The following is a 56,497-nucleotide window of genomic DNA, read 5'->3' on the forward strand; positions in this document are numbered from 1 at the left end:
GGCGTCGTCCGGGTCGGACTCCGAGGCCGTCTGGCAGGTGGACATCTCGGGGGTGAACATCGCCAGGCCGTTGACGTTCGCGGCGTGCCCGTCGGCCTCGCCGTTGGTGGTGTACAGCTCCGAGGAGATCTGCGGGCGGTAGCCGGGGATCGCCGAGTGGTCCGGGGTGCCGGCGAGCGCCTTGTAGAGGACGTCGTCCGGGCTGGGCGTGGCGACCTGCCAGCCGATGCCGTAGAGGAGGAGTTCGGCGGCGGAGTGGTAGTTGACGGCGTACCGGAAGCCGATCCGCTTCTCGAAGGCGTCCAGTGCCCTGGTCTCGGGCTCGGAGGCGGGGGCGGGGCCCCGGTAGGTCTCGGAGGCGGGGCTGGGGGACGAACCCTCGTCGTCGTAGCCCCACTTGTAGGAGAAGTTGCGGTTGAGGTCGACGCCGTCGCCCGCGCCGATCACGCCGTCGCCGTTCAGGTCGCGCAGGTTCTTGCGCCACAGGCGGGTGTCGTCGCCCTGGAAGGTGTAGTCGTAGCCGTCGGGGTTGGCGGAGAGGACGAACCACAGCTCGGTCGTGTCGACGATCCTTCTGATCCGTTTGTCCGAGCGGTAGTTGTCCAGGTAATGGTGCATCAGCCGCCGGGTCATCTCCGGGGTGATCCACTCGCGTGCGTGCTGGTTGGACACGTAGAGCACCGCCGGCTTGGTGCCGTCCTTGGAGCGCTTCGCGTCCTTGGTCAGCTTGAGCGCGAGGATGTCCTTGCCCTGGACGGTACGGCCGATGGACTCGACCTTGGCGAGGTCCGGGTGCTCCCGCGCGGTGCGCAGCAGCTCCTCCTGGAGGCCGCCGCTGCCGCTGTAGGGGCGGAAGACGCCCTGCGCGGCGGCCGCCACCCGCTTGTCCGCGGCCTTGGGCAGCTCGTGCTCGGTGAGGCGCACGCCCCGCGCGCGCAGCTGCCCGGCCTGGCGGTCGGTGAGGTACACCTCGACGGTGCTGCGGCCCGCTCCGGCCGTCTGGGCGTCGAGTTCGCGGCCGTCCTGGCCCGCCTCGACGAGCAGGGGCAGCTGGGCCCGGGTCACCTCGGCGCGGAAGACCTTGACCTCGGCGGCGCGGTCCGCCTTCGCGGGGCTCGCGGGGTGGGCCTGGGCCGGTACGGGCCCGAGGGCCGCCGTGCCCGCCAGCAGGGCTCCGGCGGCGAGGATCGATCTCACTGGGTGTCTCATGAACCCCCCTCGTGGTGGTCCGCCACAGCGCGGACCAGGTTGCCAGGCTCATGTCACACCAGGGGGGCGTCAAGGGCGCCTCACGGACACGCGAAAGCCGGTGCCGACCACCCGAACGGGCGCCGGCACCGGCTCTCACACCGTGGATCGGCCGATCTCACACCGTGGATCTGCCGAGTGGATCAGCCGACGAGGTTGTCCGCCAGCTCCTCCGAGAGGTTGGCCTCCGTGCCCGGGATGCCCAGGTCGGAGGCGCGCTTGTCGGCCATCGCGAGGAGGCGGCGGATACGGCCCGCGACCGCGTCCTTGGTCAGCGGCGGGTCCGCGAGCGCGCCCAGCTCCTCCAGGGACGCCTGCTTGTGCTCCATGCGCAGCCGTCCGGCGGCGGCGAGGTGCTCGGGCACCTCGTCGGCGAGGATCTCCAGCGCGCGCTGCACCCGGGCCCCGGCGGCCACTGCGGCGCGGGCCGAGCGGCGCAGGTTGGCGTCGTCGAAGTTGGCGAGCCGGTTGGCGGTGGCCCGCACCTCGCGGCGCATCCGGCGCTCCTCCCAGGCCAGCACCGACTCGTGGGCGCCGAGCCGGGTGAGCAGGGCGCCGATCGCGTCGCCGTCGCGGACGACGACCCGGTCCACCCCGCGCACCTCGCGGGCCTTGGCGGCGATGGACAGTCTGCGGGCGGCGCCGACCAGAGCGAGCGCCGCCTCGGGGCCGGGGCAGGTCACCTCCAGCGAGGAGGACCGGCCGGGCTCGGTGAGCGAGCCGTGCGCGAGGAACGCGCCGCGCCAGGCCGCCTCGGCGTCACAGGTGGCCCCGGAGACGACCTGCGGCGGCAGGCCGCGGATCGGGCGGCCCCGGCCGTCCACCAGGCCCGTCTGCCGGGCCAGCTGGTCGCCACCGGCGACCACGCGCACCACGTACCGCGAGCCCCGGCGCAGACCGCCGGGCGCCATCACGATCAGTTCGGAGCTGTGGCCGAAGATCTCCAGAATGTCCCGCTTGAGGCGGCGGGCCGCCATCGCGGTGTCCAGCTCCGCCTCGATCACGATGCGCCCGCTCACCAGGTGGAGGCCGCCGGCGAACCGCAGAAGGGCGGAGACCTCCGCCTTCCTGCAGCAGGTCCGGGTGACGGGGAGCCGGGAGATCTCGTCCTTCACCGCTGCCGTCATCGCCATGGGCCGATCCTTCCATGCATCCGAAAAATACGGTCGTACGCGGCGGCCAACAGCTCCGGATCGTGCCGGGGAGTTCCGTCGGTCCGGGCCACCGGCGCCAGCTCGACCGCGGCTCCCAGCCGCTTGGCGGCCTCGGTGAGCGAATCGCGGTCGGGCACGGCCGCCTCGTCGGCCAGCACCACGTCCAGGGCGAGTTTAGGGGCGTGTCGCCCCAAAACCTCCAAATGACGCTGCGGGGAGAAGCCCTCGGTTTCGCCCGGCTGCGGCGCCAGGTTCAGCGGGAGCACCTTGCGCGCCTTGGTGTCGGTGAGGGCGTCGAGCAGCTCGGGGACCAGCAGATGCGGGATGACGGACGAGAACCAGGACCCGGGGCCGAGCACCACCCAGTCCGCGTCCAGCACGGCCTCGACGGCCTCGGGCACGGCGGGCGGGTCCGACGGCACGACGTGCACCGACTGCACCTCGCCCGGGGTGAGGGCGACGGTGGCCTGGCCGCGCACCGTGTCCACGTCCTCGGGGCGCTCCGGGTCGTGCCCCTTGACCAGGGCCTGCAGCTCCAGCGGCACGGCCGACATGGGCAGCACGCGCCCGTGCGCGCCGAGCAGCTTGCCGACCAGGTCCAGGGCCTGTACGTGGTCGCCCAGCTGCTCCCACAGCGCGACGATCAGCAGATTGCCCACCGCGTGGTCGTGCAGATCGCCCTTGGAGTGGAAGCGGTGCTGGATGACCCGGGCCCAGGTCTGGCCCCAGTCGTCGTCGCCGCACAGGGCGGCCAGCGCCTTGCGCAGGTCGCCGGGGGGCAGCACCCCCAGTTCGTCGCGCAGACGGCCGCTGGAGCCGCCGTCGTCGGCCACCGTGACCACGGCGGTGAGGTCGCCGGTGATCCGGCGCAGCGCGGCGAGCGAAGCGGACAGGCCCATGCCGCCGCCGAGGGCGACCACCTTGGGCTGCGCCCCCCGCCTGCGCGGCCGGCCGCCACGCGCTTCGGCGCGGCCCGCGCGGGCCTCCGCCATGGCGCGCCCGGCGCGCCCCTCCGGCACCACCCGGCGCAGGCCGGCGAGCCGCCGTGTACGTCCTGTCATTCCCGTCCCATGTCCCGGTGTACGACCACCGTCTCCACGCCCTCTGCCGCCAGACGCGCGGCGAGCTTCTCCGACATCGCGACCGAGCGGTGCTTGCCGCCGGTACAGCCGATGGCGATGGTCACATACCGCTTGCCCTCGCGCCGATACCCGGCCGCGATCAGGCGCAGCAGCTCGGCGTAGCGGTCGAGGAACTCCTTGGCGCCGGGCTGGTTGAAGACGTAGGAGGCGACCTCCTCGTTGACCCCCGTGAAGGGGCGCAGCTCCGGCACCCAGTGCGGGTTGGGCAGGAAGCGCATGTCGGCGACGAGGTCGGCGTCGACCGGCAGCCCGTACTTGAAGCCGAAGGACATCACCGTGGCCCGCAGCTCCGGCTCCTCCTCACCGGCGAACTGGGCGTCCATCTTGGCGCGCAGTTCGTGCACGTTGAGGCTGGAGGTGTCTATCACCAGGTCGGCGTCGCCGCGCAGCTCGCGCAGCAGCTCGCGCTCGGCGGCGATGCCGTCGACGATCCGGCCGTCGCCCTGGAGGGGGTGTGGGCGGCGGACCGACTCGAAGCGGCGCACCAGGGCGTCGTCGGAGGACTCCAGGAAGACGATCCGCCGGGTGACGCCCCGGCCGTCGAGGTCGGCGAGGGACTCGCGGAGGTTGTCGAAGAAGCGGCGGCCGCGCACGTCGACGACGACCGCGATCCGGGCCACGTTGCCCTGGGAGCGGGCGCCCAGCTCCACCATGGTCGGGATCAGCGCGGGCGGGAGGTTGTCCACGACGAACCAGCCGAGGTCCTCCAGGCACTTGGCCGCGGTGGACCGGCCCGCTCCGGACATCCCGGAGATGATCACCAGCTCCGGGATGGCCGCTTCCTGGGCCCCGTTCGCCGTACCGTCCGTACTCACCTGTGCTCCGTTCTCCTCGGCCGCTTCCCGCGGCCGTGCCTCGCCCGCCTTCCCCTGCGCGCGTTCGCTCCGCGTGGGTCCCGTGTCGTGCTCGGTCATCTCTCCTGCCCCCGTCGGTCGTCCGGGAGACCCGCGCTCACGGGCTCTCCGGGGGAACCCGCCGTCGTGCCGGGTTCCTCGTCATCGATGATCTCTCCGGTCGCCGTGTTCACGGCGGGCCCGGCCGGGACGGCGCGCGCGAGTGCCGCGGCGATGGTCTCGGCCGTCTTCCGGCCTATGCCGGGTACTTCCTGGATCTGCTCGATCGTGGCGGCGCGCAGCCGCTTGACCGAGCCGAAGTGCTTGAGGAGGGCCTGCTTGCGGGTGTCGCCGAGGCCGGGTACGTCGTCCAGCGGACCGGAGCGCAGGCGCTTGGACCGCTTGGTGCGCTGGTAGGTGATGGCGAAGCGGTGGGCCTCGTCGCGCACGCGCTGGAGCAGATAGAGGCCCTCGCTGCTGCGGGGCAGCACCACCGGGTCGTCCTCACCGGGAACCCAGACCTCCTCCAGGCGCTTGGCGAGGCCGCACACGGCGATGTCGTCGATCCCCAGCTCGTCCAGCGCCCGCCGGGCCGCCGCGACCTGCGGCTGACCGCCGTCGACCACGACGAGCTGGGGCGGATAGGCGAACTTCCGGGGACGGCCGTCCTCGTCCTTGAGCGGGTCGGCGAAGAGGTCGCCGTCCTGACCGGGGCCGGGGAGGGGGGCGGCGGCCCGGGCGGGAGCGGGGAGCGGGGCGCCGTCGACACCGGTGGGGAGGGCGCGGGGGGCGCCGCCGGTGGGGGGCGTGCCATCGGTGAGGGGCGCGCCGTCGGTGTGCGGAGCGCCCTCGGTGTGCGGGGCGCCCTCGGCCGGAGCCGGGCTGCCGGTGAGGGGCGTGACGTCGGTGCGGATGTCGTCGGCGCCGGACGGGCCGTTGCCGGCAGGCGCGCCGTCCGTGTGCGGGACCCCGCCGTCCGCCGGGGCGTCCTCCCCCGCCGTCCACTCCCCGGACCGCTCCTTCTCGGCGAGGTAGCGCCGGAAGCGGCGGGTGATCACCTCGTGCATGGAGCGGACGTCGTCCTGGCCCGCGAAGCCCTTGATCTGGAAGCGGCGGTACTCGTTCTTGCGCTGGAGGCCGTCCTCGAAGACGACCATGGAGGCGACCACGTCGTCGCCCTGGAGGTGGGAGATGTCGTAGCACTCGATGCGCAGCGGGGCGCTGTCCAGGCCGAGGGCGTCGGCGATCTCCTCCAGGGCGCGCGAGCGCGTGGTCAGGTCGGAGGCGCGCTTGGTCTTGTGCAGGACGAGGGCCTGCTGGGCGTTGCGCTCCACGGTCTCCATGAGCGCCTTCTTGTCGCCGCGCTGCGGGATGCGCAGCGACACGTTCGACCCGCGCCTGCCGGTCAGCCACTCCTGGACCGGCTCCACCGGGTCGGGCAGCGCCGGGACCAGCACCTCCTTGGGCACCGAGTCCCCGCTCTCCTCGCCGTAGAGCTGCTGGAGGGCGTGCTCGACGAGGGCGCCGGTGGTGATCTCCTCGACCTTGTCGGTGACCCAGCCGCGCTGTCCGCGCACCCGGCCGCCGCGCACGTGGAAGATCTGGACGGCGGCCTCCAGCTCGTCCTCGGCGACGGCGATCAGGTCGGCGTCGGTCGCGTCGGCGAGCACGACCGCGTTCTTCTCCATGGCCTTCTTCAGGGCGACGATGTCGTCGCGCAGGCGGGCCGCCCGCTCGTACTCCATCTCGTCGGCCGCCTCGGCCATCTGCTTCTCCAGGCGGCGCAGATAGGTGCCGGTGCGGCCCGCCATGAAGTCGCAGAATTCCTCGGCCAGCTCCCTGTGGTCCTCCGGGGAGATCCGGTCGACGCACGGCGCGGAGCACTTGCCGATGTACCCGAGCAGGCAGGGGCGGCCGGTGCGGGCGGCGTTCTTGAAGACCCCGGCGGAGCAGGTGCGCACCGGGAAGACGCGCAGCAGCAGGTCGACGGTGTCGCGGATGGCCCACGCGTGGGCGTACGGCCCGAAGTACCGCACGCCCTTCTTCTTGTGACCGCGCATCACCTGGACGCGCGGGAACTCCTCGTTCATGGTCACCGCGAGGTACGGGTAGCTCTTGTCGTCGCGGTACTTGACGTTGAACCGGGGGTCGTACTCCTTGATCCAGGAGTACTCCAGCTGAAGCGCCTCGACCTCCGTGGACACCACGGTCCACTCCACGGACGCGGCGGTGGTGACCATCGACCGGGTGCGGGGGTGCAGGTTCGCCAGATCCTGGAAGTAGTTGGCCAGGCGCTGGCGCAGGCTTTTGGCCTTTCCGACGTAGATCACCCGGCGGTGCTCGTCGCGGAATCGGTACACCCCCGGGGAGTCCGGGATGTCTCCCGGCCTGGGGCGGTAGCTGGAGGGGTCGGCCATGTCTCACACCCTACTGGCGAGGACCGACACCGCGTCGGGCCTGTGGACAACGCCGGCACCCGTACGGCGCACCGGCCCGGCCGGCGGGTGGGCACGGGGTGACGGCGGAGTGACGGGAGCGTTGCGGGAGGGCGCTCCCGGGGGCCGTCGCAGGCCCCGCGCGGGGCGTCGTACGGGGGTGGCGTGTGGGCCACCGCACTGTCCGAGGTGTTGTCGGGTCCAAGTCAACACGCTTCAATGCGGGGGAACTCGGGGCGGCGCCCGCACGGCGCACGCGCACAGCGTGCCCGCGTGCGCACGCGCCCCGGTGCCCCACGGGGTGGCAGCAGAACCCCGCGCCTCGGTCTGACCAGCCGAGGTGACACCTCACAGAAAGGCTTCTGTGCATGTGGCATGTCACAGAGCACACGGACGCCGCCGCTCCCCCGGACGTGCCCGAGCTGGACACGGTCCTGCGGGGCGGCCCCTTCCACGTGGCGCTGCGCGCCGCGATCGCCGCGCGCGGGCTGCCGCTCCAGCGTGTGCAGCACCATCTGACCCGCCACGGGGTCAAGGTGGGCCTGACCAGCCTGAGTTACTGGCAGCAGGGGGCGCGCCGACCGCAGCGCCCCGAGTCGCTGCGGGCCGTACGCGCGCTGGAGGAGATCCTGCGGCTGCCGGAGGAGTCCCTGATCCGGCTGCTTGCCGAGTCCGGTGACTGCTCCGTGCACGGGCGCCCGGCGACCCGTTCCTACCGCTCCCTGCTGGAGACCTCCGGCGTGCTGCGCCGCCTCCAGGCCGAGCTGGGCTGGACCTCCGACGGCGGCCTGCACGTCCTCGGCCACCATGAACGCGTCCGGATCGGCACCCGGCGCGAGCTGGCGGCCCGCGAGTCCGAGCACATCGTGCGCGCCCACCGCGACGGCGTGGACCGCTTCGTCGCCGTCCATCAGGGCGACCCCGGCTGCGACCCGCGCGGCATGGCCGTCCGCGCCCTGGAGAACTGCCGCACCGGGCGCGTCCTGTTCGACCGGGACACCGGGGTCCTGGCCGCGGAGCTGCTCTTCGGCACTCCGCTACGCCGGGGCGACACCTTCCTGTTCCGGTACGGCGTGGCCGACGGCACGGGCGGCGTCTCGCACGAGTACGTGCACCGGTTCGGCGCGCTGGGCGGGCAGTACGCGCTCCAGGTCCGTTTCGACAGCCCCGCGCTGCCGGTCCGCTGCCACCGCTTCAGCCAGGTCTCCCCGGCAGCGCCGCGCGGCGGCCGCGTCGAGTTGCCGGTGACCCACCCGTACCGCAGCGTCCACGTGGTCGAGCCCCGGGTCCGGCCGGGGATGGTGGGGATTGCCTGGGAGTGGGAGGGCCCGGTGGACGGTCCGGCGGAGGGAGCGGCGCGGGCTTAGCGGAGGGAGCGACGCAGGCTCGGTCGGGTCCGGCCCCGTCGGCCGGGGTCAGGCCCCGGGGCCCGCGACGATCCTGCCCGCCGAGACCTTCACCGGCAGTTCGTTCAGCGGCACGGTGGCCGGGGCCGCGAGCACCTTGCCGGTCGCGGCGTCGAACTCGCTGCCGTGGCAGGGGCAGGTCAGGGTCGTGCCCTGGAGCTTGTTGATCGCACAGCCCGCGTGCGTGCAGATCGTGCTGTACGCCTTCAGGGCGCCGTCGGCACCCCTGCTGACGACCACGTTGTGGTCCCGGTAGAGCTTGGCCCCGCCCTTGGCCAGCTCGCTCTCCGCGCCGAGGTCGACGGGCGCGGTCGGGGTCGGCGCGGGAGAGCCGCCCGGCGCCGCGCAGGCGGCCAGGCCGAGCCCGGCGACCGGGGCCACGGCGGCCCCTCGAAGGACAGTACGGCGGCTCGCGGACGGCTGGGCCAGCATGAGGCTCTCCACAGGTCAGACGGTGTGCGACCCGACGATACCCGGGCAGAGCGGACCGGCCCGGGGCGGGGCACCCGGGCGACTCCGGGGCAGGGCACCCGGGCGGCTCCGGGACGGGGCGCACGGGCGAGCCCGGGGGGCGGGGAGAACGGGCGGGTCGGGGGCCGGGAGCACGCCGGAGCGCGGAAGTCGCGTCGCCCACACGGCGGGCGGCCGCGTCCCTCACACACAGGCAGCCGCATCTCCCGCCCGTAAACGCTTGCGCAAGCGTTTACGGCTGGGTGGTGGATGGGATACCTTCCCGCCCGGAGAGCTCTCGGCCGGTCGCGCCGGGTGTTCGCCACGGGTACGGACCACCGACGGTCCGTCCTCAGCCAGGAGGGCTCACCCGTGCCCCCGGCGGACACCCCGGGGAGGGAACCGCGATGCCCACCATGGCCGACGTCGCCCGGCGCGCCGGAGTCTCCGTGGCGACCGTGTCCCACGTGCTCAACGACACGCGCCCGGTCCTGCCCCACACCCGGCAGGCCGTCCTGGACGCGGTGGACGCCCTCGGCTACACCCCGAACACCCTCGCGCGCTCCCTGGTGACCTCCCGCACCCGTTCCATAGGGCTCGCGGTGTCCGCGATCAGCAATCCGTACTTCACCGAGATCCTCCAGGGCGTCGAGGCCGCCGCCCTCGCCGAGGGCTACAGCCTCCTCATCGCCGACCCGCACGACGACCCCGAGCACGAGCTGAAGGTCGTACAGCTGCTGCACGAGCGCCGCGTGGACGGCATGATCGTCGCCCCCTCGGCCCGGCCGGACGAGCTGGTGGCCTACCTCCGCCGCCAGGCCGTGCCGACGGTGTTCCTGGACCGTGTGATCACGCGGGACGACGACGATGGCAGTGGCAGTGGCGACGGCGAGGTGGCCGAGAGACCCGCCGGACCGGGCCGCGACGGTCAACTCACGTCACAAGCGGGCGGTTTCGATCAGGTCTGTGCCGAGAACAGCGAGCCGATGGCCCGGCTGGTCACCCACCTCGCCGGTCTCGGCCACCGTCGCATCGGCCTGATCGCCGGGCTGCCCGGCCTGAGTACCACCAGCGAGCGAATCACCGGGTACCGTCGGGGCCTGGCCGCAGCCGGGCTCCCCTACGACGCGGACCTGGTCGTGTCCGGCAGTTCCGAGTCGGCCGCCGCCGAGCACGCTACGGCCGACCTGCTTTCCCGGCCCGCCGCGCCCACGGCCCTCGTCACCGCCAACAACGCGATGACCATCGGCACCCTGCGCGCGCTGCGCGAGCGGGGGCTGAGCGTGCCGGGCGACATCGCCCTGTGCTCCTTCGACGACTTCGCCTGGGCCGACCTCTTCTCGCCCCGGCTCACCGCCGTCGCGCAGCCCAGCCGCGAGATGGGCGCCCGGGCCGTACAGGTGCTGCTCGACCGCCTGGCCGCACCGGACCGGCCGACCAGGACCGTCCGGCTGCCCTGCGCCTTCGTCCACCGCACCTCCTGCGGATGCCCGGAGGAGGTGCGCGGCGGGGCCGAGGGCGCCGACGCGCGCCCGGCCGGGGTGAACACGGAAGCATCCGCGCAGTCCGAGAAGGGAACCACCACGTGATCGTCGTCGCCGGTGAGGCACTGATCGACCTGGTACCGCAGGGCCCCGGCGCCCTGGCCGGCCTCAAGCCCGCGCTCGGCGGCGGCCCGTACAACACGGCCGTGGCCCTCGGCCGCCTGGGCTCCCCCACCGCCTTCACCTCCCGCACCTCGCACGACGCCTTCGGGGAGGCCCTGCTCGACGGGCTGCGGCAGGCGGGTGTGGACGTGTCCGGCGTCCAGCGCGGGCCGGAGCCCACCACCCTCGCGGTGGCCACGATCGACTCCGACGGCTCGGCCGCCTACTCCTTCTACGTGGAGGGCACCGCCGACCGCCTGTTCATCGCCCCGCCCGAACTCCCCGCCGGTACCCGTGCGGTGTCCTTCGGCACCTGCTCGCTCGTCCTGGAGCCCGGGGCGAGCGCCTACTCGGAGCTGATGCGGACCGCCGCCGGTCAGGGCCTGTTCACCGCGCTCGACCCCAACATCCGCGCGGGGCTGATCCCGGACGCGGACGCCTACCGGGCCCGTTTCCGCGACTGGCTGCCCTCGGTGACGCTGCTGAAACTGTCCGAGGAGGACGCGGCGTGGCTCGGCGGCAGCCCGGCCGAGTGGCTGGCCGCCGGTCCGTCGGCCGTCGTGCTCACCCGGGGCGGCGACGGCCTCACCGTCTTCACACGGGACGGCGCGGAGTACTCCGTGCCCGGCGAGAAGGTCGACGTCGTGGACACCATCGGCGCCGGTGACACCGTGAACGCGGCCCTGCTGCACGGTCTTTCGGCCCAGGACGCGCTGTCCGCGCGGGCGCTGGCCGGGCTCGGCGCCGACGGCTGGCACCGGCTGCTGCGCTTCGCCGCGCGCGCCGCGGCGCTCACCTGCTCCCGGGCGGGGGCGGAGCCGCCGTACGCGGCGGAGCTGGGCGGATGGTGACCTGGGCCGGGCCGTGCGGCCCGGGCGTCTGACGGTGGAACGCGCGGTGCCCCCGGAAAAGTTTCCCGGGGGCACCGTTTTCTGACGAACCGTCAGCCAGCAGGCGTCAGGCCTTGCGGGCCCGCGTCGTCTTCGTCGCGGCCGCCGTCTTCTTCGTCGCCGCCGTGGTCTTCTTGGCCGCGGCCGCCTTCTTGGTGGCGGTGCTGTTGACCTTGGCGGTCGCCGTCGTGGCGGTCGTGGCCTTCTTCGCGGCCACCGTCTTGGCCGTCTTGCGAGCCGTCGTGGCGCGCTTCTTGACCGGCTCCGCGTCGCTGATCCGGTCGGCGCCCAGGACCTCGCGCAGGAACTTGCCGGTGTGGCTGGCCGGAACCGCCGCGACCTCCTCGGGCGTGCCCTCGGCGACCACGATGCCGCCTCCGGCGCCGCCCTCCGGGCCCATGTCGATGAGCCAGTCGGCGGTCTTGATCACATCGAGGTTGTGCTCGATGACGATGACCGAGTTGCCCTTGTCCACCAGGCCGGAGAGCACCTTCAGCAGCTTGCTGATGTCCTCGAAGTGCAGACCGGTGGTCGGCTCGTCCAGGACGTAGACCGTGCGGCCGGTGGAGCGCTTCTGGAGCTCGCTGGCGAGCTTGACGCGCTGCGCCTCACCGCCGGACAGGGTGGTGGCGGACTGGCCCAGCCGGACGTAGCCGAGGCCGACGTCCTTCAGGGTGCGCAGATGCCGGGAGATCGCGGGGACGGCCTCGAAGAACTCGGTCGCCTCCTCGATCGGCATGTTCAGCACGTCGGCGATGGACTTGCCCTTGTAGTGGACCTCCAGGGTCTCCCGGTTGTACCGGGCGCCGTGGCAGACCTCGCACGGGACGTACACGTCCGGGAGGAAGTTCATCTCGATCTTGATCGTGCCGTCGCCCGCGCAGTTCTCGCAGCGGCCGCCCTTGACGTTGAAGGAGAAGCGGCCGGGCAGGTAGCCCCGGACCTTCGCCTCGGTGGTCTCCGCGAAGAGCCTGCGGACGTGGTCGAAGACGCCGGTGTACGTCGCCGGGTTGGACCGGGGGGTGCGGCCGATGGGCGACTGGTCGACGTGCACGACCTTGTCCACCAGGTCGTCGCCGTCCACGCGCGTGTGCCGTCCGGGGACGTTGCGCGCGCCGTTCAGCTCGCGGGCCAGGTGGGTGTAGAGGATGTCGTTGACCAGCGTGGACTTGCCGGAGCCGGACACGCCCGTGACGGCCGTGAACACGCCCAGCGGGAAGGCCACGTCGATGTCCCGCAGGTTGTTCTCGCGGGCGCCGCGCACGACGAGCTGCCGGCCCGGGTCGATCGGGCGGCGGATGTCCGGGAGCGGGATGGCCTTGCGGCCCGAGAGGTACTGCCCGGTCTGCGACTCGGGGTTGGCGAGCAGTTCCTTGAGGTCACCGCTGTGCACGACCTTGCCGCCGTGCTCACCGGCGCCGGGGCCGATGTCCACGATCCAGTCGGCGACCTTGATGGTGTCCTCGTCGTGCTCGACCACGATGAGCGTGTTGCCCATGTCGCGCAGCCGGACCAGGGTCTCGATCAGCCGGTGGTTGTCCCGCTGGTGCAGACCGATGGACGGTTCGTCCAGGACGTAGAGCACGCCGACCAGGCCGGAGCCGATCTGGGTGGCCAGGCGGATGCGCTGGGCCTCGCCGCCGGACAGGGTGCCCGCCGCGCGGTTGAGCGAGAGGTAGTCCAGGCCGACGTCGACCAGGAACCGCAGCCGCTCGTTGACCTCCTTCAGCACCCGCTCCGCGATCTTCTTGTCGCGGGCGTTCAGCTTCAGCTCGCCCAGGAAGTCCGCGCAGTCGCTGATCGACATGCCCGAGACCTCGGCGATCGACTTCCCCATGATCGTGACCGCGAGGACGATCGGCTTCAGCCGCGTGCCCTCGCAGGAGGGGCAGGGCACCTCGCGCATGTAGCCCTCGAAGCGCTCACGGCTGGAGTCGCTCTCGGCCTCGCTGTGCCGCCGCTTCACGAAGGGCACAGCGCCCTCGAAGGGCGTGGTGTAGCGCCGCTCGCGGCCGTACCGGTTGCGGTAGCGCACCTCGATCTGGGTCTTGTGGCCGTACAACAGGGCCTTCTTGGCCCGCTGCGGCAGCCCGGCGAACGGGATGTCGGTGCGGAAGCCGAGCGACTCCGCGAGGGCGCCGACCAGACGGCCGAAGTAGTCCTTGGTGTGGCCGTGCGACCAGGGGTGGATCGCGCCCTCGTCGAGGGACTTCTCCTCGTCCGGGACGATCAGCTCCGGGTCGACCTCCATGCGGGTGCCGATGCCGGTGCACTCGGGGCAGGCGCCGAACGGCGAGTTGAAGGAGAAGGAGCGGGGCTCCAGCTCCTCGAAGGAGAGGTCGTCGTACGCGCAGTACAGATGCTCCGAGTACATGCGCTCGCGCTCGGGGTCGTCCTCGGGGAGGTCCACGAAGTCGAGCACGACCATGCCGCCGGACAGGCCGAGGGCGGTCTCCACGGAGTCGGTGAGGCGGCGCTTGGCAGAGTCCTTCACCGTGAGGCGGTCGACGACCACCTCGATGGTGTGCTTCTCCTGCTTCTTCAGGGTCGGCGGCTCGGAGAGCTGGATGGTCTCGCCGTCCACCCGCGCGCGGGAGTAGCCCTTGGTCTGGAGCTCGGCGAAGAGGTCCACGAACTCGCCCTTGCGCTCGCGCACCAGCGGGGAGAGGACCTGGAAGCGGCTGCCCTCGGGCAGCTCCAGGACCTTGTCCACGATGGCCTGCGGCGACTGGCGCGCGATCGGACGGCCGCACTCGGGGCAGTGCGGCTTGCCCACGCGCGCGAAGAGCAGGCGCAGGTAGTCGTAGACCTCGGTGATGGTGCCGACCGTGGAGCGGGGGTTGCGGGAGGTCGACTTCTGGTCGATGGAGACGGCCGGGGAGAGGCCCTCGATGAAGTCGACGTCGGGCTTGTCCATCTGGCCGAGGAACTGCCGGGCGTACGAGGAGAGCGACTCCACGTAGCGACGCTGGCCCTCGGCGAAGATCGTGTCGAAGGCCAGGGAGGACTTGCCCGACCCGGACAGGCCCGTGAAGACGATGAGTGCGTCACGCGGCAGGTCGAGCGAGACATTCTTCAGGTTGTGCTCGCGCGCGCCACGGACGATGAGACGGTCGGCCACGCCGGTCCGCACCTTTCTTGAGAGAAGTGACAGGGGCGGGGCCCCCGTGCTCTTCCAGGCTAGGGGGAGCCACTGACAACGCCGGTCGGATTCCCTGTTGCACAACAACCTCGGGGCCCTGAACATGCCCGGCGCCACTCACGACGATATAGCACGCGCTTTCGATTACCGGGCCAGGTTCGCCACCTTCACCCGAAGGAGTGGCGGGGCTAGGGTTCGGCGCATGATCGACGATGCTCATGACCTGGCATGTGTACACGCGGCGACGGAACGGCTCCTGAGCGATGCCGCCGGACTGGACAACGCGTCACTGGCCGAGCCGTCACGGCTTCCCGGCTGGAGTCGCGGACACGTCCTCGCCCATCTCTCCCGGAACGCCGACGCCCTCGTGAACGTCCTCGATGGCCGCCCCATGTACACCGACGCCGCGACCCGCGACGCCGACATCAACCGCGACGCCCCGCGGCCGCCCGCCGCCCAGCTCGACGACCTGCGCGAGAGCGCCGACCGGTTCCGGCGCACGGCCGGGGCCCCGGCGGACCGGAATCGCGTCGTGGAGCTGCGCAACGGCGTCACCGACATCGCGGCCCGGGTGCCGTTCCGGCGGTGGGCCGAGGTCGAGCTGCACCACGTGGACCTCGGGACCGGCTACGAGCTGGAGGACCTCCCGGCGGAGTTCACCGAGCGGGAGACCGACTTCCTCACGGAGCGGTTCACGGGGCACACGGACGTGCCGTCGACGGTTCTGGTCTCCGACACGGGACGGACCCGGACGACCGGCGGCGGCGCCCCGGGCGGTCCGGTCACGGTCGAGGGACCGGCCGCCGAGCTGCTCGGCTGGCTCTCCGGCCGCCGCGACGGCTCCGCGCTGACGGTCCGGGGCGGGGCGCTGCCCGAACTGCCCCCGCTCTGAGGTCCCGGCTCCCGTTCCTCGGCGCCCCGCCGCACGCTCCCCCGCTATAGGCTGATCACCATGACGTACAGCGGCGAGGTCAAGGTCGGCGGGCCGGCCGACGTGCACGAGCTCAAAGACCTGATGATCACGAAGATCGCGGTCGGCCCGATGAACAACAACGCCTATCTGCTGCGCTGCCGGGCCACCGACGAGCAACTGCTGATCGACGCGGCCAACGACGCGCCCTCGCTCCTCGGCACGATCGGTGACGACGGCATCGCGTCCGTCGTCACCACGCATCAGCACGGCGACCACTGGCAGGCCCTCGCCGACGTCACCGCCGCCACGGGCGCGCGCACCTACGCCGGCCGCGAGGACGCCCCCGGCATCCCGGTCACCACGGACGTCCTGGTGGACGACGGCGACGTCATCCGCGTGGGACAGGTGGAACTCACCGCCCGCCACCTCGTCGGCCACACCCCCGGCTCCATCGCCCTGGTCTACGACGACCCGCACGGCCACCCGCACGTCTTCACGGGCGACTGCCTCTTCCCGGGCGGCGTCGGCAACACGCACCAGGACCCCGAGGCGTTCGCGAGCCTCATCCACGACGTGGAGACGAAGATCTTCGACGTGCTGCCCGACGAGACCTGGGTCTACCCCGGTCACGGCGACGACACCACCCTGGGCGCCGAGCGCCCGCACCTGCCGGAGTGGCACGCGCGCGGCTGGTGAGACGGCGCCCTGCCGCGCCCGCTACGCGTCCGCCCGCGCCGCCCCGGCCAGCGTGGCCACCCGCTCGACCGCGAAGACGTAACCCTGCACTCCGCAGCCCGCGATCACACCGTCGGCGCGCAGCGAGACGTACGAGTGGTGCCGGAACGACTCGCGCTGGTGGATGTTGGAGATGTGCACCTCGACGACGGGCATCCCGTCGCAGGTGTTGAGCGCGTCCAGGATCGCGACCGAGGTGTGGGAGTAGGCGGCGGGGTTGATGACGATCCCGGCGTGGCCGAGCCGTGCCTCGTGGATCCAGTCCACCAGTTCGCCCTCGTGGTTGGACTGCCGGAAGTCCACGGTGCCGCCGTACCCCGCCGCCGCCGCGACGCACATCGCCTCCACGTCGGCGAGCGTGTCCTTGCCGTAGATCTCGGGCTGCCGCTGGCCGAGGAGATTCAGATTGGGCCCGTTGAGAATCATGATCGGGGCGCTGGCCAGGGTGCGGGGCACGGTTCCTCCGGTCCGTAAGGGGTGCGGTACGTCCACGACCGCTCGTCGGACCGGTCTATCACGGCGGCTTGGGGCGGTGCCGGACGGCTACGGATTGACCGCCAGCTCCAGGTAGGCCGCGAACACGACCAGGTGGACGCCGCCCTGGAGCGGGGTGGCGCGGCCGGGTACGACCGTCAGGGTGCCGACGATCACGGTCAGCGCGAGCAGCAGCATGTGCGTGGAGCCGAGGCCCAGCACGAGCGGGCCGGGCAGCCAGAAGGAGGCCAGGGCGACGGCGGGGATGGTCAGGCCGATGCTGGCCATGGCGGAGCCGAGCGCGAGGTTGAGGCTGGTCTGCACGCGGTCGCGGCGGGCGGCGCGCAGGGCGGCGATCGTCTCGGGCAGCAGCACGAGCAGGGCGATGATCACGCCGACGACCGCATGGTGCAGCCCCGCCCGCTCCACCGCGGACTCGATGGTGGGCGAGACCCCCTTGGCCAGGCCGACCACTCCCACCAGTGCGAGGCCGAGCAGACCGAGGCTGATCCAGGCGCGGCGGGCGGTCGGGGGCTCGGCGTGCCGGTCGGCGGCGATGATCTCGCCCTCCCGGGTGACCGGGAGGAAGTAGTCGCGGTGCCGCACGGTCTGGGTGGCCACGAACAGGCCGTAGAGGATGAGCGAGGACAGCGCGGCGAACGACAGTTGCACGCTGGAGAACTCGGGGCCGGGCTTGCTGGTGGTGAACGTCGGCAGGACGAGGCTGAGCGTGGCCAGGGTCGCCACCGTCGCGAGGGCCGCTCCGGTGCCCTCGGGGTTGAACACCGCCGTGCCGTGGTGCAGCGAGGCGACCAGGAGGCAGAGGCCGAGGATGCCGTTGCAGGTGATCATCACGGCGGCGAAGACGGTGTCCCGGGCCAGGGTGGAACCCTTCTCTCCCCCGTCGATCATGAGGGTGACGATCAGCGCCACTTCGATGATCGTCACGGCGACGGCCAGCACCAGGGAGCCGAAGGGTTCGCCGACCCGGTGGGCGACGACCTCCGCGTGGTGCACGGCGGCGAGGACGGCCCCGGCGAGTACCAGGGTGATCAGCGCGACGAACCCCACGGGCAGCTCGCGCCCCCAGGTGAGGGCCAGCAGGACGATCGCGAGCACCGGCACGAGGAGCGTCCACCGTGCGGCGAGCGACCTGAGCCGAGTGATCATGCAGCGATGCTGGCAGAGACGGGCACGCTTCGCATTCCGTCTCTGCCGGGCATCGCTCCGGGTGCCGCTCCGGGGTCAGGCGTCCACGTCGGCCTTCGCCTGGTCCTTGTCGCCCTTGCCCTCGGCCGCCTCCAGGGCCGCCTGCTTGCGGGTCGCGAGCAGGCTGGTGACCGTGGTGACGATCAGGACGCCGCAGATCACGCCGAGGGAGACCGGGATGCTGATCTCCGGGACGTGGACCCCGGACTCGTGCAGGGCGTGCAGCACCAGCTTGACGCCGATGAAGCCGAGGATGATCGACAGGCCGTAGGACAGGTGCACCAGCTTGCTCAGCAGGCCGCCTATGAGGAAGTACAGCTGCCGCAGACCCATCAGGGCGAAGGCGTTGGCGGTGAAGACGATGTACGGATCCTGGGTCAGGCCGAAGATCGCGGGGATCGAGTCCAGCGCGAAGAGCACGTCGGTGGTGCCGATGGCCAGCATCACGACCAGCATCGGGGTCATGACCCGCTTGCCGTTCTGCTGGATCCAGAGCTTGGTGCCGTGGTACCGGTCGGCCACGCCGAACCTGTGCTCGGCCGCCTTCAGGAGCTTGTTCTCCTCGTACTCCTCGTCCTCCTGGTCGGACCGGGCGTCCTGGACGAGCTTCCAGGCGGTCCAGATCAGGAAGGCGCCGAAGAGGAAGAACACCCACGAGAAGCTGGCGATGATCGCGGCTCCGGCGGCGATGAAGATCGCCCGCAGGACCAGGGCTATGAGCACGCCGATGAGCAGAACGCGCTGCTGGTACTGCTTGGGGACGGCGAACTTCGCCATGATCAGGACGAAGACGAAGAGGTTGTCGACGCTCAGCGACTTCTCGGTGATGAAGCCGGCGAAGAACTCTCCGGCCGGGCGGCCGCCGCCGAAGACGAACAGGCCGAGGCCGAAGAGTCCGGCCAGGGCGATCCAGACGGCCGTCCAGATGCCCGCTTCCTTGATGGAGACCTCGTGCGGCTTGCGGCCGATGAAGAAATCGACGGCGATCAGCGCGGCGAGGCCCGCGATGGTGAGGACCCAAAGGGTCACGGAGACTTCCACTGCACCTCCGGCATGGGGTAACGGCAAACACATCAGCTTGTCGCTGCTGCCGGAGGTCTCTTCCACCCGCTGTACGGGCCGACGCCCCGGGACCATTCGGGTCCGTACTGACGGGTGCGCCGCGATGAGGAGTACTCCCCTCCGTACGGACGACAGTACCCCAATACCCAAGGAACAGTAAAGAGAAAGGTAAAATAAAGATCAAGTCAGCAGGTCAAGCCCCCTTTGCCATTGCTTGATCATGTCTCCCTCTACAGGTGCGGCAGGATCGTCGGCATCAGGTCCTGGAAGGTGCGGCCCCGGGCCGGCTCGCCGAGCGCCGTCAGCTTCCAGCCCTGGCCCGCGCGGTGGACCTTGGCCATGATCTGGGCGGTGTACTCGCCGCCGCCCGCCAGCGTGTAGCGGGCCAGCTCCTGACCGTTGGTCTCGTCGACCAGACGGCAGAAGGCGTTCTCCACCTCCTGGAAGGTCTGGCCCGAGAACGAGTTCACCGTGAACACGATCTGGTCGATGTGGGCCGGGACGCGCTGGAGGTCCACGAGGACGGCCTCGTCGTCCCCGCCGTGGCCGACGCCGCCGACCAGGTTGTCCCCGGTGTGCCGGACGGAGCCGTCGTCGCTCACGAGGTGACGGAAGAAGACGACGTCGACCGGCTGCTTCTCGGCGAAGAGGACCGCCGAGGCGTCCAGGTCGATCTCGCGGGTGCGCGAGCCGAACAGGCCGCGCCGCTTGGCCGCCTGCCAGCCGAGGCCCATGCGGACCGCGGTCAGGCTGGCCCCGTCCTGCTTCTCCAGACTGATGGCCTGGCCCTTGGACAAGTTGACGGACACGGCTGATTCCCCTCTCGGCGTTTCCCCTGTTGCCGCGTGTCACGCGGTTGTCAGGAACCCTACGCAGGGGCACCGGACGTGCCGACCCCCGCCCCGCGCTTTGTGTCGGTGTTGCAACACATCGCACGCGGGCGGGGGCCGGACCGCGTTCGGAGGGTCAGGCGAGGCCCGCCTCCCGCATCTGGCGCAGCTCCTTCTTCATCTCGGAGACCTCGTCGCGCAGCCGGGCGGCGATCTCGAACTTCAGCTCGGCGGCCGCGGCGCGCATCCGCTCGGTCATCTCCTCGATCTGCTCCGCCAGCTCGGCCGCCGGACGGTCGGTCGGCGCGGCGGCCTTGCCCCGCCCGGCCTTCGTGGACTTCGCGGCCTTGGTGTCGGCGTCCTTGGCGTTCTTCGCCGCCTTGCCGCCGAGCGACGGCACGGGCGCCTTGGCCGGCTTGCCGTCCTTCTGCTTGCGGTAGCCCGAGCCGAGCAGCTGCTCGGTGTCCACCTCTTCGCGGGCGATCTGCGCGACGATGTCGTTGATCTTCTTGCGCAGCGGCTGCGGGTCGATGCCGTTGGCCTTGTTGTAGGCGACCTGCTTCTCACGGCGCCGGTTGGTCTCGTCGATGGCCTTCGCCATCGCCGGGGTGATCTTGTCGGCGTACATGTGGACCTGGCCGGAGACGTTGCGCGCCGCGCGGCCGATGGTCTGGATCAGCGAGGTCCCCGAGCGCAGGAAGCCCTCCTTGTCGGCGTCGAGGATGGCCACGAGGGACACCTCGGGCAGGTCCAGGCCCTCGCGCAGGAGGTTGATGCCGACCAGGACGTCGAACTCGCCGGCCCGCAGCTCGCGCAGCAGCTCCACGCGGCGCAGGGTGTCCACGTCGCTGTGCAGGTAGCGCACCTGGATACCGAGTTCCAGGAAGTAGTCGGTGAGGTCCTCGGCCATCTTCTTGGTGAGGGTGGTGACCAGGACGCGCTCGTCCTTCTCGGTGCGCTCGCGGATCTCGTGCACCAGGTCGTCGATCTGGCCCTCGGTGGGCTTGACCACCACCTCGGGGTCGACCAGTCCGGTCGGTCGGATGATCTGCTCCACGACACCGTCGCCGCGGGAGAGTTCGTAGGCGCCCGGGGTCGCGGACAGGTAGACGGTCTGGCCGACACGCTTCTGGAACTCCTCCCACTTCAGCGGGCGGTTGTCCAGCGCGGAGGGCAGCCGGAAGCCGTGGTCGACCAGGGTGCGCTTGCGGGAGGCGTCGCCCTCGTACATGGCGCCGATCTGCGGGACCGTGACGTGGGACTCGTCGATGACGAGCAGGAAGTCGTCCGGGAAGTAGTCCAGCAGGGTGTTGGGCGCGGAGCCGGGGAGCCGACCGTCGAAGTGCATCGAGTAGTTCTCGACGCCGGAGCAGCTGCCGATCTGGCGGAGCATCTCGATGTCGTAGGTGGTGCGCATCCGCAGCCGCTGGGCCTCCAGGAGCTTGCCCTGCTTCTCCAGCTCCGACAGACGCTCGACGAGCTCCTTCTCGATGTCGTTGACCGCCCGCTCCAGGCGCTCCGGACCGGCGATGTAGTGCGAGGCCGGGAAGACGTAGAGCTGCTGGTCGTCGGTGATGATCTCGCCGGTGACGGGGTGGAGCGTGGACAGCGCCTCGATCTCGTCCCCGAACATCTCGATCCGGACGGCCAGTTCCTCGTAGACCGGGAAGATCTCGATGGTGTCGCCGCGCACGCGGAAGGTGCCGCGGGTGAAGGCCATGTCGTTGCGCGTGTACTGGATGTCGACGAAGCGACGCAGCAGCTCGTCGCGGTCGATCTCGTCGCCCACGCGCAGCGGGACCATGCGGTCCACGTACTCCTGCGGGGTGCCGAGGCCGTAGATGCAGGACACCGAGGCGACCACGATCACGTCACGTCGGGTGAGCAGGGAGTTCGTCGCCGAGTGGCGCAGGCGCTCGACCTCCTCGTTGATCGAGGAGTCCTTCTCGATGTAGGTGTCCGACTGCGGGACGTACGCCTCGGGCTGGTAGTAGTCGTAGTACGAGACGAAGTATTCGACCGCGTTGTTCGGCAGGAGCTCGCGGAACTCGTTGGCCAGCTGGGCGGCCAGTGTCTTGTTCGGCGCCATCACGAGGGTGGGGCGCTGGAGCTTCTCGATCATCCACGCCGTGGTGGCGGACTTGCCGGTGCCGGTCGCGCCGAGCAGGACGACGTCCTTCTCCCCGGCCTCGATGCGCTTGGCCAGGTCGGCGATGGCCGCCGGCTGGTCGCCGCTGGGCTGGTAGGGGCTGACGACCTCGAAGGGCGCCACCGTGCGTTCGATCTGGGAAACGGGCCGCATGGCATCCACCGTACGACCCCCCACTGACAACGGGCCCGGGTCAGTGGCCGCGCGGGGCCCGGGAGCCCTGCGCCCCGGCATGGCCGACGGGCAGGCGGGCGGGCCGGTGCGGCGCGCGAAGGTGCTGGTGGGAGGCGATGGTGGCGGCCGGGACACCCGGTTTGGACTCGGTGGCCGGGCGGCCCTGTCCGCCCTTGACCATCAGCGGGTCGAAGATGACGACGACGCCCGCGAGGAGCAGCAGGGCGAGCGGTCCGACGAGGATCGGCAGGAGCGCCTCGGCAGGCGCGCCGGGCGGGGTGGCGTGGGCGGTGTGGTGCAGGTGGACGCCGAGGGCGGCCATGCCGGTGTAGTGCATGCCGGTGACGGCGAGGCCCAGGAGGAGGCTCGCGCCGACGCTGCCCGCGAGGCCCCGGACACGTCCGGCGGCCCACAGGGCAGTCGTGGCGGCTGCGACGGCGATAACGACGGAGGCGGCCACGGTGAGCGTGTTGTAGGCGAAGTGCCCGCCGAAGCGGACCGCCGCCATGCCGAGGTAGTGCATTGAAGCGACGCCCAGACCGGTGATCGTGCCGCCGGTGACGAGCGAGGTGCGGTCGGTACCCCGGTAACCGACGATGAAGATCCCGACGCCGACCATGACGACGGCGAGTCCGAGGCTCGCCCAGGTCATGGGGCCGTCGAAGCGGAGCGGCGTCCCGGCGATGGAGAAGCCCATCATGGCGATGAAGTGCATGGTCCAGATGCCGGAGCCGATCGCGACCGACCCGAGCGCCAGCCACGCGGACCGCCACACGCGTGTGACCAGCAGGGACCGTGCCACACAGCGCAGTCCGAGGGCGCCGCCGAGGCACGCCATCAGATAGCCCGCAAGAGGGGTGACCACCCCGTAGTCGAAGCCGTCGACCGTGCCCTGCATCCGCGGCTGCCCTTCCGCCCAAACGTGTATCCGGAACACCCGGAACACTCCCCTGGCCCAGGACCGCGGCAGGCGGTCGGGATTGACGCAGAGAGTATGACCGCCACCGGAATGGTCGAATGATTATCCGGCAAAGAATCACGGCCTTACCCCACTTGTGCGGCAGCGGTGTGCACGGTTGGCCCACTCCGTTCATCCTGTGATCCTTCTGCGCACGCGTGCCGTTGACGCTCTGCTGTCACCCTGGAGCTGTCGGTGTTCGCTGGACGTGAGGAGTACCCATGCACGCGCACGCAGTCGCCACCGTGGTCACCGCGGCCCTGGGAACGGCGGTCCTGCTGGCCCCCGCCTCCGACACGCGGCCGGTCCGGACCGCGGTCCAGCCCACGGTGATCGCTCACCGGGGCGCCTCCGCGTACGCGCCCGAGAACACCCTGGCCTCCATCGACAAGGCCGCGAAGCTGGGCTTCACCTGGGTCGAGAACGACGTGCAGCGCACCAAGGACGGCCGCCTTGTCGTCATCCACGACGACAACCTGGCGCGCACCACCAATGTCGAGAAGGTCTTCCCGCACCGCGCGCCCTGGAAGGTGAAGGACTTCACCGCCGCCGAGATCGCCCGCCTGGACGCGGGCAGTTGGTACTCCCGCGCGTACACGGGCACGCGCGTGCCGACGCTGGAGCAGTACATGCGTCGCGTCGAGCACAACCACGAGAAGCTGCTCCTGGAGGTCAAGAACCCCGAGCTGTACCCCGGCATCGAGCGGCAGATCCTGAAGACCCTGGGCAACGAGGGCTGGCTGGACCGGGCGCATCTGAAGCGGCTGATCGTGCAGAGCTTCAGCGCGGACAGCGTGCGCGAGGTGCACCAGCTCAAGCCCGCCGTCACCACCGCCCTGCTGGGCCGCCCGGCGGTGACCAGGATCAGCGGGTACGCCCGTTACGTCGACCTGATCAACCCCTCCCACGGCACCCTCTCCACCAGCTACGTCTCCACCGTGCACGCCTTCATCGGAGCGCACGGCAAGCCGCTGCGGGTCTTCGCCTGGACGGTGAACGACGCGGCCACGGCCCGCAAGGTCAGGGCCTACGGCGTGAACGGTGTGATCACCAACAAGCCCGACGTGGTACGGGCGGCGCTGAGCGCGAACTGAGCGGCGAGGGGCGTTGTCAGTGCCGGGTCGTACGGTGGGCGCATGGACAGCCATGGGCAGGACGAGCAGCGGGTCGTGTGGACCGTCGTGGACACCGGCATCGGCCCGCTGATGCTGGCGGCGACCCGCCAGGGACTGGTCAACGTCGTCTTCCACGCCACGGACGCGATCAGCGAACGCGTCCGTGAGCGGCTGACGGCCCGGCTGGGCGCCGAGCCCGTGGAGGACCCGGACGCCCCGCTGCTGGTGGAGGCGATACGGCAGGTCCAGGCGTATCTCGCGGGTGAGCGCCGCGACTTCGACCTGCCCCTGGACTGGTCGCTGATCTCCGGCTTCAACCGCGAGGTGCTGCGCGAGCTGGCCTCCGGCGTCCCCTACGGCACGGTGGTGGGCTACGGCGACCTGGCGGGCCGGGTCGGCCAGCCAGGCGGGGCGCAGGCGGTGGGCGCGGCGATGGGCGCCAACCCGCTGCCCGTGGTCGTCCCGTGCCACCGGGTGGTCGAGAGGGACGGCGGCATCGGCGGATTCGGAGGCGGTCTGGAGACCAAGCGCCAGTTGCTCGCGCTGGAGGGCGTGCTGCCGGAACCACTGTTCTGACGGGCCCGCGCGCAGGATTGCCTCCGGTCGGGCACCCGGGATTCCGGCCGGCCGGACACCCCGGCTCTGTTTAGCCGGGCGCCCCGCCCGCCAGAAAGGGAGTGGGGACCGACTGACGGGAGGCGGGCACATGGTGCTGGTGATGTCGGAGGAAGTCCGGGAGGCGATGTCCGCCGGACGGCCCGTGGTGGCCCTGGAATCGACGATCATCGCGCACGGTCTGCCCCGCCCGGACAATCTGCGGGTCGGTCTGGAACTGGAGGACGCGGTGCGCCGGGAGGGCGCCGTGCCCGCGACCGTCGCCGTGCTGGACGGGCGCGCCCGCATCGGCCTCACCAAGGACGAGTTGGAGCGGGTCGCCGGGGAGGACGGGATCAGGAAGCTGAGCCACCGCGATCTGCCCCTGGCGGTCGCCACCGGGGCGAGCGGCGCCACGACGGTATCGGCGACGGCCCGGCTCGCGGCGCTGGCGGGCATCCGCGTGTTCGCCACCGGAGGTCTCGGCGGAGTGCACCGGCAGTGGACGCTCACCCAGGACGAGTCGGCGGACCTGGGCCTGCTGGCCCGCACCCGGATCACTGTGGTGTGCGCGGGGGTGAAGTCGGTCCTGGACGTACCGGCGACGCTGGAGCGTCTGGAGACGCTGGGCGTCAGCGTCGCCGGTTACCGCACGGACCGGTTCCCCGGCTTCTACCTGTCGGACTCCGGCTTCCCGGTGGACTGGACGCTCGACGGCCCGGAGCAGGTGGCCGAGGTGATGCGGGCACAGGACGCGCTCGGCGCGCAGGAGTCGGCGCTGCTCGTCGCCAACCCGGTCCCGCCGGAGCAGCAGCTCGATCCCGGCCTGCACGCGCGCGTGCTCGCGGATGCGCTGGACGCGTGCGAGCGGGAGGGCGTCACCGGCCAGGCGGTCACACCGTTCCTGCTGGGCTATCTGGTCCGGCACACGGACGGGGCGTCGCTGCGGGCCAACCTGGCGGCGGTGCGCGGCAATGTGCGACTGGCGGCGCGGATCGCCGTGGCGTGGACCGGGAAGTGACCGGCCCGGCCGGCGGCCTGCTGGTCGTCGGTGATGTGATCACCGACGTCGTGGCCCGGCACCCGGGACCGCTCGCGACCGGCACCGACACCGCCGCCGTGATCCGCACGCTGCCGGGCGGCGCGGGCGCCAACGTGGCCTGCTGGGCCGCCCACGCGGGCTGTGCCGACGTACGGCTCCTGGCGCGGGTCGGCGCGGACGCGGCGGGGTGGCACGAGCGGGAGCTGCGCGCGGCCGGGGTGCGGCCCCGGCTGGTGGTCGATCCGGCGGCGCCTACCGGCACCGTGATCTGCCTGGTCGACGCCGGGGCGGCGGCCGAGCGCACGTTCCTCACGTGCAGCGGCGCCTCGCTGCGGCTCGAACCCGCCGACTGGTCGGACGCGTTGCTCGACGGCGTCGGCCGACTGCATCTGTCGGGCTATCTGCTGTTCGCGGAGTCGAGCCGGGCGCTGGCGCGGGCGGCGCTTACCGCGGCACGCGCGCGTGGGGTGCCGGTCAGCCTCGACCCGGCCTCGGCGGGCTTCCTCGCGGAACTCGGCGTGGACCGGTTCCTCGCGTTCGCGCGAGGGCTCGACGTGCTGCTGCCCAGCCGGGACGAGGCGTGTCTGCTGACCGGCCGGCCCGACTGGGCGGACGCGGCGGCCGAGTTGAGCGGGGTGGTCCCGGTCGTGGTGGCCAAGTCGGGGGCGGACGGGGCGCTGGTGGCCCGGTCGGGCTCGGTCCGGAAGCGGATTCCGGCCGTTCCGGCGACGCCTCGGGACACCACGGGCGCCGGTGACGCGTTCACCGGCGCGTTCCTCGCCGCCCTGGTCGCGGGCGCGTCCGTCGAGGAGGCGGCGGAGCGGGGGTGCCGGTCCGGGGCGCGGGCGGTGGAGCGGGTGGGAGGCCGGCCTCCGTATCCGGGACCGGGTACGGAGGGCACGAGCGCACCCGGTCGGTACGAGGCGCACCGGCCGGACCCCGCCGCGCCCGCGCCCGGCCCGTGAGGGCGTCAGGCCTTGCGGCCCCACGCCGAGATCATCGGGGCCGTGGCGAGGTCCATGCCGCCCGACTCCACGTTGGCCAGGTGCCGGTCGATCTCCTCGTCGGTGGCGATCCCCACCGCGACGAGCCGGTCGCGGATCTGCCGGACGGTGGCGGACTCCAGGGCGGTGCAGGCGGGTGAGGTGACGGGGAAGTACGCGTCGGCCTCGACCTCGCGCAGTCCGGCGTCGCGGAGCAGGCGCGGGAGCTTGCGGCCGTAGGAGAGGTCGGCGCCGCGTCCGGCGAGCAGGGTGCGGAAGCCCTGGCGCAGCCGGTTCGCCAGCTCCTGCTCGGGGCCGTACTCGTCGGGGCAGAGGAGGGGCTGCAGGGCGGGGTCGGCGTCCTCGACGAGCAGGTGGCCGCCCGGCTTGAGCGCGTCGATCATCGAGCGCAACGCCCGTTCCCGGTCGGGGACGTGGACGAGGACCAGCCGGGCGTGCACCAGGTCGAAGCGCTGTCCGGGCGGCTCCTCGGCGCCCACGTCGTGGACCAGCACCCGGACCGGGGGCCGGGCCGCGGCGGTGAGCCGGGTGGTGTCGATGTCGGTGGCGACGACCTCGCCGGTGAGACCGACCTTCCTGGCCAGCCAGGACACGACCGAGGTGCCGCCCGCCCCGACCTCCCAGCAGCGCTGACCGGGGCCGATGCCGAGGCGTTCGAGGTGGCGGAAGGTCGTGGGATCGAAGAGGGAGGCGAAGGCGTCGAAGCGTTCCTGCGCCTCCGTCCGGCGGTTGTCCAGCAGGTATCCGTCGGGTCGCGTCATGTCGTGATCATTCCAGCAACCAGCGGTTTCCCGTCCGTCGGCGTCCCATTGTCCACAGGCGGGAACAAAGCGGAACTCCCCATTCCCACAGGCTTTTCCGCGCTCGTCGCAGGACTGGCACACTGGCCGGGCACGGCGCGAAAGCGCCACGTGAGGAGATCCAGGGCAAGGAGATCCAGATGACCATGGCGGGCAATCTGCGGAGGGTCACGGGGCTGAGCGGGGTCGGCGGCCTGCGCAAGGTGGCACGGCTGGCCAGACGGCGTCCCCGGGTCGACCTGAGCCATCCGGCCAGGTCACCCCTCGGTTCCTCGGTGGTCAACTGCGTGACGTACCAGGACGGTGTCCGGGTGTCCGGTGCCCCCGATCTGGTGGACGCGGTGCGGAGGGTCCGCAAGAGCGGGGAGGGCTTCGTCTGGCTGGGACTGCACGAGCCCACGGCCCAGGAGTTCGCCGGTATCGCCGAGCTGTTCGACCTGCATCCGCTGGCGGTGGAGGACGCGGTGGAGGCCCATCAGCGCCCGAAGCTGGAGCGGTACGGGGAGACACTGTTCGCGGTCTTCAAAACGGTCTGTTACGTGGAGCACGAACAGCTGACGGCGACCAGCGAGGTCGTGGACACCGGCGAGATCATGGTGTTCCTCGGCGAGGACTTCGTCGTCACGGTCCGGCATGGCCGGCACGGCTCGCTCGGTCCCCTGCGGGAGGAGCTGGAATCACGGCCCGAGCAGCTCGCGAAGGGTCCGGCGGCGGTGCTGTACGCCATCGCGGACCATGTCGTGGACGAGTATCTGAACGTCACGGACGCGGTGCAGGCGGACATCGACCTGGTCGAGACGGACGTGTTCGCGGAGAACGGCGCGCGGACGGACCCAGGCCGGATCTACCAGATGAAGCGCGAACTCCTGGAGCTGAAGCGGGCGGTGGTGCCGCTCGGGCGGCCACTGGAGGATCTGGCGACCCGGCCGATACGCGTGGTGGACCCGGAGATCCAGGCGTACTTCCGGGACGTGCTGGACCACTTGATACGGGCCAGGGACCAGATCGCCGCCTTCGACGAACTGCTCAACTCGATCCTCCAGGCGCATCTGGCGCAGGTGACGGTCGCGCAGAACGAGGACATGCGGAAGATCACGGCCTGGGCGGCGGTGATCGCCGTGCCGACGATGGTGTGCGGTGTGTACGGCATGAACTTCGAGCACATGCCGGAGCTGGACTGGCGGTACGGCTATCCGCTCGTCATGTCCGTGACCGCACTGTTCTGTGCGGTGGTCTACCGGGGCTTCCGGCGCAACGGCTGGCTCTGACGCCCGCCGGGGCCTCCGGCCGGTCAGCCGTTCCAGGCGGGGTGCCGCGGGTCGTCGGCGCGCACCAGGACGTCGGCCGTGCCGGCGGGGTCGGTCTCCGTCTCGTAGCGGGCGAAGGCGGGGAGCGTCCAGTGGCCGTCCTCCGGGGTGCGGCGGCGCAGGGCGCCCGGAGAGAGAAGGAGGTGGACGGTCAGGTCGAAGGGGAACCAGTGACGCAGAAGGAGGGGCCCATGCATCAACAGCACCGCACCGGGCGGTAGTCGGACGTACGGGCTGCGGGTGGCACGGTCGGTGTCCGCGTCCCACAGGTCCGGCAGCACCCGCCCGTCGCCACCGGGGTCCAACGGTCCGAAGACCTCGCGCCACAGCGCGCCCGTGTCGAACCAGCCGCTGTAGTACGACTCCTCGTCACGCCGTCCGTGTTCGAGACGCAGCGAGGCCGGGCGCAGGAAGCCCTCGGTACCGACGACGAGCGAGGGTCGTCCACGTACCCGCAGCGCCTCCGCGACCCGCTCCGCGAGGTCTCCCGGCCGCGCCGCCGGCGCCCCGTCGAAACCCACCCGCGTCCAGGCGCTCCCGTCGGCGGGCTCCAGACCGCTGATCCGCTCGGCGAGCCGCTCCGCCAGCCGGTCCCAGGTGATCGCTTCGAGTCGCACGGGCCCATGATGCCGGGTCCTGGCGGACGGATGCCGGTCCCGCCGGGCGGTTGCCTGGTCGCGCCGGTCGGGTGCCTGGTGGGGGCGCGACCGGTGCCGACGGGACGACAGGGACCGGCGGGGCACGGGAGCGGGAACCGCACGGGTGCCGGGCGGGCACTGGACGGATGCCGGGGGAAACCGGACGGGTGTCGGGCGGAAACCGGGCGGATGCCGGACAGGCGCCCGGCGGTACGGCCGAATTCCGGGTGGTCCGGCACGGGACGGGGGCTCCGCCAGGGGGAATGAACCGCGTATGGCACGCTCCGCCGCTCCCCCGCCCTCCGGTTCGCCCGAGGAAGTCGCCCCCGGCTCCCCGGACGGGCTCGCACCCCCGGACGGCCACGGCTCCCCGAACGGTCCCGGCTCTCCGGACGCCCTCGCGGCCCTGGGCGGTCTCGTCGTGGTCCAGCCGCTGCGGCACAAGCGGTGTGCGGAGTGTCGGGGCGGACCGTTGTCGTTGCTCGTGCTGGAGGAGGGGATGCCCCGTTGCCTGGACTGTGCGGACCTCGGGCATCTGGTGTTCCTGCCGCGGGGTGACGCCGCGCTGACGCGGAGGTCGCGGGAGGAGAGCGGGTTGTGGGCGGTGGTGGTGCGGTTCAACCGGCGCAGAAGCCGGTACGAGCGGCAGGGGGTGCTGGTGGAGGAGGCCGCGCTGGCCCGTGCCGAGGCCCGCTGCCTGGCCGACGCCGAGGCCAGACGGCGGCGGCGGGCGCGGGACGCGGGCCGCAGGGCGGTGGAGGACGAGCGGTTCGTGGCGGACTTCGCGGCGGAGGTGCGGCGGCTGTTCCCGGGGTGTCCCGCCGAGCGGGCCCTGGCCATCGCGGCCCACGCGGGAGCGCGGGGCAGTGGACGGGTCGGGCGGAGCGCGGCGGGGCGGGCGCTGTCCGAGGAGGCGGTGACCTCGGCGGTCGTGGCCTCGGTGCGGCACATGGACACGCCGTACGACCGGTTGATCATGAGCGGTGTTCCGAGGTGGGAGGCCAGGGAGCGGATCGCGGAGACCGTGCGGGAGGTGGTGCGGGGGTGGGGCGGACGCCCGCTGCGCGCTCCGGCCGCCGGACATCGCCGCGGAGGAGCCGGACCGGCGAACAGGACGAGAGAAGGGAGAGGAGAGGTGATCGGATGAACCCCTGCGGGAGGGCGACGCGGCTCGGTGAAAGGCGAGGTCCGCCGCTCTGCGCGGGCGTCGGGCGCGACGTATCGTGGCCGGAAGAGTCCCGGGCGAGCGCTCCGGGGCAGTGTCGCACCAGCGCCGGGCGACCGCCGAGTGACCCGAGCCCGATGACGCACGGCCCGTCGTACCCCAGGTACCCCCAGCCCGCCGGTATCCGTACACGAGGAATACGCCGATGGCCGATCCCAAGGGGTTCATGACCACCCAGCGCGAGGAATGGCCGCGGCGGTCCGTCGAGGAACGGGCACGGGACTGGGCCGAGGTCTACGTCCCGGGGGCGCTGTTGCCGATCATCGGCGCGCAGGCCGACCGTTGCATGGACTGCGGGGTGCCGTTCTGCCACGAGGCCTGTCCGCTGGGCAATCTGATCCCGGAGTGGAACGACCTGGTGGCGCGGGCGGACTGGCGGGCGGCGAGCGACCGGCTGCACGCGACGAACAACTTCCCGGAGTTCACCGGCCGGTTGTGTCCGGCGCCGTGCGAGGCGGGATGTGTGCTCGCGATCAACCAGCCGGCGGTCACCATCAAGAACGTCGAGTGCGCGATCGCGGAGCGGGCCTGGGAGGAGGGCTTCGTGCCGCCCCGGCCGCCGGAGCGGCTGTCGGGGAAGACCGTGGCGGTGATCGGTTCGGGTCCGGCCGGGCTGGCGGCGGCACAGCAGCTGACGCGGGCCGGGCACACGGTCGCGGTGTACGAGAAGGACGACCGGATCGGCGGTCTGATGCGGTACGGCATCCCCGAGTTCAAGATGGAGAAGCGGCAACTGGAGCGGCGGCTGGAGCAGATGGAGGCAGAGGGCACCCGGTTCCGTACGTCGGTGACGGTCGGGCGGGATGTACCGGCGACGGAGCTGCGGGCGCGGTACGACGCCCTGGTGGTCGCGACGGGCGCGACGGCGTGGCGGGAACTGGCGGTGCCTGGGCGGGAGTTGGCCGGGATACACCAGGCGATGGAGTATCTGCCGCTGGCCAACAAGGTGCGCGAGGGTGACCTGGCGGTCTCGCCGCTGTCGGCGGAGGGCAGGCACGTGGTGATCGTGGGCGGCGGTGACACCGGCGCCGATTGCCTGGGGACGGCGGTGCGCGAGGGTGCCGCGTCGGTGACCCAGCTCGACATCTACGCCCAGCCGCCCGGCGCACGCGACGAGGACGCCGAGCCGTGGCCGACGTATCCGAAACTCTACCGGCTGTCGGCGGCGCACGAGGAGGCGCGGGAGTTGCGGACGGCACCGGCGGCGGACGCGGACGCGCGGCTGTTCGCGGCGTCCACGCTCCGCTTCACCGGGGACGCCGAGGGGCATGTGCGGTCGCTGCACCTGGTCGAGGTGGACGAGCGGCGGAGTCCGCTGCCGGGCACCGGGCGGACGCTCCCCGCCGACCTGGTGCTGCTGGCGCTCGGCTTCTCCGGGCCGGACCGGGAGGACGGGCTGATCGACCAGCTGGGGCTGCGGACGGAACCGCGCGGGACGCTCGCCCGGGACGGCGACTTCGGGACCGGTGTCCCCGGCGTGTTCGCCGCCGGGGACGCGGCTCGTGGTCAGTCGCTGATCGTGTGGGCGATAGCGGAGGGACGGTCGGTGGCGGCGGCCGTGGACCGCTATCTGACGGGCGGTTCCTGGCTGTCGGCGCCGATATCGCCGTACGACAGACCGATGACCGCGTAGTCGAGCATCAACAACGGGATAGCCGAGAGGAGTTGATGGTGGGCCGGACAGGGATCAGGTCGGTGGCGGTCCAAAGGGCATGGGCATGAGTCAACAACAGTGAGCGTGGTCAGGAGAGCAGGAAGTCCGCCTCCCCGGCCTTGGCGCCCTCGATGAAGGCGGTGATCTCGTCCGTGGTGTATATCAACGCGGGGCCGTCCGGGTCGGTGGACTGGCGGACGGCGACGCGGCCGTCGGCGAGCTTCATCGCCTCCAGGCAGTTGCCCCCGTTGCCACCGCTCCACGGCTTGTGCCAGCCGTCGCTGCCCAGCTCCCGTGCGGGCATACCGTTGTAGACACGACCGCGCGGATTGATGCGATCCATTCACAGCTCCTTGCGGAGATCCCGCAGGATCTCCTTCGTGCGTTGTGCCGTGGCGGCTTGTGCCGCCATGCGGTCCATGACCTCGAGGTGGCTCGCCACCTCGGAGCGCGCGTCCAGGTAGACGGCGCCGGTCAGGTACTCGCTGTAGACCATGTCCGGCAGTTCTGACATGGCGAATCGGAACAGCACGAAGGGCCCGTACGTGCCCGGGTGCGGCCCGTCGGCGAACCGGGCCACCTGGAGCGTCACGTTGGGCAGCTTCGTGGCCTCGAGCAACTTGTCGATCTGCCGCCGCATCACCTCCGGGCCGCCGACCGGGCGGCGCAGGGCGGTCTCGTCCATGACGGCCCAGAAGCGGGGCGCGTCCGGCCGGGTGAGCAGGTCCTGACGGCGCATCCGCAGGGCGACGTGCCGCTCGATGTCGTCGGGGCTGGTCTGGCCGATGGCGCCCGACTTGAGCACTCCGCGCGCGTAGTCCTCGGTCTGGAGCAGTCCGGGCACGAAGTGCGGTTCGTAGGAGCGGATGAGGGAGGCGGCCTCCTCCAGGCTGACGTACATCGAGAACCAGCCGGGCAGGATGTCGTGGAACCGCTGCCACCAGCCGGGTCTGTTGGCGTCCTCGGCGAGGCGGACGAAGAGTTCGGCCTCGTCGTCGGGCACGCCGTAGGACTTGAGCAGCACTTGCAGGTACGGGATCTTGAGGGAGACCTCGGCCATCTCCATCCGGCGCACGGTGGCGGGGGCGACATGGAGGACGTGTGCGGCCTCCTCGCGCTTCAGCCCGGCGCGTTCCCGCAGCTCCAGCAGGCGTCGGCCGAGGACCACCTGACCCACGGTCGGCGCGGACCGCGGTTCGCTCACGTGCCACCTCCGACTGACATCCCGCTCCGGCAAAAGACGCGACAGCGCCGGGGCGCCGGGCACCGTGTCCCGACAGCCCTGCGGCGCCGTTCGAAGACGCGTACGTGGATCCGGCCGGATCGACGACGGTCTCAATTGGCGCCGCGCGACGTGCTGTTGCGAGCAGTGTGCCACGGCCCTCCACCGCGTCACACAGCACTCTGCATTTTTCAGAGTGACACTTGCCAAGTGTTCACGGCGGGGAGATAGTGGCAAGCGTGATTCCGTCCGCGCCCTTAGGAACAGACTCCGCCGCAGACCGGTCCGGTCTCGGTGTCGCCACCGGAGAAGCCCCGGTCAGGGGCGCCGCCAAGCGACGGTTCCGCTTCGAGCTGGCCGCACATCCGACGTCCTCCGCCGAGGCCAGACGTGTGACGCGCGCCCGGCTGCGGGGCTGGTCGGTGTGCGCGGACACATGCGACAGCGCCGCCCTGGTGGTGTCCGAGCTGGTCACCAACGCGATCATGCACACCGCGAGCAGCCGGGTCGTGTGCGAGCTGCACGACCAGGACGACGTGGTGCGCATAGCCGTGCGCGACGAGGGGTGCGCGCCCGGCGATCCCCACCCGGCACAGCAGCGGCCCGACGAGGAGCACGGGAGGGGGTTGCTTCTCGTCGACGCGCTGTGCCGGGCCTGGGGCACCCGGCAGCACGGACCCGGACTGCTGGTGTGGGCGGAGCTGCCCAGGGAGGGCGACGCGGAGGCATCCGCATCCGACGAGGCATACGGCACGGCGTACGGCACGGCCGACGAGCTGTTCGACGCCTACGCCGCGGCGGACGACGTCGCCGACATCGCCGACGCGCCCGCCGGAACCCGGGAACATGCCCCCGCCCGTGATCCCCGCTGCGACCTCGGCTGGGGTGTACGCCCCAAGCCGGACCCCTCCCCCGTCCCGGGCGAGGACGAGTCCGCCGGGCCGGCCGTCCGGCGCGGCGAGACGGTTCCGGCCCAGTGGGCCGGGCCCGGCCTCGGCGCGGTACCGCCGGGACGGACGGCGGCGCCGGAGCCGACCCAGCCGTGGGCCGTCCCATGACCGGCACCGGGCAGCCACTGGGGCTCGACACGCTCGTCAGACTGGGGCGTCATCGTCACCTGCCCATACCGACCGGTCGGCCTGTCCTGCCCGAGGGTATGACGACCCCGCTCGGCATGGACGCCGTGGCGGTCCCGGACCGGCTGGCCGCGCTGCTCCTGCCCCGGCTGCCCCGCGTGGGATGCGTGTACGCCGACGGCACGCACTGGTGGTGGATCGTCCCCGCCGACTCCGACTACGCCCTGTCCTGGCCCTCCCCGGCCCACTACGCCACCGGCGCTCCCGTCCCCACCACGGCCCGCCTGCTCCACCGCCCCGAGGGCACGATCCCCTACACCCCACCGATCCCCCTGTACCTCGCCCTGTGCCGGGCGACGGGCACGACGCCGGACTGGTCCCGCCCGCTCTCGGCCTGACCGGGGCGTTACGGGAGCCGCGTTCTACGGGAGCCGCGTTCGCGACACCCCTTGGCCCACCCGGCCACGGCACCACACCACCGTGCGCCCGTCGTGTCCTCGTCGCGCCCCGTGCGCGCGGGACCGCCCCGGACGGCGCCGCTCCACCGCGCACCGTGTTCCGGCACCGCCCGCGCACTCCCCCCGCGCCCCCGGCACCCCCGCTCGCGCCCTGTCCGAGCCCCCGTCGTGCGGCAATAGTGGCCGTTCGGTCACGGCGTCGGGAGGTTCGCGGTGGGGCGGAGGCGGGGGCGGGAGGAAACCGAGGTCTCGGAGTCGGAGCGGCTGCTGTTCGGCGGCCCGCTCAGGTACGACATGGGGTGGAACGAGCACTCGCAGGCGTTCCTGGAGCTGAGCTTCCGGGCGATGGTGCGGCGGCTGCCGGGAATGCTGGCGTCCAGTCTGCGGCTGGCGCGGCGGGCGGACCCGGGAGCCGCCCGGACCGTGCTGGCCGCCGAGGTGGGCCGGGGTGTGGCGCAGGCGGTGAGCCTGCTGGCCGTGAACAGCGCGCTCGGCAGCCTGCTCAGCGGCCCGGACATCGAGGAGCGACTGCGGGCGGCGGCCCCCGCCCTGGCCGTGATGGCCGCGATGATGCTGGTCGCGGCGCTGCTGCGGGCCGCCTCCACCTACGCCACCGGCCGCCTGGAGCCCAAGGTGGAGCGGGTGGCGACCGAGCTGTACCTGGAGCGCGCGGCCAATGTGGAGCTGGCCGCGATCGAGGACCACGCCTTCCACAAGCTGCTGGACACCGCGCAGTACGGCGCCCGCTCGGCGCGGCACATGATCTCGTACAGCGCCCGGGTGATCAACGCGATGATCTCGCTCATCGCGGCCGCCGGTGTGCTGACCGTCCTGCACCCGGCGCTGCTGCCGCTGCTGGTCACCATGACCCTGCCGAGCGCCTGGAGTTCGCTCACCATCGCGCGGCGCCGCTACGAGTCGTTCCACGTCTGGGTGCAGCACGCCCGCGCGGGCCAGCTCATCGGCAGTCTGCTCACCGAGCAGGGCGCGGCTCCGGAGATCCGGGTGCACGGCGTCGGCCCGTTCCTGCTGCGGCACTACCGGTCGATGTCGGAGACGGCGGAGGCGGAGCAGGCCCGGCTGTCTCGGCTGGCCGCGCGCACCGGCCTGGTCGCCGCCGCCTGGACCGGCCTCGCGACCCTCGCCACGTACGCCACGCTGGGCGCGCTGCTGGTCACGGGCGCGATGGCCCTGTCGGTGGCGGGTACGGCGGTCATCGCGATCCGGACCGGGGCGGCGAGCCTGGACACGCTGGTGCTGGAGATCAACCAGCTGCACGAGGAGGCCCTGTTCGTGGGCGACCTGGAGCGGATGTACGTGGAGGCGGCCGAGCGGGCGATCCCGGTCGGCGGGAAGGAACTGCCCGAGCATCCGAAGGAGATCCGGTTCGAGGACGTCACCTTCAGCTACCCGGGCGAGGGGGCCCGCCCGGCCCTCGACGGTGTGACTCTCAGCCTGCCGACAGGCCGGATCATCGCCCTGGTCGGCGAGAACGGCTCGGGCAAGACCACCCTGGTCAAGCTGCTCGCGGGGCTGTACAACCCGGACCGGGGCCGCATCCTGTGGGACGGCGTCGACGCGGCGCGGGCCGACCGGCGGGCGCTCGCCGAGCGGGTCGCGATGGTGGCCCAGGACTTCAAGCGCTGGCCGTTCACCGCGAAGGTGAACGTGGCCGTCGGCCGTTCGTCCGTGCCCATGACAAAGGAGCGGCTGGACGCGTCGGTGGCCGAGGCGGGCGCCGAGGAGGTGGTGGCCGCACTCCCGAACGGCCTGGACACCCTGCTGGCCCGCAATTTCAGCGGCGGCCACGAGCTGTCCGGCGGCCAGTGGCAGCGGCTCGGCATCGCGCGGGCCGCCTACCGGCGCGGGGACATCCTGATCGTGGACGAGCCGACGGCGGCGCTGGACGCGCGGGCCGAGCTGGCGGTGTTCGAGAAGATCCGGGCGCTGGCGGGCAGCGGGCAGACCGTCGTGCTGATCACCCACCGGCTGGCCTCCGTACGCCACGCCGATCTGGTGCATGTGCTGGAGCGGGGACGGCTCGTGGAGTCCGGCACTCCGGAGGAGCTGCTGGCCGGGGGCGGGGTGTACGCGGAGCTGTACGCGCTCCAGGCGGACCAGTTCACGGCGGCGGTGCCCACGCCCAGGTCCGCGTGAGCCGGGGCCCTGTCCGTACTGATCCGTCGGCGCTGCCCGCCCCGCCTAGTCGGCGCTCTCCGGCCCCCGCAGGATCACCAGGAACGTGTCCGTGGCGAGGTCCATCACGACCTCCGCGGGCAGCCCTTCGAGGCGTCGCGCGTGCGCGAACTCCTCCGCCGGCCATGATCCGCGCGGTCCGCCGGCGGGAAAGCGCCCGAGCTCCGTTCGCCCGTTCACCATCTCGCACCTCCAGAAGACGTCGTACTTCATGGAAGTGAACGCCTCGGAGGGGCCGATCGCCTCGGCCGGTGACGGGACTGAGACATTGCCGACACCGAGTCAGTGCGCTTCGCCACCGTTCGGGTGCCTGCCGAGCGCGGTCAGGTCGAGCAGGCCGCGGACGGCGCCGAGTGCGTCCAGGGTGTCGTCGTCGTGGACCGAGTAGGTGTGGAAGACGCGGTCGCGGTCGCGGAGGAAGCAGCTGAGACCGGGGCGTTCGACCGGGCGGCCTTCCTGCTCCACGGTCGCCTCGAAGTCGCGGTTGAAGTCGCCGGGAGCCGAGGAGTACCAGGGCACCGCCCAGCCCATCCGCGCCTTGAACGGCAGGATCCGAGTGAACGGCGCGCGGGAGACGGCCGCGAAGGCGGTGTCGCGGGCGCGCAGCCGGTCGAGGTGGCCCAGCTGGTCCAGGAAAACCGCGCAGCAGGGGCAGCCCTCCGTCCACTCCGGGGCGAACATGAAGTGGTGGACGACGAGTTGGGCCCGGCCGTCGAAGAGCTCGAGGAGGGTGGCCTTGCCGTCGCCGCCCTCGAAGACGTACTCCGGGTCGACCTCCACCACGGGCAGCCGCCGCCGCTCGGCGCCGAGTGCGTCGCGGGCCCGGGCGACCGCCTCCTCCTTGCGCCGTAACTCCTCGCGCGCCGCACGCCATTGCGCACGGGTGACGATCTCCGGAAGCGACATGGGCCCTCCTGCCTGTCCGACGGTCGGTTCGTGGTGCTGACCGAGGCAAGGCGCGGAACTCATCGCGGAGCGCCGGGATTTCTTCGACGATTTCCCGGCGGTCCCCCTCAGGCAGGTCAGGCGGCCGGCAGCACCCGCCAGTCCCGGCCGCCGCTCTCCAGCTCACCGAGGGCCTCCTGGAGCCGGTCGGTGTGGCGCGGGGTCAGGCGGCCGGTGTCGTCGAGGTGGACCGCGCAGGCGGTGGTGGTGTCGACGAGCCGTTCCAGGGCGGTGGCCACCGCGCCGGTGTCGCGGGTGTGCCGGGCGAGGGCGGGCAGTTCGGCGGCGGCGACCGCCATGGCGGTGTGGGCCTCGGCGAGCGTGCGGTACGCCTCACGGCGCAGCGCCCAGCGTTCGGCGCGGTCGCCGGACTCGGCCATCACGTGCGCGAGGTAGGCGTGCGCGGCGGTCCCGGCGGCGGCGAGCCGCGCCCGTACGCCCGCGCCCCGCTTCCCGGGCATCGGCAGATGGCCGACGATCAGCACCAGCGCGCAGGCCAGCAGGGTCTCGGCGATCCGGCTGACGCTCGCCTGCGGTTCGCCGCCGATCATGATCAGGGCGAGGACGAGCACGGTGACGACGGCGGTCAGCGCGGCGAAGTGCCGGGTGGAGACGGGCAGCAGCGCCCCGCACACCGCGACCAGCGCGATCAGCCCGAAGGGCCTGGGCAGCACTGCGGCGAACCCGGCGAAGAGCAGTGCGCCGAGCACGGTGCCCGCGGCCCGGCACAGCACCCGGGAGGCCATCGGACCGAGGTCGGGCTTGACGAGGAAGACGGCGGTGACGGGGAGCCAGTACCAGTGCTGGTGCCTGCCGTACCAGCCGGTGTGGTGCAGGGCCTGGGCGATGCCCGCGGCCGCGCCGAAGGAGAGGGCGACGCGCAGCCCGTACTCGCGGCCCCCGGTACCGAACGCGGTCCGCAGCGCACGCCGGGCGCCCCAGGGGCGCACGAGCAGCCGGTGTGCGCCGCCGTCGGCGCGGTCGAACGCCTCGGCGGCGTGCAGCAGCGCGTCGTCGAGGGCGCGCAGGGCGGGCGCGGTGCGGGCGGGGGCGGGCAGCGGTCCGGTGCCGGTGTTGCCGCGCACGGCGGCGGCGAGCCGCCGGGGTCCGGCCGAGGCCCGCGCCGAGAGGGGTTCGCCGGTCCAGGCGAGGGCGGTGGCGGCCTCGGCGAGCGGGAGCGCGGCGACGTACTGCGCGTGCAGCCGGCGTTCGGGGGCCAGGGTGGCGTAGCGGCGCAGCCGGGGTCCGGCCAGGGCGTCCTGGGCGCGGTCGAGTGCGGCGGTGAGCGCGGCCCGGCGTGCGGTGGCGTCGGGTCCGCCGACGGCGTCGAGCAGGTCGGCGATGGCGTCGTACACCGCCGCGACCGCCGTCCGTTCGCCCTCGAAGCGCAGGTCGGAGACGAGCGAGCCGGGGGTGGGCAGGGCGAGGCGCAGCAGGAGCAGCCAGGCCGCTCCGGCGAGGAAGGCGAGGGCGCGCTGCCAGCCGCTCTCGGGGCTCGGCATCCCGGCGCCGATGGCGGCGGTGACGAGCAGTTGGGTGGCGGAGGCGGAGGCCAGCGGCCCGACGGCGCTGACCGACCCGGCGACCAGGCCGAGCAGCGCGAGCACGAGGGTCAGCGGTACGGCGGCCAGGTGTTCGCCCGCGCCGGTGCCGACGAGCAGGCCGAGGCCGCCCGCGAGCGCGGGGGTGCCGAGGCTGCGGACGGAGAGACGGCGGCCGCCGGGGCGGTCGTTGATCCCGGCGAGCATCGCGCCGGTCGCGGCGAGGACGCCGTCCGCGACGTGTCCGGCCAGGACGCCCGCGAGCAGCAGCGGTCCGGCGGCGAGCGCGCCTCGGGCGACCGCGCTCCAGGGGACGGGCCCACGCTGGGCGCGGAAGGCGTGGGCGAGCCAAGGCGGCAGTGACCGGACGGCGGGGCGCGACACGGGGCTCCTGTTCGTACGAGGGCGGGGGCGTGCCTTCGGACGACGGTGGCCGGGCTGGTGTCGCCCTCCACAGTACGGGGCGTTGTCGCGTACGGGCGTCGGGCGGGTTTCCGGGAGGTGAAGCGGGCGTTCAGGGTTGCGTGCCGAGCAGTTCCCCGGCCTGTTCCACGGCGCGGACCAGGGCCTGCGGGTCGGGTCGCAGGGCGCCGGTGATCGCGTCCATACCGCGCAGTCCGGCCCGCTCCAGCAGCCGTTTCTCGTTGGTCACCCACTCGCCGCGTGCCGCGAGCACGGCGTGGGCGGACTGCGCGGCGGCGACGGCGAGGGCGCCCGCGACCTCGGTGAGGCGGCCGTGCGGGGCGTGATGCGCCCTGGCGTAGCCGAGGGTGGCGCGGGCGGCGTTGGACCAGCGGGGCGGGGCGCTGCGGCGCAGGGCGTCCGGGTAGCGGGCGGGGCGGGGCAGGCTGCCGCGCAGCACCTGATTGACAGCCAGCTCGGCGACGATCAGATAAGTGGGGATGCCCGCGAGGTGGAACAGCAGCGGCTCCACCCGGAACCGCCCCTCCTCCGCCTCGGCCAGCTCGTGCTCCACGACGTCCAGGTCCCGGTAGTGCACGTCCACCCGGCGTCCGTCGATCGTCAGCCAGGCCCCGCCGTTGAACACCCCGCCACCCCAGCCGCCCACCTCGGACACCTCGCCCTCCCAGCCGAGGGCGCGCAGGTCACCGGGGTCGAAGGCGCCCCGGTAATAGAGGGCGAGGTCCCAGTCGCTGTCGGCGGTGTGGGTGCCCTGCGCCCGCGATCCGCCGAGAGCGACGGCGCGGACGGTGGGCAGCGCGGCGAGGCGGTCGGCGGTGGCGGAGAGGAACTCGGCGTCGGGGAGGGCGGGCATGGGGGTCCTTGGGTGGGGGCGGAGGCCCGGCGCGACGCCACGGGAACCGGAGGCCGGGGCGACGCACTACGGAAGCCGGAGGCCGGAGGCCGAGGTCACGCAACGGAAGCCGGAGGCCGGGGCGACGCTACGGGAGACAGCGGCCGGGCGCACCGAAATTCGGGTGCGGGGCCGGTCGTACCCGCGAATGATGCGGAGGTCGTCCCCCGTCCCGTCCCTGGAGCCGCCATGATCCGCCGCGTGACCGTCCCCGGTCTCTTCCCGCCGCCCACCTACTCCCACGCCTCCGTGGTCGAGGCGGGCACCCGGATCGCCTTCCTCGCGGGCGCGGTCCCGCTGGACGAGCACGGCGAACTGGTCGGCCCGGGCGACCCCGTCCGCCAGGCCGAACAGGTCCTCGCCAACCTGCGCGCCCAGCTCCACGCCGTGGGCAGCGACCTCGGCCATGTGCTGGCCACCGATGTGTACGTGGTGAGCGACGACCCCTCGGTCCTCGCCGCCGTCTGGAAGGCGGTCGAGGCCTCGGGCCTGAGCCACGGACCCCACTCCTCCACCCTGCTCGGCATCGCGTGCCTCGGCTACCCGGGCCAGCTGGTGGAGATCACGGCGACGGCGGCGGTACCGGAGCGGTGATGACGACCCCGGTGACGCTGCGCCGGGCGGCCGCGGCGGACGCCCGCCCCACCGCCGACCTGTGGCTGCGGTCCTTCGCCGCCGCGCTGCCCACGGTCACCCGGCCCCGCTCCGACGACGAGGTGCGCGCCTACCTGCGCGACGTGGTCCTCCCGCACCACGAGACCTGGGTGGCCGAGGACACGGAGGCGGGGATCGTCGGCATGATGGCCCTGCACGGGGACCTGTTGTCCCAGCTCTATCTGGACCCGGCCTGGCGCGGACGCGGTCTCGGGGACCGGTTCGTGGCGCTGGCCAAGGAGCGCGCCCCGGGCGGCCTCGCCCTGTGGGCGTTCCAGGTGAACAAGCCCGCCCGCCGCTTCTACGAGCGCCACGGCTTCACCGCCGTCGAGTACACGGACGGCGCCGGGAACGAGGAGGGGGAGCCGGACGTGCGGTACGTCTGGCAGCCCTGAGGTGAGGGCCGGTCAGCTCAGGCCGGCCGCGCGGGCCGCCGTGCTCAGGACCTCGCGGAGCATCTCCGCCGTCAGACGGCCGGTGAAGGTGTTGCGCTGGCTGACGTGGAAGCAGCCGAAGAGGTCCAGGTCGCCGAGGGCGACGCGGGTGCCGTGGGCGAAGCGGGGACGGGGGCGGGGGACGGGCCAGCCCGCCTCGGCGAGCGCGGGAAGCGTCGCCTGCCAGCCGAAGGCACCGAGGACGACGGCCGCCCTCAGGGTGGGGCGGAGCAGTTCGAGTTCGCCGACCAGCCAGGGGCGGCACATGTCGCGCTCGCCCGGGGTGGGCTTGTTGGCGGGCGGGGCGCAGTGCACGGGCGCGGTCACCCGGACTCCGTACAGCTCCAGGCCGTCGTCCGCGCTCACCGAGGTCGGCTGCGAGGCCAGGCCCACGTCGTAGAGCGCTTGGAAGAGCACGTCCCCGGAGCGGTCGCCGGTGAACATGCGGCCGGTGCGGTTGCCGCCGTGTGCAGCCGGGGCGAGCCCGATGATCGCCAGGCGGGCATCGGCCGGTCCGAAGCCGGGCACCGGGCGGCCCCAGTACGGCTGGTCGGCGAAGGCGGCCCGTTTTGTACGGGCCACCTCCTCGCGCCACTCGACCAGGCGCGGGCAGGCCCGGCACTCGGTCAGCCGCCGGTCGAGGCGGGCGAGGGCGGCGCTGTCGTCCATACCGGCCACCGTAAGCCCCGGTCCGTACCCCCGCCGGACGCCCTGGGTGCCCGAGCACACCCCCCGCTCACGTGAACGCCGCCCCCAGCGCGACGAAGCCGCAGATCAGCACGAACAGCACCGCGAGCAGCGGCCACACGAACCGCAGATAGCGGTCGTAGCCGACCTTCGCGAGCGCCACGCCGCCCATGACGACGGCGGTGGTCGGCACCCACAGGTTCATCCAGCCGCTGGACGCCTGCCAGGCGGTGACGACGACCGCGCGGGAGACCCCGGCGAAGTCGGCCAGCGGGGCGAGGATCGGCATGGCGAGCGTGGCGTGCCCGGAGGTGGAGGGGATCAGGAAGGCCAGCGGCAGATTCACCACGAACACGATCACCGCGAACACGCTGGAGGAAGTGCCCCTGACCACGCCCTCGATGGAGTGCAGCACGGTGTCGGTGATCCGTGAGTTGTTCATGATCACGGTGACGCCCCGGGCCAGCACGATCACCAGCGCGGGCGCGATGAAGTCGGCGGCGCCCTGCACGATCGTCGCGCTCAGCCGCTGCTCCCCCATCCGCCCCACCAGCCCGACCAGGACGGCCGCGCACAGGAACAGCGCGGCGAGCTGCGGAAAGGACCAGTCCAGCTCGAATCCGTACGGCTTCGCGTCCGCGTCCCCGCTCAGCGCGCTCGACCAGGGCACCACCGAGAAGATCATGAACGCGAAGACCAGCACCATCGTGACCAGCACCGCCTTGTGCAGTCCGGTCAGCTCGGGCTCCGCGTCCGGCGCCTCGGTGGCGTGCTCCCGGTCCCCGGGCAGGAACCCGGTGAGCGACCGCGCCGGATCACTCCGCACCCGCCGCGCGTACCGGATCACGTACGCCACCGTCACCGCCGTCAGCACCACCCACATCGCCGAGCGCAGCAGGATGCCGTCGCCGAGCGAGATGTCGGCGGCCGAGGACGCCACCCCCGTCGCGAACGGGTTCACCGTCGAGCACAGCACCCCGATCCCCGCGCCGAGGATGATCGTGCCGACGGCGACCATCCGGTCGTAGCCGAGGGCCAGCATCAGCGGCACGATCAGGCCGTAGAAGCCGAGGGTCTCCTCGGCGAAGCCCTCGACCGTGCCGAGCACCGAGAACACCACCATGATCCCGGCGATCAGCAGCGCCCCGCGCTCGCGCAGCCGGTGGGCGAGCCGGGCGATGCCCCGGTCCAGCGCGCCGGTGGCGAACACGACGGTGATGAACGCCCCGATGGCGAGCACGAACAGGAACACGCCCGCCGCGCCGTACAGACTCCCGGACAGGTCGGGTCCGACCAGCCGCTCCTGGCGTCCCGCAGTCCGTACAGCCCGTTCACCGGCGAGAGGAACAGATCGTCGAGCCGGTCCGTGAGGGACCGTCCCGAGGACACCCGGTGGTACGTGCCCTGGATCGGGGCGCCGGAGGCATCGCGGGCGTACTCCCCCGGCGGGATCAGGAAGGCGAGCAGCCACACCACCACGGTGACGGCGGCGAGGACGGTCAGCGCGCTCGGAAAGGTGAACTTCCGCTCGCGCCGGGGAGGTTCTCCCGCCTTGGCCGCCGTCTCCATGTCCCCTCCTCGTCCCTCCTCACCCGCACCGATCACTCCAGCGTCGAGGTCACTCCAGCGTCGAGGGCGGCCGGGCGGGGCGCATCCGGGGTGGGCCGTGGGAGGGGCCCCGGCGGAGTACGGCACTGAAGGCCCCTCCCTCCCAAGGGCCACCGCGCCGAAAACGGCTCGGGCCGGGGCAGCGCGACGCGTTAGGGTCGGCAGCATGGCTTTGGCTGCACAGGATTCACCGGACGCGGACGACGACGTGAACCGTGACTCCGCCGCCCCCGACCCGAAGACCTCCGCCGCCGTGGCCGCTGCGAAGGCCGCCGGGCCGGCGACGGGCGAGACCGTCCGGATCGACAGCTGGATCTGGGCCGTACGCCTGGTCAAGACGCGTTCGCTGGGCGCGACCGCCTGCCGTGGCGGCCATGTCCATGTGAACGGTGACCGGGTGAAGCCCGCCCACTCCGTGCGGGTCGGTGACGAGGTACGGCTGCGGCACGAGGGCCGGGAGCGGATCGTGATCGTGAAGCGGCTGATCCGCAAGCGGGTCGGCGCACCCGTGGCCGCCGAGTGCTACGTCGACAACTCGCCGCCGCCCCCGCCCCGCGAGGCCGTGGCCCCCGCCGGTGTCCGGGACCGCGGCGCGGGCCGCCCCACCAAGCGCGACCGCCGCGAGCTGGAACGGCTGCGGGGGCTGGGATCACTGGGCGCCTCGGCGGCGGCACGCACCACGCCCGAGGAGCCGGACGACACCGGCCACACCGGCCACACCGGCCGATCGGGCCACTCCGGCGACACCGGTCACGCCGGTCACGCCGGTCGATCGGGCCACCCCGGCGACACCGACCGCACCGACCGGCCTGGCCGACCCGGCGACACCGACCGCACCGACCGCACCGACCGCACCGACCGTCGTAGCCGACCCGACCGACCCGGCGGCTCCGGAGGACGACGCCGAGGACGGTGACACCCGACCCCGCGCGCCGCGGCCAGCCCAGCTCAGCCCACCCCAGCTCAGCCCACCCCAGCTCAGCCCACCTCACTCCAGCTCAGCTCAGCTCAGCTCAGCTCAGCTCAGCTCAGCGGCAGCGTCCCCCGCACTGCCCGCACCCACATCCCGTCCTCCGTCAGATACCTGTCCACCTCCAGTCCCGCCTCCGCCAGCGCCTCCTCGAACTCCTCCACGCTCAGCGGGCGGGCGCGGAAGGTCTGGGTCCAGACCGCGTCCGGGAACACATACTCGGCGCGGACCGCACGCACCCCCTCCCCCACCGGATCGCTCGCCACGATCCGCACCGTGAAGCCGCTCGGGTCGACCCGCTCCCTCGGTATCCGGCTGTGATAGTCCGCGCCCTCCCGCTGGAGGAGGACACAGCCCCCGTCCGCGACATGCCGGACGCAGGCACGCAGCAGACCGCGCCGCACCTCCGGGTCACCGGTGTGCACCAGGAATGAGGCGAGCATGACCACGTCGAACCGCTCGCCCAGGTCCAGATCCTCGATGGGTCCGCATATCGTGCGGGCCCCCCGCACACGGGCCAGCATCTCCGCCGACTCGTCCACGGCGGTGACCGTGAAGCCCCGCTCCAGCAGGGCGTGGGTCACCCGGCCCACGCCGCTGCCCAGCTCCAGGATGTGTGCCCCTGCGGGCACCGCCGCCGCGATGACGTCCGGCTCCTCGCCGACCGGCATCCGGGAGTACAGCTCGACCGCACAGCCGTCCGGAGTGATCGCCCCCGGGCCCGTGCCTTCGTGTCCCTCACGCATTTCGACCGTCATGCCCCCACAACGCGCGGCGCTCGCACGGCCGTTCCCCTCCACCGACAGTCCACTCGTTCGAGTCAATTCACCGCCCGGCGGGAACTCTCCGCCCTTGGTGCACGGGCCCGGCGAAGAGTACGTTGCAAGGAGGAGTGGAGACGGAATGCGTACGGGCAGTGAACCGACGACCGCGCGCAGTGCGCTGCGAGCACGGCTCTGGCTGGCCGTGTGGGGGTTCGGCTGGGCCGTCTTCGGGACCGTCGCCTTCGTCCTCGTCGGACGGCCGGGCTGGGCGGCGGCCTGTGCCGCGCTGTGGCTGGTGGTCACCATCGATCTGACGCTGGTCCTGCGGCACTTGCGGCAGGGCCCGCACTACCAGCCGGGCCGCGACGTCCCGCCGTACCAGCCCGTGGACGACGAACCGTCGGACCGACCGAAACCGCCCCGGCCGGGCCGCCCGTCGACACCGCGCCGGCACCCCTGACCCGGAGCACGCTGCCTGACCGGGGGCACCCCTGGACCGGAAACACCGGAGCCGACCGAGCCCCGCCCCCGCGCTCAGGATTCGAAGCGCGCCGCCCGCAGATACTGCGGGTTGGGGTCGAGGGCGGCGGCCAGCCGGAAGTGGCGGCGGGCCTGACCGGGCCGCCCCTGGCGCTCGTAGGTGCGGCCGAGAGCGAAGTGGGCGAAGGCGTTGTCCGGCTCGCGCTCCAGGACGATGGTGAACTCAAGCTCGGCGGGGCGCAGTTGGGCAGCGGCGAAGAAGGCACGCGCGCGCAGCAGCCGGGCGGCGGTGTTCTCGGGATGGGCGGCGATGACCTCGTCGAGCAGCTTCACCGCGCCTCTGGGATCCCGCGCGTCGAGCAGGCGCTCGGCGGCACGGAAGTCGATGACGTGCGTCTCCGGAGTACGTCCGGTCGATCCGCTGGTCTCGGGCACGGCGAAGTCCTTCCCTCACTGGGGCATTCCAACGCCTGTACGCGGAGGGCTATTCCGTCGAACCGCCCTCGTGGGAGCGGGCCGCGCGGGCCGTCAGCTCCTCCCACACCCGGTCGACGCGCTCCTTCAGCGCCTCCAGAGGCACGTCGTTGTCGACGACGATGTCCGCGATCTCCAGGCGCTGTTCGCGGCTCGCCTGGGCGGCCATGCGCGCGCGGGCGTCCTCCTCGGCCATCCCCCGCAGCCGGACCAGCCGGTCGAGCTGGGTCTCGGGGCTCGCGTCCACGACGATCACGAGGTCGTAGAGGGGCGCCAGGCCGTTCTCGGTGAGGAGCGGCACGTCGTGAACCACGACGGAGCCGGGTCGCGCGGCGCTCTCCAGTTCGCGGGAGCGGGCACCCACCAGCGGGTGCACGATCGAGTTGAGGAGGGCGAGCTTCTCGGGGTCGGCGAAGACGAGGGCGCCGAGCCGGGGTCGGTCCAGGGAGCCGTCCCCAGCCAGGATCTCCGGTCCGAACGCCTCGGTCACGGCGGCGAGACCGGGGGTACCCGGCGCCACGACCTCGCGTGCGATGCGGTCGGCGTCGATCAGTACGGCCCCGTGCTCCACGAGCAGCCGGGACACCTCGCTCTTGCCGGCGCCGATGCCACCGGTCAGACCCACTGTCAGCATGACCGGAAGCTTAGAGCCCGCCTGATCGACACCGGCGCGTGGCTCAGCACTCGACTCCGCCGCTCAGCACTCGCCGCCCGCCCGCCTCGGCCCGAAAGGCTATGTCCCGCGCTAAAGGCGATGTCCCGCGCTCGGGCGGCCGCGCGCGGTTCCGTGGTCGATGGTGCGGTTCCGTGGTCGGTGGTGCGTGGCGTATCCGGTGGTCCCGCCGGATGCGCCGACGGAGCCCGGCGGCAGCGGGGCACCCCGCCCTAAGCCACGCGGCTCAGCACGCGCGAACCGCCCCGGCACGGCCCCGGACCCGGACCCGGCCTCAGCCCTCGCCCTCCCGCTCAGCGAGAAACCGCTCGAACTCGCGGCCGATCTCGTCGGCGGACGGGATGTCGACCGGCTCGGCGAGCATGTTGCCCCGGGTCTCGCTGCCCGCGGCCGCGTCGTACTGGTGCTCAAGGCCCTGGACGAGCGAGGTCAGTTCCTCGTCACCCTCACGGATCTGCCGCTCGATCTCGGTCTGCGTGCGGTGCGCGTCGGTGCGCAGCGCGTGCGCGACGCCGGGCAGGACGAGTCCGGTGGCGGCGGTGATCGCCTCCAGGACGGTCAGGGCGGCGTCCGGGTAGGTGGAGCGGGCGATGTAGTGCGGGACATGCGCGGCGACGCCGAGCGTGTCGTGGCCCGCCTCGGAGAGCCGGTACTCGATCAGCGCCTCGGCGCTGCCGGGCACCTGGGCCTCGTCGAAGGGGCTGCGGTGGCCGGGCACCAGGTCGGTGCGGTTGCCGTGCGGCGTGAGACCGACGGGGCGGGTGTGCGGAACGCCCATGGGGATGCCGTGGAAGTTCACCGAGAGGCGGACGCCGAGCCGCTCCACGATCTGCCGTACGGCCGTCGCGAACCGCTCCCACTCCACGTCCGGTTCGGGCCCGGAGAGCAGCAGGAAGGGGGCGCCGGTGGTGTCCTGGACGAGGCGGACCTCGATGGCCGGCACCTCGTAGTCGGTCCAGTGGTCCCGCTTGAACGTCAGCAGCGGGCGGCGGGCCCGGTAGTCCACGAGCCGGTCGTGGTCGAAGCGGGCGACGAGCTGGTGGGGCAGCGTGTCGAGCAGCCGCTCGACGATCTGGTCGCCGGCCTCTCCCGCGTCGATGTATCCGTCGAAGTGGTAGAGCATGACCAGTCCGGCCGATTCCTGAGCCAGCGCCATGTCCACCACGGCCAGCCCCTTCGGCTCCCACGCGTACAAACCCTGCGGATCAAGCACGATGACCGCCCCTCCTAGTGTCCATACCCCCCAACACCCACAGAACCAAAGGCATTCCCAAGATCACCAAGGGTAAGTCCCCAACTGATGTCAAGGTGTCCCACCCAAGGGGCGCGGGGAACTGCGCGACAAGCCACAACGCACCCGCACCCGCACCCGCACCCGCACCCGACAACGCAAAAACGCCTGAGGACCCGCACCTCGAAAGGTACGGGCCCTCAGACTCAGCTGCTAAGCCTCAGCGGTGAGCGTTCAGCTCTGGCCGCCCGCCAGCTTCTCACGCAGCGCGGCAAGCGCCTCGTCGGAAGCCAGGGCACCGGACGTGTCCGCACCCTCGGAGGAGTACGAACCGCCACCGGCCGCGGCCGGAGCGGCAGCCTCGCCACCCTCGGCGGCAGCGGCCTCGTCGGCCTCGCGGGACTTGATGACCTGCGCCTGGTGCTGCTCGAAGCGCTGCTGGGCCTCGGCGTACTGCGTCTCCCACGCCTCGCGCTGGGTCTCGTAGCCCTCGAGCCAGTCGTTGGTCTCGGGGTCGAAGCCCTCGGGGTAGATGTAGTTGCCCTGGTCGTCGTAGGACGCGGCCATGCCGTACAGGGTCGGGTCGAACTCGACCGCCGACGGGTCGGCACCGAAGGCCTCGTTGGCCTGCTTCAGCGAGAGGCTGATGCGGCGACGCTCGAGGTCGATGTCGATGACCTTGACGAAGATCTCGTCGTTGACCTGGACGACCTGCTCCGGGATCTCCACGTGGCGCTCGGCCAGCTCGGAGATGTGGACCAGACCCTCGATGCCCTCGTCCACGCGGACGAACGCACCGAACGGAACCAGCTTCGTGACCTTACCCGGGACGACCTGGCCGATCTGGTGGGTACGGGCGAACTGCTGCCACGGGTCCTCCTGCGTCGCCTTCAGCGACAGGGAGACACGCTCGCGGTCCATGTCGACGTCGAGAACCTCGACGGTGACCTCCTGGCCGACCTCGACAACCTCGGAGGGGTGGTCGATGTGCTTCCAGGACAGCTCGGAGACGTGAACCAGACCGTCGACGCCACCCAGGTCCACGAAGGCACCGAAGTTGACGATGGAGGACACGACGCCGGAGCGGACCTGACCCTTCTGGAGGGTCGTGAGGAACGTCTGGCGGACCTCGGACTGGGTCTGCTCGAGCCAGGCACGGCGGGACAGGACCACGTTGTTGCGGTTCTTGTCCAGCTCGATGATCTTCGCCTCGAGCTCCTTGCCCACGTAGGGCTGGAGGTCGCGAACACGGCGCATCTCGACCAGGGAGGCCGGGAGGAAGCCGCGGAGGCCGATGTCGAGGATGAGACCACCCTTGACGACCTCGATGACGGTACCGGTGACGATGCCGTCCTCTTCCTTGATCTTCTCGATGGTGCCCCAGGCGCGCTCGTACTGGGCACGCTTCTTCGAGAGGATCAGGCGGCCTTCCTTGTCCTCCTTCTGGAGAACCAGGGCCTCGATCTCGTCGCCGACCTTGACGACCTCGTTCGGGTCGACGTCGTGCTTGATCGAGAGCTCGCGGCTCGGGATGACACCTTCGGTCTTGTAACCGATGTCGAGCAGGACCTCGTCCCGGTCGACCTTCACGATGACGCCGTCGACGATGTCGCCGTCGTTGAAGTACTTGATCGTCTCGTCGATCGCGGCGAGGAAGGCTTCCTCGTTACCGATGTCGTTGACCGCAACCTGCGGGGTGGTGGCGGTGGTCTCGGTGCTGCTCGTCATGTGGGAAAGGGCTCCGGTACGGACATTGAAGTCGTAGGTACTGCTTACGCCGGGAGCCCGTTTCGCTCTGCAGAAGCCGGACAGCCAAGGAAGCGCCACATAAGCACCGGGTGCCCGGTGGCGCCTCGACAACCGAGGGGACATACATACAGATGCGAGCGCGACCTGCTACGTCTGAGGTGCGCAGGCCCGCAGCGCAACTTGTAGCATACGGGGGCAGCCGGGCAGGGTCAATGCGCGAAGGCGCACACCCGGGGCGGATCACCGCATTCCCGGCAGAAGAATCGTCTCAAGTGGCCACGCAGGCCCGGGAGACCCGTTCCGTGACGCTCGTCCGGCGGGTCGGCTGGACGGAAGAGTACGACGAGGGAGCCGATCATCCAAGAGTCCATGGGGCCCGATCCCGAGGGGACCGAGCCGGAAGCCACCCGCCGTGACGCGGACGTCGCGGAGAGCAGCCGCGCCAACCGCGGCTGGTGGGACCGCAACGCGGACGAGTACCAGGTCGAGCACGGCACGTTCCTCGGCGACGACCGCTTCGTGTGGGGCCCGGAGGGCCTGGACGAGGTGGAGGCCGAGCTGCTCGGCGCGCCCGAGGACCTGAAGGGCAAGGACGTGCTGGAGATCGGCGCGGGCGCCGCCCAGTGCTCCCGCTGGCTCGCCGCGCAGGGCGCCCGCCCGGTGGCCCTGGACCTCTCCCACCGCCAGCTCCAGCACTCGCTGCGGATCGGCGGCTCCTTCCCGCTGGTCTGCGCGGACGCGGGCGCGCTGCCCTTCGCGGACGCCTCCTTCGACCTGGCGTGCTCGGCGTACGGCGCGCTGCCCTTCGTGGCCGATCCCCGGCTGGTGCTGCGCGAGGTGCGCCGGGTGCTGCGGCCGGGCGGCCGGTTCGTCTTCTCGGTGACGCACCCGATCCGCTGGGCGTTCCCGGACGAGCCGGGGCCCGAGGGGCTCTCGGTGGCGTCGTCGTACTTCGACCGCACCCCGTACGTGGAGCAGGACGAGAACGGCCACGCCGTCTATGTGGAGCACCACCGCACGATCGGCGACCGGGTACGGGACATCGCGGCCTCCGGCTTCCGCCTGGTGGACCTGGTCGAGCCGGAGTGGCCGGCCTGGAACACCGCCGAGTGGGGCGGCTGGTCCCCCCTGCGGGGCGCGCTGATCCCGGGCACGGCGATCTTCGTGTGCGAGCGGGACTGAAACCCTCTCCGGGACTGAAACCCCTGCACGGCGGCCTGCAACCTCTTTGCAACAGGCCGCGTACGACACTGGGGGCGTGATCCGTGACGACGCCCTCGCCGCGCTGCCCGTGCGCTCCGCCCTGCCCGCCCTGACCGACGCGCTGGACGACATCGGTGCCGCCGTGCTGGTGGCGCCGCCCGGTACCGGCAAGACGACCCTGGTGCCGCTGGTGCTGGCCGGGCTCGTCGGCGGCGGGCCCGCGCGGCGGGTCCTGGTGGCCGAGCCCCGGCGGATAGCGGCGCGCGCAGCGGCGCGGCGGATGGCGTGGCTGCTGGGCGAGAAGCCCGGCGACAGCGTCGGGTTCACCGTGCGCGGCGAGCGGGTCGTCGGGCGGCACACGCGCGTGGAGGTCGTCACCACGGGTGTGCTGCTCCAGCGCCTCCAGCGCGACCAGGAGCTGGCCGGGGTCGACGCCGTGATCCTCGACGAGTGCCATGAACGGCATCTGGACGCGGACACGGCGGCCGCGTTCCTGTGGGACGTACGGCAGACCCTGCGGCCCGACCTGCGTCTGGTGGCGGCCTCCGCGACCACGGACGCCGAGGGCTGGGCACGGCTGCTCGGCGGGGCGCCGGTGGTGGAGGCGGCGGGGGTCACGCATCCCGTCGAGACCGTGTGGGCGCCGCCCGCTCGCCCGGTCCAGCCGCCGCACGGGATGCGGGTGGACCCGGCCCTGCTCGCGCACGTGGCCTCCGTCGTGCGGCGGGCGCTCGCGGAGCGCCCCGGTGACGTGCTCTGCTTCCTGCCCGGCGTCGGGGAGATCGCGCGGGTGGCCGGGCAGCTGGGCGAGCTGCCGGACGTGGACGTGCTCCAGGTGCACGGGCGGGCCCCGGCCGCCGTGCAGGACGCGGTCCTGTCGCCCGGGGAGCGGCGCCGGGTGGTGCTGGCCACCTCGGTCGCGGAGTCCTCGCTGACGGTGCCCGGGGTGCGGGTGGTCGTGGACTCGGGCCTTGCACGCGAGCCCCGGGTGGACCACGCGCGCGGGCTGAGCGGACTCGCGACGGTACGGGCCTCGCGTGCGGCCGGTCGGCAGCGGGCGGGCCGCGCCGGACGCGAGGCGCCGGGCGCGGTCTACCGGTGCTGGGCCGAGGCCGAGGACGGCCGGCTGCCCGCCTTCCCGGCACCCGAGATCAAGGTGGCCGACCTGACCGCCTTCGCCCTCCAGGCCGCCTGCTGGGGCGACCCGGACGCCTCGGGCCTCGCCCTGCTTGACGCACCGCCCGCCGGAGCGATGGCCGCGGCCCGCGACATCCTCGCGGCGGTGGGCGCCGTAGACCCCACAGGGCACGCCACCGACCGAGGCACCCGGCTGTCCCGCCTCGGCGTCCACCCCCGTCTGGGCCGCGCCCTGCTGGACACCGACGGCACGGGCGCCGAAGCGATCGCTCTGCTGTCGGAGGAGGTCCCGCGCGAGTACGGCGACGATCTCGCCACGGCGCTGCGGCGCGCCCGGCGGGGCGGGGACGCGTACGCCTCCCGGTGGCGCACGGAGGTACGGCGGCTGCGGGGGCTCACCGGGACGACGGCGCGGGCGGGCCATGCCCCCGGTGCCTCTCCCGGGCACGACGTACTCGACGCGGCCGTCGGACGGGTGGCCGCGCTCGCCTTCCCCGAGCGCGTGGCCCGGCTGGACGGCGGGTCGTACCTCATGGTGTCCGGAACGCGGGCGGAGCTGTCGGAGGGATCACCGCTCCGCGGGGCGCCGTGGATCGTGGTGGCCGTGGCCGACCGGCCCGGTGGGAAGGGACACGCGCGCGTGCGGCTCGGTGCCGCCGTACCGGAGGACGTGGCGCGGGAGGCGGCCCGTGCGCTGCTCTCCGAGGGGGAGGAGGTGCGCTGGGCCGACGGGGAGGTCGTGGCGCGGCAGGTCGAGCGGCTCGGGGCCGTGGAGCTGGCCGTACGGCAACTCCCGGACCCGGAGCCCGCGTTGGTGCGCACCGCCCTGCTGGACGGGCTGCGGCGGGAGGGGCTGGAACTGCTGAGGTGGTCCGAGGGGGCGAGGGCGCTGCGGCGGCGGCTGGCGTTCCTGCGGGCGCGTCTGGGCGAGCCGTGGCCGGACGTGTCGGACGAGGCGCTGTTCGCGCGCGTGGACGAATGGCTGGAACCGGAGCTCGGCCGGGCCCGGCGCCGGGCCGATCTGGGCCGGATCGACGCCGGGCAGGCGCTCGGGCGGCTACTGCCGTGGGCGAGCGGGGAGGCGGGCCGACTGGACGAGCTGGCGCCCGAGCGGATCACCGTGCCGAGCGGGTCGAGCGTCAGGGTCGACTACAGCGACCCCGAACGGCCCGTGCTGGCCGTGAAGTTGCAGGAGATGTTCGGGCTCGGCGAGACCCCGGCGGTGGCCGGGGTGCCGCTGCTCGTCCATCTGCTCTCGCCCGCCGGGCGGCCCGCCGCCGTGACGGCCGACCTCGCCTCCTTCTGGCGGGACGGCTATCGCGGCGTACGGGCCGAGCTGCGCGGGCGCTATCCGAAACACCCGTGGCCGGAGGACCCCGCCACGGCCGAGCCCACCCGGTACACCAAGGCGCGACTCGGCCGGAGTTGACGCGCCGTCAGGACGTCGCGGACGGGCTCGGCGACGGCTCGGCCGGGTCGTCGGCGGCCGGAGTGCCGTCCGCCGGGGCGACCGTCAGCTTCACGGTGAGGGTGGCGCCGCCCGTGGTGGTGATCCGGAGCAGATAGGTGCCACTGATGTCGTCGGCGTACAGCTTCGGGAGGGTGAGCAGACCCTTGTCGTCCGTCTTGAGCCCGGTGAGAGTGCGGACGGGCTTGTCGTCGGCGCCCTTGAAGTAGGGACCCTTGTCGTTCTCGGCGGGGTCGTCGTCGGCCTTGATCAGGGTGGCGGTGGCCTCGACCCGGTCGGCGACGGCGCCCTTGTAGGTGGCCTTGACCTGGACGGCGTCGGTGAACTCGCCGCCGGGGACGCAGGTGTACGCCTTGTCGTCGGCGGGGGCGAGGGCGTCGGCGGCGCGCGGGGTGACGCTCGCCTTGTAGTCGACGCCCTTGACCTGGCGGCCGACGAGAGCGGTGGTGATCTTGAAGGTGCCGCTCTTCTCGCCCGCCTGGAGCGCGGGGGCGGTCGCCACGCCCTCGGCGTCGGTGGTGACGGCGGCGACCGTCTCGCCGCCCGCGAAGGTGGCGTCGGTGTCCCCGGTGATGGTGAAGCGGATCCGCACCTTGGGCACGACCTTGCCGTCCTTGGTCTCGGCGCGGGCGGCGACCTTCCCGGTGAAGGCGTGCCCGGCCATCGCGGTCGACTCGGCCGCGGCGGGGTCGGTGTAGGCGAGATGGTCCACGGTGTCCGTGGCGGTGGGCTGCTCCCACGGCGGGGTGGGCGGCTTGGGGGTGTGGCTGCCGTCGCCTCCGGCGGGGGTGCCCGGGTCGGGCTTCGACGGCGGGGCCGGCTGGGCCGGCTTCGTGGGCTTGGCAGGCTTCGCGGGCTTCGTCGGCTTGGCGGGCGCGGACGGCCCGGTCGTGCCGGAGTGCGCGGGGTGCGCGGGGGTCTCGTCGCTGCGGTGGGTGGGCAGGCCGCCGGTGCCGTCGGGGACGGTGTGGACGCCCTTGCGGTAGTAGCTCACCCAGTTCAGGACGAGGTTCAGATAGTCGGTCGAGTTGTTGTAGCTGAGGATCGCGCTGCGCAGGTCGTCGTCGCGGGACAGGTCCCGGTCGCCCCGGCACAGGTAGTGACCGGCGGCGAGGGCGGCGTCGTAGACGTTGTTCGGGTCGGCCTTGCCGTCGCTGTTGCCGTCGCGGCCGGCCCAGGCCCAGGTGGACGGGATGAACTGCATCGGGCCGATGGCCTGGTCGTAGGCGGCGTTGCCGTCGTAGGCGCCGTGGTCGGTGTCCTTGATCAGCGCGAAGCCGTTGCCGTCGAGCTGGGGGCCGAGGATGCGGCCGATAGTGGTGCCGTCGGCGTCCACACGGCCGCCGCGGGCCTGGCCCGACTCCACCTTGCCGATGGCGGCGAGGAGTTGCCAGGGCAGGTTGCAGCCGGGCTTGGAGTCGCGCAGCTCGGCCTCGGCGCGCTTGTACGCGTCCAGGACGGTCGCGGGGATCTCACCCGCGGTCTCGCCCTCGCCCCGCGACACGGGCGTGCCGATGACGGGCGAGGAACTGGGCGCGGGGCTGTGCAGCGGGGGCAGGTCGGTGTAATACGGGGAACTGCCGGTGGCGTCCGAGGCCGCGTCCGGCGCCGGTGTGTCGAGGGCGGTGGCCGGGGGGTTCACATTCGCTCCGACCGCTCCGGGAGCCTGGGACGCGGACAGGGCCGCGACCGCCACAGCGGCCACCGCGGTGCTCGCCGCTCCCTTGCGCAGCCGACTGCCGAAATGCGCCGCCATAGAACAAACCCTCCCGTGGACGCCATGGGCGCCCGTCTCCGACTACCCCGCACTGGTGTGACGACCGAGCCCGTGCGGTGGTTGCCCCTGGTGCGCGATTCCGTCCCTGTGGCCGGTGCGCGCCGTGCGGCCCACACGGAGGCCCTGTTGACCCTACGACAACTTGCTTGGTGTGCCCACCCGTTCGTGTCCGGATTCCGCCGCCGCCGCAACTGCCCCGGCGCGGC

The 56,497-nt window shown here is 72.5% G+C and carries 49 protein-coding genes and 1 pseudogene (1 of these 50 cut by a window edge); 21 read left to right on the forward strand and 29 right to left on the reverse strand.

Annotation, left to right across the window (positions count from 1 at the left end; genetic code table 11):
• The 5 genes from AB0E91_RS27515 to uvrC all read right to left on the reverse strand — a co-directional run.
• Positions 1-1,209 carry the start of a M14 family zinc carboxypeptidase gene (locus tag AB0E91_RS27515; RefSeq protein WP_361787342.1) on the reverse strand. It extends 1,752 nt beyond the left edge of the window, so 1,209 of the gene's 2,961 nt are visible here — the first part of the coding sequence; it begins with the start codon at positions 1,207-1,209; the stop codon falls past the left edge of the window.
• 182 nt (positions 1,210-1,391) lie between these two features.
• Entirely contained in the window at positions 1,392-2,381 is a 990-nt protein-coding gene (gene whiA / locus AB0E91_RS27520) for a DNA-binding protein WhiA (RefSeq protein ID WP_018545744.1), read from the reverse strand.
• Entirely contained in the window at positions 2,372-3,463 is a 1,092-nt protein-coding gene (gene yvcK / locus AB0E91_RS27525) for a uridine diphosphate-N-acetylglucosamine-binding protein YvcK (RefSeq protein WP_199587432.1), read from the reverse strand. The genes whiA and yvcK overlap by 10 nt, the downstream gene beginning before the upstream one ends.
• A complete protein-coding gene (gene rapZ / locus AB0E91_RS27530) occupies positions 3,460-4,458 on the reverse strand; it encodes an RNase adapter RapZ (RefSeq protein WP_361787346.1) in 999 nt (332 codons plus the stop codon). The genes yvcK and rapZ overlap by 4 nt, the downstream gene beginning before the upstream one ends.
• Positions 4,455-6,794 carry an excinuclease ABC subunit UvrC gene (uvrC, locus tag AB0E91_RS27535; protein WP_361787349.1) on the reverse strand — a complete coding sequence of 780 codons (2,340 nt, stop codon included), beginning with the start codon at positions 6,792-6,794 and terminating at the stop codon, positions 4,455-4,457. The genes rapZ and uvrC overlap by 4 nt, the downstream gene beginning before the upstream one ends.
• A 386-nt stretch (positions 6,795-7,180) precedes the next feature.
• Here uvrC and AB0E91_RS27540 point away from each other — a divergent pair, with 386 nt between their 5' ends.
• Positions 7,181-8,179: a hypothetical protein gene (locus AB0E91_RS27540; protein ID WP_361787352.1), complete on the forward strand. Its 999-nt coding sequence runs from the start codon at positions 7,181-7,183 to the stop codon at positions 8,177-8,179.
• Positions 8,180-8,227: 48 nt separating this feature from the next.
• On the opposite strand, the gene AB0E91_RS27545 is transcribed toward AB0E91_RS27540, so the two are convergent.
• Positions 8,228-8,650 carry a Rieske (2Fe-2S) protein gene (locus AB0E91_RS27545; protein WP_361787480.1) on the reverse strand — a complete coding sequence of 141 codons (423 nt, stop codon included), beginning with the start codon at positions 8,648-8,650 and terminating at the stop codon, positions 8,228-8,230.
• Positions 8,651-9,075: 425 nt separating this feature from the next.
• On the opposite strand from AB0E91_RS27545, the gene AB0E91_RS27550 reads away from it, so the two are divergent.
• The gene (locus AB0E91_RS27550; protein ID WP_361787355.1) at positions 9,076-10,257 is read left to right on the forward strand and encodes a LacI family DNA-binding transcriptional regulator; all 1,182 of its coding nucleotides are present in this window, start codon (positions 9,076-9,078) and stop codon (positions 10,255-10,257) included.
• The gene (locus AB0E91_RS27555) at positions 10,254-11,165 is read left to right on the forward strand and encodes a carbohydrate kinase (protein WP_361787358.1); all 912 of its coding nucleotides are present in this window, start codon (positions 10,254-10,256) and stop codon (positions 11,163-11,165) included. Before AB0E91_RS27550 ends, AB0E91_RS27555 begins: the two co-directional genes overlap by 4 nt.
• 106 nt (positions 11,166-11,271) lie before the next feature.
• Here the strand turns inward: AB0E91_RS27555 and uvrA are convergent, their stop codons facing one another.
• A complete protein-coding gene (gene uvrA / locus AB0E91_RS27560; RefSeq protein WP_361787361.1) occupies positions 11,272-14,325 on the reverse strand; it encodes an excinuclease ABC subunit UvrA in 3,054 nt (1,017 codons plus the stop codon).
• A 223-nt stretch (positions 14,326-14,548) separates the two neighbouring features.
• Between uvrA and AB0E91_RS27565 the strand changes: the two genes are divergently transcribed.
• A complete protein-coding gene (locus AB0E91_RS27565; RefSeq protein WP_361787364.1) occupies positions 14,549-15,238 on the forward strand; it encodes a maleylpyruvate isomerase family mycothiol-dependent enzyme in 690 nt (229 codons plus the stop codon).
• A 60-nt stretch (positions 15,239-15,298) separates the two neighbouring features.
• Positions 15,299-15,955: an MBL fold metallo-hydrolase gene (locus AB0E91_RS27570; RefSeq protein ID WP_161181430.1), complete on the forward strand. Its 657-nt coding sequence runs from the start codon at positions 15,299-15,301 to the stop codon at positions 15,953-15,955.
• Between the two features lie 21 nt (positions 15,956-15,976).
• Here AB0E91_RS27570 and aroQ read toward each other — a convergent pair whose 3' ends face one another.
• The 6 genes from aroQ to AB0E91_RS27600 all read right to left on the reverse strand — a co-directional run bounded on the left by aroQ (position 15,977) and on the right by AB0E91_RS27600 (position 22,790).
• Complete coding sequence (gene aroQ, locus AB0E91_RS27575) at positions 15,977-16,450, reverse strand: type II 3-dehydroquinate dehydratase (protein ID WP_361787368.1); 474 nt, start codon at positions 16,448-16,450, stop codon at positions 15,977-15,979.
• Positions 16,451-16,537: 87 nt separating this feature from the next.
• Positions 16,538-17,638, reverse strand: a complete 1,101-nt coding sequence (locus AB0E91_RS27580) for an ionic transporter y4hA (protein ID WP_361787371.1) — start codon at positions 17,636-17,638, stop codon at positions 16,538-16,540.
• A gap of 75 nt (positions 17,639-17,713) precedes the next feature.
• Positions 17,714-18,718, reverse strand: coding sequence for a TerC family protein (locus AB0E91_RS27585; protein ID WP_361787374.1), 1,005 nt, complete (start codon positions 18,716-18,718; stop codon positions 17,714-17,716).
• 251 nt (positions 18,719-18,969) lie between these two features.
• On the reverse strand, positions 18,970-19,548 hold the full coding sequence (locus tag AB0E91_RS27590) for a TerD family protein (protein ID WP_361787377.1): 579 nt from the start codon (positions 19,546-19,548) through the stop codon (positions 18,970-18,972).
• Between the two features lie 157 nt (positions 19,549-19,705).
• Entirely contained in the window at positions 19,706-21,871 is a 2,166-nt protein-coding gene (uvrB, locus tag AB0E91_RS27595; RefSeq protein WP_361787380.1) for an excinuclease ABC subunit UvrB, read from the reverse strand.
• 40 nt (positions 21,872-21,911) lie between these two features.
• Positions 21,912-22,790: an MHYT domain-containing protein gene (locus AB0E91_RS27600; RefSeq protein WP_361787383.1), complete on the reverse strand. Its 879-nt coding sequence runs from the start codon at positions 22,788-22,790 to the stop codon at positions 21,912-21,914.
• Between the two features lie 281 nt (positions 22,791-23,071).
• On the opposite strand from AB0E91_RS27600, the gene AB0E91_RS27605 reads away from it, so the two are divergent.
• From AB0E91_RS27605 to AB0E91_RS27620, 4 genes are all read left to right on the forward strand, one after another.
• Positions 23,072-23,944, forward strand: a complete 873-nt coding sequence (locus AB0E91_RS27605; RefSeq protein ID WP_361787386.1) for a glycerophosphodiester phosphodiesterase family protein — start codon at positions 23,072-23,074, stop codon at positions 23,942-23,944.
• A 42-nt stretch (positions 23,945-23,986) separates the two neighbouring features.
• The gene (locus tag AB0E91_RS27610) at positions 23,987-24,541 is read left to right on the forward strand and encodes a methylated-DNA--[protein]-cysteine S-methyltransferase (protein ID WP_361787389.1); all 555 of its coding nucleotides are present in this window, start codon (positions 23,987-23,989) and stop codon (positions 24,539-24,541) included.
• Between the two features lie 130 nt (positions 24,542-24,671).
• Complete coding sequence (locus AB0E91_RS27615; protein WP_361787392.1) at positions 24,672-25,580, forward strand: pseudouridine-5'-phosphate glycosidase; 909 nt, start codon at positions 24,672-24,674, stop codon at positions 25,578-25,580.
• Positions 25,565-26,566 carry a sugar kinase gene (locus AB0E91_RS27620; RefSeq protein ID WP_361787395.1) on the forward strand — a complete coding sequence of 334 codons (1,002 nt, stop codon included), beginning with the start codon at positions 25,565-25,567 and terminating at the stop codon, positions 26,564-26,566. The genes AB0E91_RS27615 and AB0E91_RS27620 overlap by 16 nt, the downstream gene beginning before the upstream one ends.
• 5 nt (positions 26,567-26,571) lie before the next feature.
• Here the strand turns inward: AB0E91_RS27620 and AB0E91_RS27625 are convergent, their stop codons facing one another.
• Positions 26,572-27,366: a methyltransferase domain-containing protein gene (locus AB0E91_RS27625; RefSeq protein WP_361787398.1), complete on the reverse strand. Its 795-nt coding sequence runs from the start codon at positions 27,364-27,366 to the stop codon at positions 26,572-26,574.
• 179 nt (positions 27,367-27,545) lie between these two features.
• Between AB0E91_RS27625 and AB0E91_RS27630 the strand changes: the two genes are divergently transcribed.
• Entirely contained in the window at positions 27,546-28,673 is a 1,128-nt protein-coding gene (locus AB0E91_RS27630) for a magnesium and cobalt transport protein CorA (RefSeq protein ID WP_361787401.1), read from the forward strand.
• A gap of 23 nt (positions 28,674-28,696) precedes the next feature.
• On the opposite strand, the gene AB0E91_RS27635 is transcribed toward AB0E91_RS27630, so the two are convergent.
• A complete protein-coding gene (locus AB0E91_RS27635; RefSeq protein ID WP_361787404.1) occupies positions 28,697-29,329 on the reverse strand; it encodes a uridine kinase in 633 nt (210 codons plus the stop codon).
• Positions 29,330-29,624: 295 nt separating this feature from the next.
• Here AB0E91_RS27635 and AB0E91_RS27640 point away from each other — a divergent pair, with 295 nt between their 5' ends.
• Positions 29,625-30,497, forward strand: coding sequence for a DUF2293 domain-containing protein (locus AB0E91_RS27640; RefSeq protein ID WP_361787407.1), 873 nt, complete (start codon positions 29,625-29,627; stop codon positions 30,495-30,497).
• 223 nt (positions 30,498-30,720) lie between these two features.
• Entirely contained in the window at positions 30,721-32,208 is a 1,488-nt protein-coding gene (locus AB0E91_RS27645; protein WP_361787410.1) for a glutamate synthase subunit beta, read from the forward strand.
• Between the two features lie 109 nt (positions 32,209-32,317).
• Here the strand turns inward: AB0E91_RS27645 and AB0E91_RS27650 are convergent, their stop codons facing one another.
• Both AB0E91_RS27650 and AB0E91_RS27655 read right to left on the reverse strand, forming a co-directional pair.
• Entirely contained in the window at positions 32,318-32,572 is a 255-nt protein-coding gene (locus AB0E91_RS27650; protein ID WP_361116313.1) for a DUF397 domain-containing protein, read from the reverse strand.
• Positions 32,573-33,433 (reverse strand): helix-turn-helix transcriptional regulator, encoded by an 861-nt coding sequence (locus AB0E91_RS27655; RefSeq protein WP_361787413.1) that lies wholly within the window; start codon positions 33,431-33,433, stop codon positions 32,573-32,575.
• Between the two features lie 248 nt (positions 33,434-33,681).
• Between AB0E91_RS27655 and AB0E91_RS27660 the strand changes: the two genes are divergently transcribed.
• From AB0E91_RS27660 to AB0E91_RS27670, 3 genes are all read left to right on the forward strand, one after another.
• Complete coding sequence (locus AB0E91_RS27660) at positions 33,682-34,509, forward strand: ATP-binding protein (RefSeq protein ID WP_361787416.1); 828 nt, start codon at positions 33,682-33,684, stop codon at positions 34,507-34,509.
• Positions 34,506-34,925, forward strand: a complete 420-nt coding sequence (locus tag AB0E91_RS27665; RefSeq protein ID WP_361787418.1) for a hypothetical protein — start codon at positions 34,506-34,508, stop codon at positions 34,923-34,925. The genes AB0E91_RS27660 and AB0E91_RS27665 overlap by 4 nt, the downstream gene beginning before the upstream one ends.
• A gap of 354 nt (positions 34,926-35,279) precedes the next feature.
• Positions 35,280-37,142 carry an ABC transporter ATP-binding protein gene (locus AB0E91_RS27670; RefSeq protein ID WP_361787482.1) on the forward strand — a complete coding sequence of 621 codons (1,863 nt, stop codon included), beginning with the start codon at positions 35,280-35,282 and terminating at the stop codon, positions 37,140-37,142.
• Positions 37,143-37,187: 45 nt separating this feature from the next.
• On the opposite strand, the gene AB0E91_RS27675 is transcribed toward AB0E91_RS27670, so the two are convergent.
• The 4 genes from AB0E91_RS27675 to AB0E91_RS27690 all read right to left on the reverse strand — a co-directional run bounded on the left by AB0E91_RS27675 (position 37,188) and on the right by AB0E91_RS27690 (position 40,943).
• Complete coding sequence (locus AB0E91_RS27675) at positions 37,188-37,394, reverse strand: hypothetical protein (protein WP_361787484.1); 207 nt, start codon at positions 37,392-37,394, stop codon at positions 37,188-37,190.
• Positions 37,395-37,463: 69 nt separating this feature from the next.
• On the reverse strand, positions 37,464-38,087 hold the full coding sequence (locus AB0E91_RS27680; protein WP_361787420.1) for a DUF899 domain-containing protein: 624 nt from the start codon (positions 38,085-38,087) through the stop codon (positions 37,464-37,466).
• Positions 38,088-38,203: 116 nt separating this feature from the next.
• The gene (locus AB0E91_RS27685) at positions 38,204-40,051 is read right to left on the reverse strand and encodes an FUSC family protein (RefSeq protein ID WP_361787422.1); all 1,848 of its coding nucleotides are present in this window, start codon (positions 40,049-40,051) and stop codon (positions 38,204-38,206) included.
• A 130-nt stretch (positions 40,052-40,181) separates the two neighbouring features.
• On the reverse strand, positions 40,182-40,943 hold the full coding sequence (locus AB0E91_RS27690) for a nucleotidyltransferase domain-containing protein (protein WP_361787424.1): 762 nt from the start codon (positions 40,941-40,943) through the stop codon (positions 40,182-40,184).
• A gap of 228 nt (positions 40,944-41,171) precedes the next feature.
• Here AB0E91_RS27690 and AB0E91_RS27695 point away from each other — a divergent pair, with 228 nt between their 5' ends.
• A complete protein-coding gene (locus tag AB0E91_RS27695; RefSeq protein WP_361787426.1) occupies positions 41,172-41,576 on the forward strand; it encodes a RidA family protein in 405 nt (134 codons plus the stop codon).
• The gene (locus AB0E91_RS27700) at positions 41,576-42,031 is read left to right on the forward strand and encodes a GNAT family N-acetyltransferase (protein ID WP_361787428.1); all 456 of its coding nucleotides are present in this window, start codon (positions 41,576-41,578) and stop codon (positions 42,029-42,031) included. Before AB0E91_RS27695 ends, AB0E91_RS27700 begins: the two co-directional genes overlap by 1 nt.
• A gap of 12 nt (positions 42,032-42,043) precedes the next feature.
• On the opposite strand, the gene AB0E91_RS27705 is transcribed toward AB0E91_RS27700, so the two are convergent.
• Both AB0E91_RS27705 and AB0E91_RS27710 read right to left on the reverse strand, forming a co-directional pair.
• Positions 42,044-42,739 (reverse strand): uracil-DNA glycosylase, encoded by a 696-nt coding sequence (locus AB0E91_RS27705; protein WP_361787430.1) that lies wholly within the window; start codon positions 42,737-42,739, stop codon positions 42,044-42,046.
• A gap of 67 nt (positions 42,740-42,806) precedes the next feature.
• Positions 42,807-44,326: pseudogene (locus AB0E91_RS27710) on the reverse strand (YfcC family protein).
• Positions 44,327-44,531: 205 nt separating this feature from the next.
• On the opposite strand from AB0E91_RS27710, the gene AB0E91_RS27715 reads away from it, so the two are divergent.
• Positions 44,532-45,281 (forward strand): RNA-binding S4 domain-containing protein, encoded by a 750-nt coding sequence (locus AB0E91_RS27715; RefSeq protein ID WP_361787432.1) that lies wholly within the window; start codon positions 44,532-44,534, stop codon positions 45,279-45,281.
• A gap of 107 nt (positions 45,282-45,388) precedes the next feature.
• Here the strand turns inward: AB0E91_RS27715 and AB0E91_RS27720 are convergent, their stop codons facing one another.
• Positions 45,389-46,081, reverse strand: a complete 693-nt coding sequence (locus AB0E91_RS27720; RefSeq protein WP_361787434.1) for a class I SAM-dependent methyltransferase — start codon at positions 46,079-46,081, stop codon at positions 45,389-45,391.
• Between the two features lie 157 nt (positions 46,082-46,238).
• Between AB0E91_RS27720 and AB0E91_RS27725 the strand changes: the two genes are divergently transcribed.
• Positions 46,239-46,559, forward strand: coding sequence for a DUF6343 family protein (locus AB0E91_RS27725; RefSeq protein ID WP_361787436.1), 321 nt, complete (start codon positions 46,239-46,241; stop codon positions 46,557-46,559).
• A 74-nt stretch (positions 46,560-46,633) separates the two neighbouring features.
• On the opposite strand, the gene AB0E91_RS27730 is transcribed toward AB0E91_RS27725, so the two are convergent.
• The 4 genes from AB0E91_RS27730 to rpsA form a co-directional block, all read right to left on the reverse strand.
• Positions 46,634-47,014, reverse strand: coding sequence for a tetratricopeptide repeat protein (locus AB0E91_RS27730; RefSeq protein ID WP_361787438.1), 381 nt, complete (start codon positions 47,012-47,014; stop codon positions 46,634-46,636).
• Positions 47,015-47,063: 49 nt separating this feature from the next.
• Positions 47,064-47,687, reverse strand: a complete 624-nt coding sequence (coaE, locus tag AB0E91_RS27735) for a dephospho-CoA kinase (protein ID WP_361787440.1) — start codon at positions 47,685-47,687, stop codon at positions 47,064-47,066.
• 313 nt (positions 47,688-48,000) lie between these two features.
• The gene (locus tag AB0E91_RS27740; protein WP_361787442.1) at positions 48,001-48,939 is read right to left on the reverse strand and encodes a PAC2 family protein; all 939 of its coding nucleotides are present in this window, start codon (positions 48,937-48,939) and stop codon (positions 48,001-48,003) included.
• A 252-nt stretch (positions 48,940-49,191) separates the two neighbouring features.
• The gene (rpsA, locus tag AB0E91_RS27745) at positions 49,192-50,685 is read right to left on the reverse strand and encodes a 30S ribosomal protein S1 (protein ID WP_361787444.1); all 1,494 of its coding nucleotides are present in this window, start codon (positions 50,683-50,685) and stop codon (positions 49,192-49,194) included.
• A 390-nt stretch (positions 50,686-51,075) separates the two neighbouring features.
• Here rpsA and AB0E91_RS27750 point away from each other — a divergent pair, with 390 nt between their 5' ends.
• The gene (locus AB0E91_RS27750) at positions 51,076-51,888 is read left to right on the forward strand and encodes a class I SAM-dependent methyltransferase (protein WP_361787446.1); all 813 of its coding nucleotides are present in this window, start codon (positions 51,076-51,078) and stop codon (positions 51,886-51,888) included.
• Positions 51,889-51,964: 76 nt separating this feature from the next.
• A complete protein-coding gene (gene hrpB / locus AB0E91_RS27755) occupies positions 51,965-54,475 on the forward strand; it encodes an ATP-dependent helicase HrpB (protein ID WP_361787448.1) in 2,511 nt (836 codons plus the stop codon).
• Between the two features lie 7 nt (positions 54,476-54,482).
• Here hrpB and AB0E91_RS27760 read toward each other — a convergent pair whose 3' ends face one another.
• Complete coding sequence (locus AB0E91_RS27760) at positions 54,483-56,270, reverse strand: lytic transglycosylase (RefSeq protein WP_361787450.1); 1,788 nt, start codon at positions 56,268-56,270, stop codon at positions 54,483-54,485.
• Positions 56,271-56,497 lie beyond the last annotated feature (227 nt).

The sequence above is a fragment of the Streptomyces sp. NPDC026659 genome (genome assembly GCF_040638245.1).
Lineage (GTDB): Bacteria > Actinomycetota > Actinomycetes > Streptomycetales > Streptomycetaceae > Streptomyces.

What these genes read in the sequence shown, in the direction of transcription:
- AB0E91_RS27645 (WP_361787410.1), top strand. Translation starts at nt 30,721, where the DNA reads ATGGCCGATCCCAAGGGGTTCATGACCACCCAGCGCGAGGAATGGCCG.
- AB0E91_RS27705 (WP_361787430.1), bottom strand. Translation starts at nt 42,739, where the DNA reads ATGGACGACAGCGCCGCCCTCGCCCGCCTCGACCGGCGGCTGACCGAG.
- AB0E91_RS27725 (WP_361787436.1), top strand. Translation starts at nt 46,239, where the DNA reads ATGCGTACGGGCAGTGAACCGACGACCGCGCGCAGTGCGCTGCGAGCA.
- whiA (WP_018545744.1), bottom strand. Translation starts at nt 2,381, where the DNA reads ATGGCGATGACGGCAGCGGTGAAGGACGAGATCTCCCGGCTCCCCGTC.
- AB0E91_RS27700 (WP_361787428.1), top strand. Translation starts at nt 41,576, where the DNA reads ATGACGACCCCGGTGACGCTGCGCCGGGCGGCCGCGGCGGACGCCCGC.
- AB0E91_RS27550 (WP_361787355.1), top strand. Translation starts at nt 9,076, where the DNA reads ATGCCCACCATGGCCGACGTCGCCCGGCGCGCCGGAGTCTCCGTGGCG.
- AB0E91_RS27540 (WP_361787352.1), top strand. Translation starts at nt 7,181, where the DNA reads ATGTGGCATGTCACAGAGCACACGGACGCCGCCGCTCCCCCGGACGTG.
- AB0E91_RS27690 (WP_361787424.1), bottom strand. Translation starts at nt 40,943, where the DNA reads ATGCCCGCCCTCCCCGACGCCGAGTTCCTCTCCGCCACCGCCGACCGC.
- AB0E91_RS27675 (WP_361787484.1), bottom strand. Translation starts at nt 37,394, where the DNA reads ATGAAGTACGACGTCTTCTGGAGGTGCGAGATGGTGAACGGGCGAACG.
- uvrC (WP_361787349.1), bottom strand. Translation starts at nt 6,794, where the DNA reads ATGGCCGACCCCTCCAGCTACCGCCCCAGGCCGGGAGACATCCCGGAC.
- rapZ (WP_361787346.1), bottom strand. Translation starts at nt 4,458, where the DNA reads ATGACCGAGCACGACACGGGACCCACGCGGAGCGAACGCGCGCAGGGG.
- AB0E91_RS27565 (WP_361787364.1), top strand. Translation starts at nt 14,549, where the DNA reads ATGATCGACGATGCTCATGACCTGGCATGTGTACACGCGGCGACGGAA.
- AB0E91_RS27715 (WP_361787432.1), top strand. Translation starts at nt 44,532, where the DNA reads ATGGCTTTGGCTGCACAGGATTCACCGGACGCGGACGACGACGTGAAC.
- AB0E91_RS27580 (WP_361787371.1), bottom strand. Translation starts at nt 17,638, where the DNA reads ATGATCACTCGGCTCAGGTCGCTCGCCGCACGGTGGACGCTCCTCGTG.
- AB0E91_RS27720 (WP_361787434.1), bottom strand. Translation starts at nt 46,081, where the DNA reads ATGCGTGAGGGACACGAAGGCACGGGCCCGGGGGCGATCACTCCGGAC.
- coaE (WP_361787440.1), bottom strand. Translation starts at nt 47,687, where the DNA reads ATGCTGACAGTGGGTCTGACCGGTGGCATCGGCGCCGGCAAGAGCGAG.
- AB0E91_RS27670 (WP_361787482.1), top strand. Translation starts at nt 35,280, where the DNA reads ATGGGGTGGAACGAGCACTCGCAGGCGTTCCTGGAGCTGAGCTTCCGG.
- AB0E91_RS27545 (WP_361787480.1), bottom strand. Translation starts at nt 8,650, where the DNA reads ATGCTGGCCCAGCCGTCCGCGAGCCGCCGTACTGTCCTTCGAGGGGCC.
- AB0E91_RS27625 (WP_361787398.1), bottom strand. Translation starts at nt 27,366, where the DNA reads ATGACGCGACCCGACGGATACCTGCTGGACAACCGCCGGACGGAGGCG.
- AB0E91_RS27610 (WP_361787389.1), top strand. Translation starts at nt 23,987, where the DNA reads ATGGACAGCCATGGGCAGGACGAGCAGCGGGTCGTGTGGACCGTCGTG.
- AB0E91_RS27680 (WP_361787420.1), bottom strand. Translation starts at nt 38,087, where the DNA reads ATGTCGCTTCCGGAGATCGTCACCCGTGCGCAATGGCGTGCGGCGCGC.
- AB0E91_RS27760 (WP_361787450.1), bottom strand. Translation starts at nt 56,270, where the DNA reads ATGGCGGCGCATTTCGGCAGTCGGCTGCGCAAGGGAGCGGCGAGCACC.
- AB0E91_RS27695 (WP_361787426.1), top strand. Translation starts at nt 41,172, where the DNA reads ATGATCCGCCGCGTGACCGTCCCCGGTCTCTTCCCGCCGCCCACCTAC.
- AB0E91_RS27630 (WP_361787401.1), top strand. Translation starts at nt 27,546, where the DNA reads ATGACCATGGCGGGCAATCTGCGGAGGGTCACGGGGCTGAGCGGGGTC.
- AB0E91_RS27600 (WP_361787383.1), bottom strand. Translation starts at nt 22,790, where the DNA reads ATGCAGGGCACGGTCGACGGCTTCGACTACGGGGTGGTCACCCCTCTT.
- AB0E91_RS27605 (WP_361787386.1), top strand. Translation starts at nt 23,072, where the DNA reads ATGCACGCGCACGCAGTCGCCACCGTGGTCACCGCGGCCCTGGGAACG.
- AB0E91_RS27650 (WP_361116313.1), bottom strand. Translation starts at nt 32,572, where the DNA reads ATGGATCGCATCAATCCGCGCGGTCGTGTCTACAACGGTATGCCCGCA.
- AB0E91_RS27665 (WP_361787418.1), top strand. Translation starts at nt 34,506, where the DNA reads ATGACCGGCACCGGGCAGCCACTGGGGCTCGACACGCTCGTCAGACTG.
- yvcK (WP_199587432.1), bottom strand. Translation starts at nt 3,463, where the DNA reads ATGACAGGACGTACACGGCGGCTCGCCGGCCTGCGCCGGGTGGTGCCG.
- AB0E91_RS27615 (WP_361787392.1), top strand. Translation starts at nt 24,672, where the DNA reads ATGGTGCTGGTGATGTCGGAGGAAGTCCGGGAGGCGATGTCCGCCGGA.
- AB0E91_RS27640 (WP_361787407.1), top strand. Translation starts at nt 29,625, where the DNA reads ATGGCACGCTCCGCCGCTCCCCCGCCCTCCGGTTCGCCCGAGGAAGTC.
- AB0E91_RS27570 (WP_161181430.1), top strand. Translation starts at nt 15,299, where the DNA reads ATGACGTACAGCGGCGAGGTCAAGGTCGGCGGGCCGGCCGACGTGCAC.
- uvrB (WP_361787380.1), bottom strand. Translation starts at nt 21,871, where the DNA reads ATGCGGCCCGTTTCCCAGATCGAACGCACGGTGGCGCCCTTCGAGGTC.
- AB0E91_RS27750 (WP_361787446.1), top strand. Translation starts at nt 51,076, where the DNA reads ATGGGGCCCGATCCCGAGGGGACCGAGCCGGAAGCCACCCGCCGTGAC.
- rpsA (WP_361787444.1), bottom strand. Translation starts at nt 50,685, where the DNA reads ATGACGAGCAGCACCGAGACCACCGCCACCACCCCGCAGGTTGCGGTC.